Raw genomic sequence first — 48,187 nt, forward strand, 5'->3', positions numbered from 1 at the left:
GGACATCTCCCCCACAAGGGGGGAGATTGGCAGCTTCGGCGCCACAGCCGATCTCCCCCCTTGTGGGGGAGATGTCCGGCAGGACAGAGGGGGGCAACGTAGAGCGCCAAGGATTCATTGTGGATTGTTACACTACGAAGCCCGCTCAAGCCCCTTGAACAGAAACGTCCTGCCGCTGCGATAGTCGTATTCCGGGTGCTCCCAGGCGATCATCTTGCCGGGGTTAAGCAACCCTTGCGGGTCGGCCTGGCGCTTGAAGGCGAGCTGGATGTCGTCGGTCTGTTTCATGCCGCCTTCCTCCAGCGTGTAGCGGTGCGGGTTGAAGATCGGGCAGCCATTGTCCTCGTAAGTGCGGATGATCTCGTCCAGCCGCTCCTCGCTGGTGAATTTCACCAGCGGCAGGCCGAAGCAGGTGATGTTGCCGTCGAAGCGCACGAATTCGAGATGCGACACGACTTCCCCCGGGAACATGCCGTCAACCTTCTCGACCAGTCCAAGCTGGTCCGGGAACGGGTAAAGCGACTGCAGGTAGGTGATCGACGGATCGACGCGCAGCGCCCTGAGCGTCGTGTGGTTCCAGGCGAGTTCATAGGCCGGCGGAATGCCTTTCCTGTCCTCGATCGCGGAGGCGTCGTAGACGATCTCCGCCTTCTCGCGGCGGGTGAAGGCGCGAAAGGCGTCGAGCGAATGCGGCGCCACCATGCAGATGACGACGCTCTGGTTCTCCTTCAGGAATTTCTGGTGGCGCTTGAAATAGAGCCAGGGCGCGGGCGCGGCCACTGGCGTGATCAGTTTGGTCAGAATGCCGTCCTGGCAGGCCAGCGCGTTGCCGTAGCGCGCGGCGGCGGAAAAATCGTCGAAGCCGACGATGACGTCCACCCAGTCGTAGGCGGCGGCGAGCGGCATCTCGACCTCAGTGATGATGCCGTTGGTGCCATAGGCGTGGGTGACCTTGTGCAGGTCCTCGCCGGTCAGCTCCAGAATTTTCGGCTCGGCCTCCATGGTGACGACACGCAGCCGGATGACGTTGCCGAAATCGCGCAGGCCGCCGAAATTGATCGAGCCGACGCCGCCAGAGCCGCCGGCGATGAAGCCGCCGATCGATGCGGTGGCGTAGGTGGAGGGATGCAGCCGCAGTTCCTGCGCTGAATGCGCTTTCGTCGCTTTGTCGATGTCGGCCAGCACGGCGCCCGGCTCCAGAACGGCGCGGCCGGCTGAAATCGACTTCACCGCATTCATCTCGGCGAGGTTGAGCACCACGCCCCCCGACAGCGGCATGGCCTGGCCGTAATTGCCGGTGCCGGTGCCGCGCGGCGTCACCGGCACCTGATGGCGGTGGCAGGCGGCGAGCACGCGGATCACTTCCGCCTCGTCCTTCGGCGACACGACGAGGTCACCGGTCACCTTCTCCAACTGGCGTTTCAGCACCGGGCTGTACCAGTAGAAGTCGCGGCTCTTCTGCTGGACGATGGCAGGATTGTCCTCGATCTTCAGGCCCTCGAGGTCTTTCTTCAGCGCTTCGAGGTTCATCAGGCCCTCATCAAATCATCGAGTTCGGCATAGTCGGGAAGCTGGCGGTCGATCGCCCGGCCGTCGCGCACCACGATGCGATCGGCTTCCGGCCGCGACAGAAGCTCGGTCCAACTCCTTCCGCGGAAGATCACCAGGTCGGCTGGCGCGCCGGTCGAAAGCGTACCCGCGCGGTCCAGGCTCATCATCGCTGCCGGCGTCGCCGCCACAGCGCGCGGCCAGTCGGCGACCGGGTGGTCGAAATGCAGGATGCGGGTCGCCATGCGATAGACCTCCAGCATGTCGAGGTCGCCATAGGCATAGAACGGATCGCGCGTGTTGTCGGAGGCGACCGCCACCGGAATGCCGCGCGCCTTCATTTCGTGCAGCAGGGTCACGCCGCGCCAGCGTGGCGTGGCGCCGTCAGGGCGGCGGTCCTGCAGGTAGAGGTTGCACATCGGCAGCGAGACGACGCCGAGGCCCGCGGCCGCCGCCTTGTCCAAGGTCGCCTTAACCTCACGGTCGGGCTGGCGCGACAGCGCGCAGCAATGGCCGACCAGGATCTTTCCCTCGAACTTGTGTCGCAGCGCGGCTTCCGCGATCCTTTTCAGCGACACGGCGGCAAGGTCGCCGGTCTCGTCGGCGTGGAAATCCAGGTCGAGCCCGAGATCGATCGCAGTCGAGAACATGCGGTCGAGCAATTCATCGAGGTCGGGGAGCATGTAGGTGACCGCGCCAAGTATGCCCCCGGCCGCTGCGACGCGCCGCGCCAGGCCCGCGAACCATTTTGCCTCGCGCGCGCCTTCGATGCCGATCAGGCTCGCCGCCTGAAGATCGATGCGGCCGCGCCATTTTTCGCGCATCTCGACGAAGACCGGCCAGGAGATCTTCTCCTGCGGAGCGATGGAGTCGAGATGGGTGCGGATGGCCCTGGTGCCGTGGGCATAAGCCCCGCGCAACGAAAAATCCATGCGCCGCGCCACGTCATCGGCGCTCCAGTGGATCAGCCGGTCGGATCCGGCGGCGTCCAGCGCACCCATGAACGAGCCGTCCGGATTGGGCATGCGCGGCCAGATATGGCCCTTGTCGAGATGGGTATGGCAGTCGACGAAGCAGGGCAGAACGATGCGTCCGGCGAGATCGACCGTGCGCGGTGGCGCCGGCCGCTCGCCACGCGGCGCGATGCCTTTTATCCGCCCGTCGGCGATCGCCACGTCGACCAGCGCGAAACCGTCGCGGTCGAAAGGGGCCTCAAGTCCGGGCGTCAGCGACTGGTGCAGACGCGCATTGCCCAGCACGTACCAGCCGGTGGCCGGGATTTTGGGAGAGGTGATCACGTCCGACCTCACCTCTCCTGTCCCAGCGCGCTTTCGTGCCAGCGCCGCAGGATCAGATGCGAGACCAGCGACAGCACCAGGAAGATCAGGATGCCGGTGAGCGAGATCAGGAACAGTGCCGCGAACAGCCTTGGCGCATTCAGCCGGTAGCCCGCCTCGATGATGCGCGATGCCAGCCCCGACGACTGCCCCGCAGCACCCGCGACGAACTCGGCCACCACCGCGCCGATCAGCGACAGGCCGCCGGCGATCTTCAGGCCGCCGAGGAAATACGGCATCGCCGCCGGCAGCCGCAGATGCCACAGTTCCTGCCAGCGCGTCGCGCCGTTCAGCCGGAACAGGTCGATCAGGTTGCGGTCCACCGAGTTCAGCCCCAGCGTGGTGTTGGACAGGATCGGGAAGAAGGCGACGATCCAGGAGCACAGCAGAAGCTTCGCCGTCTGGTTGTCGACATAGATGTTGATGAGCGGGAAGATCGCCACGATCGGCGTCACCTGCAAGACGATGGCGAAGGGAAAGAGCGACATCTCCACCCATTTCGACTGGGTGAACAGGATCGCGAGGCCGACGCCGCCGGCCACCGCCAGCAACAGGCTCAAAAAGGTGATGCGCAGCGTCACCAGCAGCGACGAGAACAGCAGTCCGGCGTCCGCTATCAGCGTGTCCAGCACCATGCCGGGGCGCGGCAGGATGTATTTCGGGATCTCGTTCCACACGCAGATGCGGTCCCACAGCCAGATCGCGGCCAGCATGATGACGACCGGCAGCACCCAGCGTCCGATCTTTTCCAGCCGCGCATTGCGGGCGCGGCGCGCCTCCTCGGCGTCGAGCACGACCGCGCGAGGCTCCTCGATGGCCGTCATGCCCGCACCTCCGCCGCCGGCGCGTTGATGGCGCCCACCAGCACGTCGGACGCCTTTCGGCAGAGTGCGGCATAGTCGGGCGAGGTGCGAAAAGCCTCGTCGCGCGGATAGGGGGCGTCGACGGCGAGTTCCTCGAACACGCGGCCCGGCCGTGCCGCCATGACCACGATGCGGTTGGACAGGAACACACTCTCGAACACGCTGTGGGTGACGAAGACGACCGTGAAGCGCTCGTCCTGCCAGAGTTCGAGCAGATCGTTGTTCAGCCGGAAGCGGGTGATCTCGTCGAGAGCGGCGAAGGGCTCGTCCATCAGGAGCAGCCGCGGCTTGGTCACAAGCCCGCGGGCGATGGAGACGCGCATCTTCATGCCGCCGGAGAGTTCGCGCGGCATCGCCTTCTCGAAGCCGGTGAGGCGCACGCGTTCCAAGAGCTCGCGTACCGCCGGCTCGGCCTTGGCGCGCGACACGCCGCGCAGGCGCAGCGGCAGCCAGACATTGTCGAAGACGTTTGCCCAGGGCAGCAGCGTCGGTTCCTGGAAGACGAAGCCGACGCTGTCCTCGCCGAGCGTCTTCCTCCAGTCGAGCACGCCGGAGGTCGGGGTCAGCAGGCCGGCGATGATGCGCAGCGCCGTCGACTTGCCGCAGCCCGACGGCCCCAGCAGGCTCAGGAAATCGCCCTCGCGGATGGTAAGCGTGGCATCGCGCAGCGCGGTCGTGCCGTTGGAGAAGGTTTTTCCGATGCCGCGCAGGATGAGCAGCGGATCGGCGGCGCTATTTGGCTGGGGCATTGCGGCGACGGTATTCACAAGTAGTTCGTCTCAACCTCGTTGCGTCGGTGTGCTTGCGATCCGGTTTCCTACGACTCAAATGGGCGGAAAACATCGCAAAGCCTACCTTCCGATGGCCCACTCCGCCCGATAAGGGAAGCCTGTTCGGCGCCGCCGGAGTGCTTCTTTACCGCTACGGCATGGATCCCAGGGTCGCGCAGTTCGTTTCGCTCCTGCTTGCCCTGGGATGACGAGTTGAAGGGGTGTTTCCGCCAATCTCCAACCTCGGCGATTGGCGGCAAGCGCCAACGCCGTACCGGTGACGAATGCTCCGGCGGTCAAAACCCGCTCGGAAAAATCACTTCTTCAGATCGAGCCCGACGCCCTTGTTGACGAAATCCAGCGTGTAGGACTTCTTGACGTCCAGCCCTTCCGGCACGATCTTGGCCTTCACCATCGTGTCGTAGAATTTCTGGATATGCTCGTCGGTCATGGCGCCGATGCCAAGCTTTTCCGCTTCGCCCGAATCGACGATGCCGAATTTTTTCATCTGGGCGATCGAGAACGCGATCTGCTCGTCGGTGATATCCGGATTGTCCTTCTTGATCGCCTCGTTGGCGGCCTTGTTGTCGCCGTAGAGGTAATTGTACCAGCCCTTGGCCGAGCCATCGACGAAGCACTGGACGACCTGCGGCCGCTTGTCGATCGTCTCCTGCATGGCCTCGATCGTGGTCGCGTAGGTGGCGAAGCCGTAGTCGGCGAGCAGGAACTGGTTGGGCACGAAGCCGCCCTCCTTCTCCACCGCGAAGGGCTCGGAGGTCACGTAGCCCTGCTGCACGGACTTCTTGTTGGCGATGAAGGGCGCGGGGTTATAGGTATAGGGAATGCGCTTGCCGGCGTCCCAGCCGAAGTCCGTGACGATCCACTGGAAAAAGCTCTGAAAACCTTCGTCGCCGATGATGTACTGCTCGGCGTTCGTCAAATCTTCCCATTTGTCCAGGCCTTCGCCGGGATGGGTCATCAGCACCTGTGGCTCCTTCTGGAAGGAGGCGGCGACGACCCGCAGCGGAATGCCTTGCTGGACCGCATCGAACGCCTGCAGGAAATTGCCGCCCATATAGAAGTCGATCTTGCCGGCAAGCAGCAGCGGCCGGCCGCTGACCTGCGGGCCGCCCTGCTGGATGGTCACCTCGAGGCCGCAAGCGGCATAGGTTCCGTCGGCGACGGCCTGGTAGTAGCCGCCATGCTCGGCCTGAGCCAGCCAGTTGGTCATGTAGGTGATTTTTTCGGCCGCCGCGGCGCCGAACGCCGTCGCACCGATGGCCGCGAACGCGACCGACAGCTTCGCGAGATTCTTGTTCATGGAAACCACCCTCGTCCTGCCCGCGCATGCCGCGGTGCTTTGAAAAACCGTCCGATGAGAAGCAATCCGTGTGCCACCGGCGACATCCGGCCGCCAGCACCCGCCGCACGCTTTTCACGATACCCCGCGCGCGCAATCCATGCCTCCGCGGAAGGCAGAGTGCATATTTTGCAGGCCGATGTCCATGCGGGTGAGGGGGATGTTCTCGTCTTGCATCAACGCGGCAGGGCGAGGTCGGCATGCTGCCGCTTGTACCCCACCCCGCCTCGCAATCCTCGCTTCGCTGCGGATTGCTCGGCGACCCTCCCCTCAAGGGGGAGGGTTTAGGCGCGCACCCGTTCCGCCTTCGGATCGTACATCGGCTTGAGCGAAGCCTCCGTTCCAAAACGCTCGCCGGCGATCTCGATCTCGTAGGACGAAGACAACAGGTCGGCCTCGCTTTCGCCCTTCGACGGGACATAGCCCATGCCAACGGCGCCGCCGAGGTGGTGGCCGTAATTGCCCGAGGTGACAGTGCCGACGATTTTTCCGTCGCGCAGGATCGCCTCGTTGTGGAAGAGCAGCGGCTGCGGGTCGGTGAGGCGGAACTGAACCAGGCGGCGTTCCAGCCCGGCCTCCTTCTTGCGCAGCACGGCGTCGCGGCCGATGAAGCCGGGTTTTGCCGTCTTCACCGCGAAGCCGAGGCCGGCTTCCAGCACATGGTCCTCGTCGGTGATGTCGTGGCCGAAATGCCGGAACGCCTTTTCGATGCGGCAGGAATCCAGCGTGTGCAGGCCGCACAGCTTCAGCCCGAAATCCGCGCCGGCCTCCTCGATCGCCTCGAAGACATGGGCGGCCTGGTCGGTGGAAACGTATAGCTCCCAGCCGAGCTCGCCGACATAGGTGACGCGATGTGCACGCGCCTCGCCCATGCCGATCTCGATCTTCTGCCAGGTGCCGAACGGGTTGTTTTCGTTCGAGAAATCGTTCGGACTGACCTTCTTGATCACGTCGCGGGCATGAGGCCCCATGAGGCAGAGCACGCTTTCGGCCGCCGTCACGTCGGTGATGACAACGAATTCGGCGGCGAGATGCCGGCGCAGCCAGGCGAGGTCGCGCTGCAGCGTGGCGCCGGGCACGACAGCTAAAAAGGCGGTTTCCGACAGGCGGCTGACGGTCAGGTCGCTTTCGATGCCGCCGCGCTCGTTCAGCATCTGCGTGTAGACGATTTTTCCAGCCGGCACGTCCATGTCGTTGGCGCAGAGCCTTTGCAGGAAGGGAAGCGCGTCGCGGCCCTCGACGCGGATCTTTCCGAACGAGGTCATGTCGAACAGGCCGACGCCGTTTCGCACCGCGAGGTGCTCGTCACGCTGGTTGTCGAACCAGTTCTGCCGCTTCCACGAATACTTGTATTCGCGCTCCTGGCCCTGCCGAGCAAACCAGTTGGCGCGCTCCCAGCCGGCGGTCTCGCCGAACACGGCGCCGCGTGCCTTCAGGTGTTCGTGCAGCGGCGAGCGGCGCACGCCGCGCGCGGACGCCATCTGGCGATAGGGAAAATGGTCGGCATAAAGCAGGCCCAGCGTCTCGACCGAGCGGCGGTAGAGATAGGTCCTGTTGGCCTGGAACGGCTGGACGCGGCGGATGTCGACGTCCCACAGGTCGAAGGGCGGCTCGCCGTCCTGCATCCATTGCGCCAGCGCCATGCCGGCGCCGCCGGAGGACTGGATGCCGATGGAGTTGAAGCCGCAGGCGACCCAGAAATTGCGTAGCTGCGGCGCCTCGCCGAGATAATAGCGGTCGTCGGGCGTAAAGCTCTCGGGGCCGTTGAAGAAAGTGTGAATGCCGGTCTCGGCAAGCAGCGGAAAACGCTTCACCGCCTTTTCGAGGATCGGCTCGAAGTGGTCGAAATCCTCGGGCAACTGGTCGAAGCAGAAATCTTCCGGGATGCCGTCCATGCCCCAGGGTTTCGCCACCGGCTCGAAGGCGCCGAGCAGGATCTTTCCGGCGTCTTCCTTGTAGTAGGCGCATTCGTCCGGCACGCGCAGCACCGGCAGGCGCTCCAGGCCGGGGATCGGCTCGGTGACGATATAAAAATGCTCGCAGGCATGCAGCGGCACCGGCACGCCGGCCATGGCGCCGACGCCATGCGCCCACATGCCGGCGCAGTTGACGACGTGTTCGCAGGCGATCGTCGTGGTCTCTCTGTCGACGACAGCGGTGACGCCGGTGACGCGGCCCTTGTCCTGGTGGATGGCGGTTACCTTTGCCTGCTCGACGATTTTCGCGCCGAGCATGCGCGCGCCCTTGGCGAGCGCCTGGGTGATGTTGGCCGGGTCGCCCTGGCCGTCCTTGGGGATGTAGACGGCGCCGACCACGTCGCCGATCTCCAGATGCGGATAGCGGGCCTTTGCTTCAGCCGGCGAGATTTCCTCGACGTCGACGCCGCGGGCGCGCGCCATCGAGGCGTTGCGGTAGAATTCTTCCTTGCGCTCGGAAGTGAGCGCCACGGAGATCGAGCCGCACTGGCGCATGCCAGTGGCGACGCCCGTCTCCTCTTCCAGCTTGACGTAGAGGTCGGCGGTGTATTTGGCGAGCCGCGTCATGTTGGCGGTGGCGCGCAACTGGCCGATCAGGCCTGCCGCGTGCCAGGTAGTGCCGGAGGTCAGTTGCTTGCGTTCGAGTAGCAGGATGTCGGTCCAGCCGAGCTTCGCCAGGTGGTAGGCCATCGAGCAGCCGGCGACGCCGCCGCCGATGATGACGACGCGGGCTTTTTGGGGGAGGGTGGTCATGCGGCTTTCTTCCGGTAATTGGCGACGAAACGTTTCAGCCGCGCGGCGGCGTCGGCAAGCACGGGTTCGGGCTGGCAGAGGCTGATACGGATGTGGCCGGCAGCGGCCTCGCCGAAGGAGGAGCCCGGCATCACGGCGACCTTTTCGGCGTCGAGGAACGCCCAGGCGAAGGCCTCGCAGTCGGGCTCGACGTCGCGCACGTCGAGCATGATGTACATGCCGCCCTCGGAGCCGCGCACCGTGATGCGGTTGAGGCCGGCGACCTCGGCCAGGAAGGTTTGCCGCCGGGCAGCATAGCGGGCGGCGATATCGGCCACGCCGAAGCGGTTCTCCAGCGCCTGCGTGGCGGCGCGTGAGACGAAATCGGTGAGGCCGTAGGTCGTCACGAGGTTCAGGTCGATGGCGAGCCGGATGATCTCGGCCGGGCCGGTGAGCCAGCCGATGCGCCAGCCGGTCATGCCGTGGCTTTTCGACATGGAGTTGATGACCAGCGTGCGCTCGGCCATGCCGGGCAGCGAGCGGGGCGAGACATGCTCGCCGCCGCCCAGCGTCCAATAGACCTCGTCCGACAGCAGCCAGAGATCGTGCCGGCGGCAGATTTCGGCGATGCCTTCAAGGGATTTTCTCGAATAGACGGCGCCGGTCGGGTTGTTTGGCGTGTTGATGAGAATGGCGCGCGTATTCGGCTTCACCGCCGCCTCGATCGCCGCCGCCTCGGGCTGGAAACCGGTCTCTGCGCTCGTCTCGACCACCGTGAAGTCGGCGCCGGCGGCGCGAAACGTTCCGGGATAGGTGGCATAGTAGGGGGCCACGACAATGGCGTGGGCGCCCGGGTCGAGCACGGTCTGCACGGCGGAGTAAAGTGCCGCCTGCCCGCCCGGCGTGGCGATGACCTCGTCGACGGCGGTCGGCACGCCGGTGGCTTCGGTGGAAACCTTTGCCATGGCGGCGCGCAGGCCGGGAATGCCGGGAAGCTGCGTGTAATGGTGAAAACCGCCGCGCACCGCCGCCACGCAGGCCTCGACCGTCTCGGCGGGCGTGTCGAAATCATGGTCGCCGACCGACAGCATGACGATCGGCTCGCCCGCCTGTTTGCGGGTCATGGCGGCGAAATGCACCTCCCAGCCGTCTCGGCCGGAGGGGATGATGCCGGTTATGCGCGAAGACGGTTTTGGCATGAAAAACTCCTTACGCCGCCCGGCCGGCAAGACCGGAGATCACCAGCCGTCCGGCGGCGTCCGTTAGCGGCGCCAGCGCTTCATAGCCGTGGATTGTCGGGTGCGCGGTCTCGAAGCGATGCGTGTGGGTGGCCGTGACGACGACGACGCGCGTGCCCGCCGCCTCCGCGGCGCGGATGCCGGCGGGAGCGTCCTCGAAGACGAGGCAATCATGCGGCTGCTGGCCTAGCCGGCTCGCGGCGAGCAGGAAGCAATCGGGCGCGGGCTTGCCGTTGGTCACGTCTTCGCCGGCCACCATCAGCGGCGGCAGCGGAATGCCGGCGGCTTCCAGCCGGCGGATCGCCAGTTGGCGCGGCGCCGAGGTGACAATCGCCCAGCGGTCGGCGGGCAGCGCGGCGAGGAAGACCGCCGCGCCGGCAATCGATTCGATGCCGTCGACATCGTCCAACTCGGCCTGGGTGAGGGCCGCGACCTCGGCGTGAATGTCGACGCCCGGCAGGTTGAGCGCGCGGATGGTCTCGACGGCGCGCACGCCGTGGATGGTCGGCAGGAAGGCGGCGACGTCGAGCCCGTGGCGCGTCGCCCAGGCGGCCCAGACGCGCTCGGCGGCGGCAATCGAACTCAGCAGCGTGCCGTCCATGTCGAAAAGGAAGGCGCCGAAGGCGTGGTCGGGAAAGGGCAGGGTCATGTTATGCGCGAAGCCTCAGGTTTTCGGGGTCCCAGAGCGGCTTGTCGGGCTGGACCGTGGCGACAAAACGGTCGCCGAAAATCTCTACCTCGACCTTCGTGCCGGGAACGGTCAGGTCGGCGCGCAGCATGCCCAGCGCGATCGACTTGTCCACCCTGTAGCCCCAGCCTCCTGACGTCGTCTCGCCGACGATCTTTCCGTCATGCCAAAGCGTCGACATGTAAGGCGCGTCGCAGGTGCCGGGGTTGTCCAGGGTCAAGGTGACGAATTGTTTCGTCACGCCCTGCTGCTTTTCGTTCTGGAGGGCACGCTTGCCCGCGAAGGCTGGCTTGTCCCATTTGACGAAACGCTCCAGCCCGCCTTGGAGTATCGAATAGTCGGTGGATAGATCGCCCTTCCAGGCACGATAGGCTTTTTCCAAGCGCAGCGAATCCAGCGCGAACATGCCGAAGGGTTTCAGGCCGTGTTTCTCGCCGGCTGCCCACACGGCATCGAAGATTGCCGCGGTGTCTTCGACCTTGGTGTGCAGCTCCCAGCCGAGCTCGCCGGCAAAAGAAACGCGTACCAGTTGCAGCCAGCGTCCGGCGATCTGGCACGACTGGTGCGACAGCCAGGGTTTTGTCAGGTCGGCATCCGTAAGTTCCGCCAGGATTTCCCGCGATTTGGGGCCGGAAAGGATCTGGCAGGAGAAGTTCTCGGTGACATCAGCCAGAGTCATTTCATGGGCTTGTGGAAAATTCTTCGTCAGCCACTCGAAGTCGTGGCTCTGCGCGACGGCAGCGGTGATGAGGAAGAAAAAATCCTCGTCGAGCGCCATGATCGACATTTCGGTGACGATGCGGCCTTTGTCGTCGGCGAAATAGCCGAGACCGATGCGGCCAGGTTTCGGCACGATGCCGGTGATCAGCGACGACAGCCAGTCACGCGCGCCGGGGCCTTGCAGGCGGAACCGCGAGAAGCCGGGGAGGTCGAGGATGCCGGCGGCGTCGCGCACGGCCAAGCATTCCTCGCGGATGCGCGGCTCCCATGGGCCGGCGCGGTCGAAGGTCTGGGTGGATTCTTCGGAGGTATCGTCGCCGGGTTTTGCATACCAGGTGGCGCGCTCCCAACCGTTGTAGGCGTTGAACTCAGCGCCGAGCGCGGCGATGCGGTCGTGGATCGGCGACAGTTTCTGGTTGCGGCCAGCCGGCCAGGCGTGGCGGGGGAAGGAGATGGCGTATTCGTTGCCGTAGATTTCGAGGCCCTTGGCGACGCAATAGTCCTTATCCGCCGTGAAGGCGGTGAAGCGGCGCGGGTCGCAGGACCACATGTCCCATTCTGTCTGGCCTTGCGTGACCCATTCGGCCAGCACCTTTCCGGCGCCGCCGGCTTGCGCGATGCCGAAGGTGAAGACGCAGGCCTCGTAGGCGTTTGGTACGCCGGGCATCGGGCCGATCAGCGGGTTGCCGTCCGGCGCGTAGGGGATCGGGCCGTTGATGACCTTGCTCAAGCCGGCGGTTCCGAGGATCGGCACGCGGCGAACCGCGTCGTCGAGATAATGCTCCAGCCGGTCGAGATCGTCGGGGAATAGCTGGAAGGAAAAATCGTCGGGCATCGGGTCGTTGTGGCCGGCCCAGTGCGCGCGGCAGTTGCGCTCGTACGGGCCGAGATTCATGCCGCTCTTTTCCTGCCGCAGGTAGTAGGAGGTGTCGACGTCGCGCAGCAGCGGCAGTTTCTTGCCGTTTTCCCTGGTCCAGGCGGCGAGCTCGGGGATTTCCTCGAACAATATGTACTGGTGGCTCATCACCATCATCGGCACGTCGCGGCCGAACAGTTTTCCGACCTCCTGGGCGCGGTAGCCGGCGGCGTTGACGACGTATTCGCAGCGTATGTCGCCCTGCGCGGTCGCGATCACCCACTCGCCGTTGTCGCGCCGGACGCCGGTGACCGGGCAGAAGCGGACGATTTTCTGGCCCATGTCGCGGGCACCCTTGGCCAGCGCCTGGGTCAACTGGGCGGGGTCGATGTCGCCGTCGTTGGGATCGTAGAGTGCGCCGGCAAGCTCGTGCGTCTCGATGAACGGATAACGCGCCTTGATCTCGTCGGGGCCGACGACCTCGATCGCCATGCCCTGATAGCGGCCCATGCCTTTTGCACGCTGGAACTCGCGCATGCGCTCCTTGCCGTGCGCCAGCCTGAGCGAGCCGGTGACGTGGTAGTTCATGGGGTATCCGACCTCTTCCGCCAGGCCGCGATAGAGGGTCGCGGAATAGCGCTGCATGTTCATCAGCGACCAGGACGAGGAGAAGGTCGGCACGTTGCCGGCGGCATGCCAGGTGGAGCCGGAGGTGAGCTCGTTCTTTTCCAGAAGAACGCAATCGGTCCAGCCTGCCTTGGCCAGGTGATAGAGCGAGGAGACGCCGACCGCGCCGCCGCCGATGATGACCACACGGGCGTGGGAGGGAAGATCAGCCATTTTTCCGGACCCGCTGGGTGATGCAATTTCTGAGCTGCATTGGCGTCGACATCGCGATTCTCTCAATACACCGGCGGGGACACGACCCAGATGACGACGGCCGGGACTTGTCCCGGATTGCGCCAGCGATGCGTCTTGTCCTTGAAGCGAAAACTGTCGCCTGCGCCGAGACTGTGCCAGACGCCGCCGATCTCGATGTCGAAGCGGCCCGACACGACGTAACCCGCCTCCTCGGTGTCGCGCAGCGAGGCTTCCTCAAGGGCCGCGCCCGGTGCGAATTCCGAGCGGATGAGTTCGAAACTACCGCCGAGATCGGGCGACAGAAGCTCCTCCACCAGGCCTGATTCGCTTGTGCCAAGCGGACGACGCGCGCCGGCGCGCACGACGACGCCACGCTCTTCCTCGCGCGGCACCTCGTGGGTGAAGAACAGGCTGATCGGCACGGAGAAGGCCGAGGCAATGGCGCGCAGGTCGCCGAGCGACGGCACCGACAGGCCGCGCTCGACCTGGGAGAGCCAGCCGACCGAGCGGCCGAGCCGCAGCGCCGTTTCGGCAAGCGTCAAGCCGCGTGACTTGCGCAGCGCGCGGATGTCGCGCGCCAGCAACGGGTTCGTACCGTTCTCCCTCTCTGTCTCGGCTGTCGCTATCATGAAAAAATCCTCGAAAATTTCATACACATGACTGTCATGAAAAAATCAAGGAGAATTTCATACAAGTCACGAATCGCTTGCGCGATCAATGGGCGTGGTGCAAACGCTGGTTTTGGCAGCGTTGAGGGGGCGCCTGTTCGCGCGGTAGGGAAAGGACCACGCATGCTGGCACCGGATCTGAGAACCGATGAATTCGACGAGGCGGCTGTTGTCGACGAGGCGATCGTCTCGCGGCGCTCCGTGCGCGCCTTCCTGCCCGACCCGATCGACGATGCGGTGATCCGCGACATCCTCGAGGTTTCGGCGCGTGCGCCTTCCGGCACCAACATGCAGCCGTGGCGCGTCTATGTGACGACCGGCGAGACCAAGCAGCGCATCTCCGACGCGGTCCTGAACTCCGGCATACGCGCCGAAAAGATCGCCTGGGACGAATACAAATATTATCCCGATCAGTTCTTCGAGCCCTACCTGACGCGTCGGCGCACTGTCGGTTTCGGCCTCTATTCGGCGCTCGGCATCGGCCGGCGCGAAGTGGAGCGCATGCGCGAACAGCACGACCGCAATTTTGTCTTCTTCGACGCGCCGGTCGGCATGATCTTCACCATCGATCGCCGGCTGAACAAGGGTTCGTGGGTCGATCTCGGCATGTTTTTGGAAAACATCATGATCGCCGCAAGGGGCAGGGGGCTGCACACCTGCCCGCAGGCGGCGTTCGCGCCTTATCACCGGCAAATCAGGCCGGTACTGAACATTCCGGAGGAAGAAATCCTCGTCTGCGGCATGGCGCTGGGCTACGAAGACACGACCAAGCCGGAAAACCAGTTCCGCACCGAGCGCGCGCCGCTGGAAGAGTGGGTGACGTTTCTGAAATGAAGCGTGCGCCGCGTTACACGCTGATCGACGCATTCGAGCGCAGCCTGAGCCATCCCGATACGTTCAATTTCCCAGGCTTCGACATTGTCGAGCAGGCAAAGCCCGGAAACTTGCTGAAAATCGGCGCGGAGTTCCAGGACGCCGACAGCGAGTGGTCCGGCGAGCGGTTCTGGGTGATCGTGCGGACGGTCGAGGGAGCAGGCGCCGCCGTGCGTTTGACCGGCGGGATCGACAACGAACTGCAATGTACCGATTCGCATGGGCTGCGGCTGGGCGACACCGTCACCTTCGCGCCTCGGCATGTGCTGGACTATGATTTCGACGCTTGAACGTCCGGTACTCCATCGTCGCGAGCCTATCTTGTAGCGGTCGCGCCGACCAGTCCGTCCCATGCCGCCATCGCTCCTTCGGCGAGCGCGTGCAGGCGCTCGCGCGTCGCGCCGTCGCGTGCCTGGATCGACATGCCCTGCTGCACCGTGAGGAAAAAACGCGCCACCGTCTCGCAGTCGGTTCCGGCGGGTACGTCGCCTTCGGCGATGCCGCGCTCCAGCCTGGCGCGCACCGCCTCGACGTTTTCGGCGCGATGGCGGCGCAACGCTGCGCAGGCCTCGGCGCTGGCGTCGCTGTCGTGCAGCGCGCCGAGCACGATCAGGCAGCCGGCCGGCTTTCCGGGACGCGAGAAGGACAGCGCGGTCAGTCGCAAGAAACTGGCGACAGCGTCGCGCGCGGTCGGCTCGACCGACAGCGCCTCCCAGATCTCCGGGCTTTCTGTGCGGGCATAAAGGTCCACCGCCTCGTCGAACAGCGCCTGCTTTGAGCCGAAGGCGGCGTAGAGGCTGGGCGAGTTGATGCCCATGGTCTCGGTCAGGTCGGCGAGCGAGGCGCCGCCATAGCCCTTTTCCCAGAACAGCTCCATGGCGCGCCGCAGCGCGTCATCGCGATCGAACGTTCTTGGCCTGCCGCGCTGGGACACCACCTGATCCTTTTGTATCGACCGATACATAATTCACTTGACGCCGATCGGCAACGCGGAAATGATTATGTATCGATCATTACATAATGGAGAATCGTGATGAGCAGACTAGCTGGCAAGGTGGCCTTGGTGACCGGCGGAAGCCGGGGAATCGGGGCGGCGATTGCAAAACGCCTGGCCGAGGACGGCGCCGACGTGGCGATCACCTATGCTCGGGCCGGCGATCGCGCCGCCGATGTGGCGCGCGGCATCGAAGCCACGGGGAGGCGCGCGCTGGCCTTGCAGGCGGACAATCGCGACGCCGAGGCGGTGGAGGGTGCCGTTCGCGAGACGGCCGACCGGTTGGGCCGGCTGGACATTCTGGTCAACAATGCCGGCATCTTTCTCGTCGGGCCTGCGGACGAACTCTCCGTTGGCGACTTCGACGAGACGGTGGACGTCAATCTGCGCGCCGCCTTCGTGGCGTCGCGGGCGGCGATCCCGCTGATGGGCGAGGGCGGGCGGATCGTTTCCATCGGCAGCAACCTCGCGGTGCGGGCGACCGGTCCGGGACTCAGCCTTTATTCGATGAGCAAAGCGGCGCTGGTCGGCATGACCAAGGGGTTTGCACGCGATCTCGGCGAAAAAGGCATTACCGCCAATGTCGTGCATCCGGGCTCGACCGATACCGACATGAACCCGGCCAACGGCCCGGATGCGGAGGCGCAGCGGCAACTCACCGCCTCCGGCAGTTTCGGCACGCCGAACGAGGTCGCCTCGCTCGTTGCCTGGCTGGCCGGATCGGAAGCGCGCAACGTCACCGGTGCAGAATTCACCATCGACGGCGGCGCCAACGCTTGAGAGCCTGGAAAACGGCCGGGACGTTCCCGACGCCAAACGTCCCGGCCGGTCGCTTCAGTTGGCCGCGAAGCAATAAAACAGCCCGGCGCCGCCCGTGCCCTTGAAGGCGTCGACGCTGCAGCCGCCGCGCGTTGCGTGCGATGCGTTCCAGGATTTAGCCTCGGCCGAGTCGTTCAGGCCCATGCGGTCATGATGGCCGACGATCGCCGCGCCCTCGGCGCCGCCCATCGTCCAGTTGCCGCAGGTCTCCGGCGCGGCCGTGCCGTCCGGCTTCGAGCCGGTCAGGATATCATGCTGGTTCGGTTTGTCGCCGCGGCCGGCGACGGTGTTGCCCTTCTCGTCCAGCGCCGACTGCTTGGAGATGGTGTTGCCGTCGCCATGCAGCGACGCGACGTCGTCGGCGATCTTCTCGCCCTTGGCGTTGTACCACGGGCCGGCGCCGATGCGATCCTTGGCATTCTCGGCATCGGTGGAAAGGTAAGCCTTCCAGGTCTTGCCGGTCACGCCGGCCGCTTCCGCCAGGGTTGCGCAATAGGCATCGGCGCCGACGAGGCCGCCGAGGTCGCCGCCCTTGCCGGGGTTGGCGCTGGTGACGAAAAAGCTCATCGAATTGTCCTGGGCGGCGGCGCCGAAGAGCGAGAAGAACAGCGCGGCGGAAGCCAGTCCGACAATCTTTTTCATAACAATCCTCCCTTGGGTTCGACGTCGAGCAATTGCGTCCACCCGAAGGTAGAGCAGGCTAACGTGATAGCCATTGCGGCCAGAACGATTTCATCGGGCCTCCTGGCGTTTTGGTGGCATGGGCCGCATTCAACCTGTCAGGACAGCCTTGGTTTCAGGATGGGTCAGGCGCGGTAGATCACCTGTCGGACGTCGATGTATTCGGCGCGGAAGCCGGCCTCGCAATAGTGGAGATAGAACTCCCACAGGCGACGGAAGCGATCGTCGAAGCCGAGCGGCACGAGCCGCTCCCACGAGCCGAGAAACTTGTCGCGCCATTCGGCGAGCGTGCGGGCATAATCCTGCGGGAAGATGCGCTCGCGCGCCAGCCGCAAGCCTTGCTCGGCGCCGAGCGCCTGCAGGATGCGCGGCGTCGGCAGCATACCGCCCGGGAAGACATAGCGCTGGATGAAATCCGGGCGGGCGCGGTAGAGCGGGTAGGCCTCTTCGTTGATGGTGATGATCTGCATGCCGGCGGTGCCGCCGGGCTTCAGGCACTGCTTCACCTTGGAAAAAAAGGTCGGCCAGTATTTTTCGCCGACCGCCTCGAACATCTCGATCGATGCGATGCGGTCGTAAGTTCCGGTCTCGTCGCGATAGTCCTGCAGCTTGATCGTCACGCGGTCGGAAAGCCCGGCGGCGGCCATCCGCTGCTGCGCGAAATCGTGCTGCTCGCGGCTGATCGTCAGCCCGGTGACGCGGCAGCCGATCTCGCGCGCCGCGAACTCGGCAAAACCGCCCCAGCCGCAGCCGATCTCCAGCACGTGGTCTTTTGCAGTGATGCCGGTGTCGCCGGCCAGCGCCCGGTATTTTGCGCGCTGGGCGCTTTCCAAGTCGTTGGCGCCCTCGGAATAGATCGCGGAGGAATAGGTCATCGTCGGGTCCAGCCACTCCTTGTAGAAGGCGTTGCCGAGATCGTAGTGGGCCGAGATGTTGCGGCGGGAACCTGTTCGCGTGTTGGCGTTCAGCCAGTGGCGGAAGCGCTGCAGCATGCCGAGCAGCCTGCTGGCGCCGCCGGCGAGCGCCTCGCCCATCTCGGTGTTGATGACGAAGAGCTGCAGGAAGCTGGTCACGTCGGGGCTGTCCCAGTCGCCGTCGAAATAGGATTCGGCCACGCCGATCGTACCGCCGGAAAATGCCCGACCGGGAAGGCGCCAGTTGTGCAGCACGAGCTCGGCCGACGGACCGGAAGCCTTGCCGACGATCCTGACGCGGCGGCCTTCCGGCGTGGTGACGGTCAGCGTGCCTCGCGGCAGGTGGCGCGCCGCGGCAAGCGCGCGCCGCGCGCTGCCCGGCAGGCTTTGGGCGATTTCCGCGAAGTTTTGCTCGGTGAGGTCGACCGCGTCCTCGCCCGTGCTATCCCTGTTGCGGCCGTCGTCAGTCTTCATATCGTTCCCCTCGCGCATCCCTCAAAAACGCGCCGCCGCACAATGGTATGACTACAGGATTCCTGCAATATCTCCTTGCGTCTATCCTTCCGCGCGCAACCTCGCCGGCCGGAGAGCGTCTGGCCAACCCGTCATACGCGCCTCGCGCCCGATACGAAGCATTGCGCTGATCATGATCATCGTTGCTTTACCGTTTGCTGACAGGATGCTTGCGGTCATTCGCCGGCTTGTTGCCGCTGGAGTGCGGGCATGCGCTACGTGATCGCGGTCTGCTTGCTGACCGGCATCATCGTCTGGGACGCGGTGCATTATGACGGCCGCTATCTCGACGCGACGCTCCGGGCAGTGAGTTCGATGGTTCGTTCGGTCGTCAACTGATCCGGCAGCAGGCCTGCGCCGGTCCGCCGCAGCATCAGTGGGCATCGCTTTGTTGACGCCGTTCGCGCGGCGCAGCAAAGGTTTCGCGCCAACCGACGCGGAGGCCGCCTTGATCCGGCACATCGTATTTTTCAGTGCAACGCACCCCGACGAGGCCGCGGCGATCGAGACCGGCTTGCGCAGACTCGGTAACATCCCGCATTCGACGCTGTTCGAGGTGGCGCGCAACCTGAAGGTCGATCCGCTCTGCGATGCGATCGACGTGGTCGTCTATGCCGAGTTCGAGGACGAGGCCGCGCTCGCCGCCTACAAGGCACATCCACTCTATGGCGAAACCACGCGCCAGGTCAGGCCGCTGCGCGAGCTGCGCTTTTCGGCCGACGTCCGGGTGTCCTAGGCGCTTTCGCGGATTCACGGAAACCTGGGCCGAACGCGTGCCCGTCGATGGCATACTGCGAGCACAGTCTGCATCGCGTCCGTGGGCGCGGCAGCCCCCGGCAGCTAGTTCGCGCCGCGCGCGACCCGCTCGATCTCCTCGCGCACCAGCCTCTCGACCAGCGTCGGCAGATTGTTGTCCAGCCAGTCCTGCAACATAGGCCGCAGCATCTCCTCGGCCATCTCGTCCAGGCTCTTGCGGTTGCGCGCCGCCAACGCCTCCGACAGTTCATGGAACGCTGCGGCAACCTGCTTGCCGGTTTGATCCGATATAATGGCCGGGCGTGGAGCCTCGGCTGCCTGGTCCGCCTCTTCCGGAAGCCAATCCTCGGCCCGCGGAACCGCCGACTGGGCGGAACTGATATCCTCCAGGACGGCCTTCGCCACCTCGTCGACATCGAAATCGTCATGTTCCACGGTCTCGACGGCTTGCTCTTCCGGCACGCCGAGGCGCCATTCCATGGTCGAAGCCGCCGCAGGTTCTTCGACCGCCGTCGCCATCTCCGGCTCGCCGGCCACAGGCTCGAGATCGGCCGAATCGTGAGGCGGCTCATGCGCCGAGGCCTCGGCCGGCGAATGCCCGAACTCGGGCAGGTCGCGGGCAGCGGCCCTTTCGGCGACGACCTGCGCCTGGACCTCGGCCATCGTCACCGGTCCGCGCGGCTCGGCGGCAGGCGCCTCGACACGCGGCGGCGCACGGAACGTCTCGACCTCGATCACGGTGCTTTCCGCGACCGCGGCCGTCGCGGCCGAGGGAGCCACGTCATTGTCGGGCCGCACCGGCCCGGCCGCATCGTCCGACCTCCGGACGGTGTCGCTGTCCTCGATGATTCTGCGGATGGAAGCGAGTATCTCTTCCATGGAAGGTTCGCGCTGCGCGCCGCCAAGTTGTGCCATCGTCACATCCGCCGCCTTTGTGACCGTTGCCGACCAGCGGCCTTCGCGTGAAGACCGCACCGAATCATGACGTCAGCGTAGCGGAGCGGGGCTTTGACGAGAATCCCCCAAGCGGGGATGCACAACAATTTCCAAAGGATAGAGCCGAAAATCGCGCCCTGGCAATTTGCACTCAGGACGAACGAAGTCGGAAGGCTTAGAGCGTGTAGCTTTCAATCCGATCCGACCTGCCGGCGGCGGATTGGGTCAAGATCGAGGGCCTCGTCTTGTGCAGACCACCACTACGACCTGCGGCGAGAGCCTCGGCCCGAACCGTCGCCGGGAGAATCGGTCGACCTGAATACAAACTGGTCTAGCGGCCGTCCGGGGTGCGCAGGCCGCCCCATTTGTCCTTGACGGCCCTGTAGTGCTCCTCGGGCCTGTATTCCGCCACCGCGAGGCCGATCCGCTTTGCGTAGAGCGTGCCGATCGCCGACAGGATGGCATAGCTGTTGACCACAACGTCGCGTTCGCTGGTGGCGAGGTTGACCTGGGCGTTGATGACGTCCTGCTGTGCATTCAGCACGTCGAGCGTGGTGCGCTGGCCGACATTGCGTTCCTCGATGACGCCGTTGAGCGCAAGCTGCGCCGCCGCCACGACTTCGCGGTTGGCCGCGACGCCTTCCTGGGCCGCGACGTAGGCCGACCAGGCGGATGCGACCGCCTGACGGACGTTGTCGCGCGTCACATCGACATCGATCCGCGCCTGACCGAGCTGTTCCTTCAATTGCCGGACCTGCGCCGAGGTGCGGCCGCCCTGATAGATCGGGATGGTAAGCTGGGCGCCGACGCTGGCCGACGTCGTGTTGCCGTCGGATGTACGGGAGTTGCCGGTGAAAGGCTCGGTATTGGTGAAGCCGGTCTCGACGCCGGCAAGGCCGGTGATCTGCGGCAGCAATTGGCCTTCGGCGCTTTTCACCTGGAAGCCGGTGGCGTCGACAACATGCTGCAATGCGAGAACCGCCGGATGCTGGGTGAGGGCTATCGAATATGCCGCGTCGACGGATTTAGGCAGCAGCTTGGCCAGCGGCGAGGCGGGGCTGAGGTTGCCGGGTTCCTCGCCGACGATCTCGCGATAGTTCGCCGCGCTGGTCAGCGCCTGGGCGCGCGCCGCGCTGAGCGAGGCCACGGCGGACGACCGGCTGGCATCGGCCTGGGCGACGTCGGTGCGGGTGCCTTCGCCGACCTCGAGCCGCGATCGCGCGGCGCGAGCCTGCTCGTTGAGGAACTCGAGGTTCTGCTCGGTCAGCACCGCGATGCGACGGTCGCGGATGACATCCATATAGGCGCTCGCCGCGTTGAACAGCGTGTTCATCTCGGTGTTGCGCAGGTTCTCGAACGAACTGCGCACCTGCGCCTCGGCGGCGGCGACGTTGTTCTTGGTCTGAAAGCCGTCGAAGAGATTCTGCTGCAGTTCGATGCCGAAAGCGCCCGTCGTTATGCGGGAGCTTGAACTGTCCAGGAGTCCGAGGCGGGGATTCCGCTTGTTGGAACTGTACTGGATGTTGCCGGTGGCGTTGACCGTCGGCCTGTAGCCGGACTTGGCGATCGCCACGTTCTCGTCGGTGACGCGCGTGCCGGCCCGCGCCGAGTTGAAGCTGGAATTGAACTTGTAGGCCTTGGCCAACGCGCCGCTGATGGTCTCGGCCGAGACCGCGGTGGCCGAAAGCGCCGTCGCCGCTAGCAGGGCGGCAGCGAACAAAGACTTGCGAACAATCTGCACCAGCATATCCCTCTATCGCAGCGGCGAAGCCCGCTCCGCCCGGATCATCCGGCGCGGCCTGCAAACACGACCACCGCGTACACTCCGCTCCCTCTCAAGAACCCGAGAGCAAACGCTTCCCACACCTTGCCTAGACCGATCCCGTCCGTCTCAGAACTGAAATGTATAAGCGCGCTCGAAACCCGGCAATGGCTTGATTGCCGCGTTGAACGCGCTGCGTCCCGTCACCACGCCGTTCCACTTCGAATAGAGCTTGGCCTTGCCGGCATTGCCGCCGCCTTCCACCGCGACCAGCCGGCCGCCCTCCTTCAACTGCGCGACAAGCGCGTCCGGGAGCGTTTCGACCGAGCCCCCGAGAAAAATCACGTCATAGGGCGCCTCCGCAGCGTAACCTTCCTGCAGCGGCCCCTTGACCACAGCGACATTGTCGCAGCCCAGGGCAGCGAGGTTCCCGGCCGCGATATCGGCCAGAATCCCGTCCGATTCGAGCGCGACCACCGAACTCGCCAGCCGGGAAAGGACAGCCGACGAATAGCCGGTGCCGCATCCCACATCGAGCACGAAATCCGCGGGCGCGATCTCGGCGAGCTGCGCCAGCTTGGCGAAGGGGGAGGGCTCCATCAGGTAGCGCGGCGGATTGCCGCCCGCGGCCGGCGCGATCTCAACGTCCTCGTCGATATAGGCGAGGTCGCGGCGGCCGGCGGCGACGAAAGCCTCGCGCGGTACGGCCAGCATGGCGTCGAGCAGCGCGGCGCTGGTCACGTCGGTCGTGCGCACCTGGCCGTCGACCATGCGTATCCGTCGCTGGGCGTAGTCTGCTTCCATTATCAACCCGGTCCGTCCTTGCGCCGACATGGCGCACATTGCCACTAGAACGCGGGCGCCGGCCGCAAAAGACCGGCGACGACAGGATGGAGGCCTCGCCCGGAATCGAACCGGGGTGCAAGGATTTGCAGTCCTCTGCGTAACCACTCCGCCACGAGGCCTCGTCGCCCCGCCGTTCTATGTGCGTTGAATAGGTTAAGCGGCGGTTACGGGTCAAGTGAACAGCGCGGTTCGAAGGCCGATCCCTTCGCGCCATGCCGAAAAAGGGTCGGCGACGTGTTGTTTCGGCATCACTTGAAAACCTCGGATTCGCCACCTAACGGCGGCTTCGCCGAATCGAGCCGGGCGGCTTCTAGGGGCGGTCCGGGGCGATTCTGCCGTGCGCGCCGCGGGTCAGGGGCGCCGGCGTCGCTCCCACCACACGACGAAGCGGCGGCGCAGGCGGCGCACCGAGGAGAATTCGTAGGACAGAACCAGCAGCCCGAGCGGAATCATCCAGAATCCCAGCACGGGCAGGAAGCCGAGGAAGCCGAAGCAGACGAGCAGGACGCCGATGAGGATGCGCGTAAGGCGCGACTGCGGCATGCGGAACTCGCGGCCGAGCAGTTTTATCCGGCGCGCGCCGGCTTCGTTGCCGTCCGGCTCAGGCGTCCCGGTCTCGTCCGGTCCGGTGCTGCGATTCATCCGTCGTCGTCTCCTGTGCGGCCCGATTGCACGCCTTGCTGGACCCCACCATATGATGCCGATGCCCGCCGCTTGCCATAAACGTGGCGAAGCCGGCCAAAAAAATGACGATCGGCGCTTTGCAAAGCTGAAACGGGTTTGCTATAGGCACGCCACGCTTTGACGAGCCTCCGTTCCCCGGTAGCTCAGTGGTAGAGCAACCGGCTGTTAACCGGTTGGTCGCTGGTTCGAATCCGGCCCGGGGAGCCAATCATCGTTTCTCAATCCGGCAAGTCGGCACACCGCGCGATCCCGCACCCGCAAGTCGTCCGTACCGAATCGTTCATCCATCAGGATGTCGACTTTCGCACGGCCATGGCAACTGCCTTCCGGGCAAGCGCCTCGGCGCAGGACGGGGCGTATCATCGTTTCCCCGCCACGCCCCTTTGTTTCCACTGGTCGAGCGGCATGATGTCGGGCGCACCGCCCCCGGGCTCGTACCAACTGTCCACCGCCCATCGCCGTCCGGACTTGTCCACGATCACCGCCGCGAAGTGTGGAAACCGATTGTCCAGCAGGTATCCTCGCGACGTGCGGCGAAGAACTCTATGATGGCGCAACATTCCCTTGGCCTCGATCAGCCGCAGCAAGGTCGTCGTGTTGGTCGATTCGTCGATGCAGTCCATCTGGCCGAGTTCGCGGCCGTGCCCCAATTCGCCTTTGGGCCGGTCCCTGACCCCAAGCACGCCGGAGGCGCGCCGCTCGAAATACTGGATGGCGCGAGAGAGCGCGCGCCGCTCGGCCTCAGGCGACGACGAGCCCGCTCGCATGATCGACGCGATGCGGCTCAGATCCTGGGCGCCGAAGTCCAGCCGGGTCTCATAATAACAGGAATAGCCGTGGCAGATGGTCAACCGTTCGGCGGCGGCCGGCCGCGTCGGCGCCAGACCGAGCAGCATCATCAGCCAGAAGACGAAAGCAGAGTTGATTCGACCGCGCCCCATAAGCCAGCATAGATGGCGCGATACCGGACGGTCCATCGGATCGTAGCCGCACGCTTGAGAAGCAAACCCCGGCCATCGAAACGGTCGAGCCCGTCGGATGGCGCGCCATCGCCCGGCTGTCGGCGGCAATGAAGCGTGGCGTCATGGTTGACTTGACGCCGGCCATTCGGTTTACACCGGCCTTTCTTATTTCCGGACAGCTACGGACGGTTTTCCCATGCTTGACAAGACCTATGATGCGAAAACCGTCGAACCGGCGATCGCCGAACGCTGGGAAGAGGCGGACGCCTTTCGGGCAGGCGCGGGATCGGAGCCCGGCGCCGAACCCTTCACCATCGTCATCCCGCCGCCCAATGTGACGGGTTCGCTGCATATGGGGCATGCGCTCAACAACACGCTGCAGGACATCCTCGTCCGCTTCGAGCGCATGCGCGGCAAGAACGTGCTGTGGCAGCCGGGCATGGACCATGCCGGCATCGCCACGCAGATGGTGGTCGAGCGCCAGCTTGCCGCCAGCGGCACCTCGCGCCGTGACATCGGACGCGACGAATTCATCAGCCGCGTCTGGACCTGGAAAGAACAGTCGGGCGGTTCGATCATCCATCAGTTGAAGCGGCTCGGCGCCTCCTGCGACTGGGGCAGAGAACGCTTCACCATGGACGAGGGACTCTCGGAGGCGGTTCTCGAAGTCTTCGTGCGGCTTTACAAGGAAGGGCTGATCTATCGCGGCAAGCGGCTGGTCAACTGGGATCCGGCTTTCGAGACGGCGATCTCCGACCTCGAGGTGGAGAACAAGGAAGCCGACGGCCATATGTGGCATTTCAGGTATCCGCTGGCCGGCGGCGAGACCTACACCTATGTCGAGAAGGATGCCGACGGAAACGTCATCCTCGAGGAAGAGCGCGCCTATATTTCCATCGCGACGACGCGGCCGGAGACCATGCTGGGTGACGGCGCGGTCGCCGTTCACCCGTCAGACGAACGCTATGCGCCTATCGTCGGCAAGTTGTGCGAGATTCCGGTCGGCCCGAAGGAGCACCGGCGCCTGATCCCGATCATCACCGACGAGTATCCCGACCCGACCTTCGGCTCGGGCGCGGTGAAGATCACAGGCGCGCACGACTTCAACGACTACCAGGTCGCCCGCCGCAACAACATTCCGCTCTACCGGCTGATGGATACGCGCGCGGTGATGCGCGCCGACGGCGAGCCCTATGCTGAGTACGCGGCGCAGGCGCTTGACATCGCCAGGACCGGAAACACGCCGGGCGAGGCGGAGGTCGACGGCATCAACCTGGTGCCGGACGAATATCGCGGCCTCGACCGCTACGCCGCGCGAAAACTGATCGTCGAGGCGATCACTGCCGAGGGACTGGCCGTCACGACCAAGGATGCGGATGGCAACGACGTGCCGTTCGTCGAGGCGAAGAAGATCATGCAGCCGTTCGGCGACCGCTCCGGCGTGGTGATCGAGCCGATGCTGACCGACCAGTGGTTCCTCGACGCCAAGGTGCTGGCCAAGCCGGCGATCGCCTCGGTGCGCGAGGGGCGCACCAACTTCGTGCCGAAAAACTGGGAAAAGACCTATTTCGACTGGATGGAGAACATCGAGCCGTGGTGCGTGTCGCGCCAACTCTGGTGGGGTCACCAGATCCCGGCCTGGTATGGGCCGGACGGGGCGGTCTTCGTCGAGAAGGACGAGGAGACGGCGCTGGAAGCCGCGATCCAGCATTACATCGCCCACGAAGGGCCGTGGAAGGCCTGGGTCGAGGACAAGCTCGAGAACTTCAAGCCGGGCGAGATCCTGACCCGCGACGAGGACGTGCTCGACACGTGGTTCTCTTCGGCGCTGTGGCCGTTCTCGACGCTCGGCTGGCCGGACAAGACGCCGGAACTGAAGACCTATTACCAGACTGACGTGCTGGTGACCGGCTTCGACATCATCTTCTTCTGGGTCGCCCGCATGATGATGATGGGCCTGCATTTCATGGACGAGGAGCCGTTCCACACCGTCTACGTCCACGCGCTGGTGCGCGACAAGACCGGCGCGAAAATGTCGAAGTCGAAGGGCAACGTCATCGACCCGCTCGACCTGATCAGCGAATACGGCGCCGATGCGCTGCGTTTCACGCTGACCATCATGGCCGCGCAGGGCAGGGACGTGAAGCTCGATCCGTCGCGCGTCGCCGGCTACCGCAATTTCGGCACGAAACTTTGGAACGCCACCCGCTTCGCCCAGATGAATGGCGTGGCGCGCAACGACGATTTCTGGCTGAACGACGCCAAGCTGACGGTCAACCGCTGGATCCTGACCGAACTGACGCGGGCCTCGCGCGCCGTCACCGAGGGCATCACCAGCTACCGCTTCAACGAAGCGGCGGGGGCGGCCTACCGCTTCGTCTGGAATCTTTTCTGCGACTGGTATCTGGAACTGCTGAAGCCGATCTTCGCCGGAACCGACGAGGCGGCGAAGGCCGAAAGCCAGGCGGTCGCCGCCTTCGTGCTCGACGAGATCTACAAGCTCCTGCACCCGATCATGCCGTTCATGACCGAGGAGCTTTGGGCGCTGACCGCCGGCGAGGGGCAGGAGCGGGCGAGTCTGCTCTGCCATGCGCGCTGGCCGCAGCCGGACTTCGAGGATCTCGACGCCGCCGCCGAAACCAACTGGCTGGTGGAACTGGTCTCCGGCATCCGTTCGGTGCGATCCGAGATGAACGTGCCGGCCGGCGCCGTGGCGCCGCTCGCGGTGGTCGGTGCCGACCAGACGACAAAACTCCGGTTCGAGCGCCATGACGCGGCGATCAAGCGCCTGGCACGTGTCGAGACGGTGAGCTTTGCGGAGACGCCGCCGCCGGCCTCGGCGCAGATCGTGCTCGGCGAGGCGACCGTCTGCCTGCCGCTCGGCGGGCTGATCGACCTCGCCGTCGAGGCCGCGCGGCTGCAGAAGGAACTGGCCAAAGTCACGGAAGAAATCGCGCGCATCCACAAGAAACTTTCCAACGAACGTTTCGTGGCCAACGCGGCGCCGGAGATCGTCGAGGCCGAGCGCGAGAAGCTGGCGGAGTACCAGGCCACGCAGGAGCGGCTGGTGATCGCGCTCTCCCGGGTACGCGACGTCCAGACCTGACGGTGAGTCGCGGGCCGGCACCCTTGCCGGTCCGTGCCGCCCCAAAAATACCCGCTCAAGGCGTTCCGCAGGGGCACTTCGGCGGCACGCGGCGATTTTCCGCCGCAATGTTGCCGCAAAGTGACAAGTCGGCCTAAATCGCGGGAATCGCCCGCAGGTTTGGCCACTTTTCGCTATTTCCTTATCATTTCTTACCAATTTCCTGCGAAACTCGGCTCGATCGGCGCGTTCTGGTGGGGGAGTTGGGGGTACTCGTCGGTACGGCAGGGGCGCCGGTCCAAATTGCTCGTTGCGCCCCTCCCGCGAATTCGCTCAACATTTGCGCGAAGTACTGGGGAGAGGACATTCATGAACCGGACGCTGCTTTCGTCTCTGATCGGCGCAAGCTTTCTGTCGACGGTGGCCGGAACCGCGATGGCGGGCGGCCTGGAACGCGGCGGTTACAATATCGATCTTCTGTTCGATCCGTCGCGCTTCGCCGCCGAGGCGACCGCCACCTATGTCATGCCGGACCGCAAGCTGGACAATGTCGTCGACGTCAATCCCGCCAACGGCATTGGCTCGAACGGCATCGGCGGCGGCGCCACGGACGGCGTTCGGGATACGGAAGATTATTGGGTGCCGCGCATCGGCGTGAAGTTCGGCGCGGTCGATGCCGTGGACTGCATGTTCGATTATTCGCAGCCTTGGGGCGCCCATAGCAATCCCGGCGCGGACTGGATGGGCGCCAACAGCAACATCGAAACAAAGATCAACAGCGATAATTACGCAGCCACTTGCTCCTACAAGATGCAGGCCGGGAAGGGTCAGTTCCGCGTTATCGGCGGTGTATTCTATCAGGAAGTCGACGGCTTCAAGGTGCGCTCTGTGGCTCCTGACATAGCTGTGCCCGGCAACGGCCAGGGGCGGCTCGAACTGGCAGGCAATGGTGTTGGCTGGCGCATCGGCGCGGCCTACGAAATTCCCGAGATCGCGCTGCGCGCCAGCCTCGTCTACAACAGCGAGGTAAACCTGGGTGATATTACAGGCACGCTGGACCTTTCTCAGGTCAACCCGCTCCTGGCGTCTCCGGTCCCTGTCGTTGGTCAACAGGCTATGCCCGCCTCGGTAGAGCTCAAGCTCCAGACGGGCATCGCGCCTGGCTGGCTCGCTTTCGGTTCGGTCAAGTGGGTCGACTGGAGCCAATTGCAGGTCGTGCCTTTCGCGTGCGTGAACCCGACGCCCGGCCTCTGCGCGCAGGGCCAGGAAATCACGTCTCTCGAACTTCTCTATCGCGACGGCTGGACGGTGCAGGGAGGCGTCGGCCATAGCTTCAACGAGCAATGGAGCGGAGCTGTGAGCCTTACGTGGGACCGTGGCACGTCGACCACCGTCGGAACGCAGAGCGATACGTGGACACTATCCGCCGGCGCGGCTTACACGCCGAACCAGAACGTCGAAGTCAGGTTTGGCGGAGCTCTTGGTGTCCTTACGAGTGGCTCCTCGGCAGACGATCAGGTCACCTATAGTTACGGCAACGATCTCGTCAGCGCCCTGTCGGGCACCCTCAAGGTCAAGTTCTGACGCAGCCGGCGCCAGCCGGCTTCTCACTGCGTTAAATCGACGAACGGCGCCCGAGACGGGCGCCGTTTCGATTCCGGGTCAAGTTTCGCAAAATGGCGCGCGAGGGCGATTCTTCCCGGCCAAGCCTGTCCGCGCGCCGCGAATTCTCCTAGATAAGCCCCAGGCCAGCCTTGGCGCCGCCGGGATCCAGCATCCCGGCGGCGAGACGGCCCTATGCTGAATTGTTGGAAATGGAAGCGGATATGAGCGAACTGCATGGCAATCTGATTGACGGCGAGTGGGTGAAGGGCGACGCGGTCCCCAACATCAATCCCTCCGACACCAACGACGTGGTCGGCGACTATGCCCGGGCGACCAAGGCCGACGCGCTGGCCGCGATCGCCGCGGCCAAGGCCGCCTTCCCGAAATGGTCGCGTTCCGGCCCGCTGGAGCGCCACGCGGTGTTGCGAAAAGCCTCCGATGAGATCCTGGCGCGCAAGGACGAGCTCGGAAGGCTGCTGTCGCGCGAGGAGGGCAAGACGCTCGCCGAAGGCGTCGGCGAGACCATTCGCGCCGCGCAGATCTTCGACTTCTTCGCCGGCGAGGCGCTGCGGCTGGCGGGCGAGATCTTGCCGTCGGTACGGCCCGGGGTCGGCGTCGAGATCACGCGCGAGGCGGTCGGTGTCGTCGGCATCATAACGCCGTGGAATTTCCCGATCGCCATCCCGGCCTGGAAGCTCGCGCCAGCCCTCTGCTACGGCAATACCGTCGTGTTCAAGCCGGCCGACCTTGTTCCCGGCTGTTCGTGGGCGATCGTCGACATTCTTCATCGCGCCGGCCTGCCGAAGGGCGTGCTCAACCTGGTCATGGGCAAGGGCTCGGTCGTCGGCCAGGCGATGCTCGACAGCGCTGATATCAACGCCGTCACCTTCACCGGCTCGGTCGGCACCGGCAAGCGTGTGGCCGCCGCCTCCATCGAGCACAACAGAAAGTTCCAGTTGGAGATGGGCGGCAAGAACCCGCTGGTGGTGCTGGACGACGCCGATCTCGCGATTGCCGTCGACTGCGCGGTCAATGGCGCCTTCTTCTCGACCGGGCAGCGCTGCACGGCCTCCTCGCGCCTCATCGTGCAGGACGGCATCCAAGACAAGTTCGTGGCGGCGGTGACCGAAAAGCTGAAAAACCTCGTCGTCGACAACGCGCTGAAGGCAGGCACGCAGATCGGCCCGGTGGTCGACCAGAACCAGCTCGACCAGGACGAGAAATACATCGCCATCGGCCGCGACGAGGGCGCGAAACTCGCCTTCGGCGGCGAGCGGCTGAACCGCGAGACGCCGGGCTTCTACCTGCAGCCGGCGTTGTTCACGGAGGCCACCAACGCCATGCGCATCAGCCAGGAAGAGATTTTCGGGCCCGTCGCCTCGGTCATCCGGGTGAAGGACTATGAGGAGGCGCTGCATGTCGCCAACGACACGCCGTTTGGCCTGTCGTCCGGCATCTGCACGACCAGCCTGAAACACGCCACGCATTTTAAGCGCAACGCCGAAGCGGGCATGGTCATGGTCAACCTGGCGACGGCGGGCGTCGATTTCCACGTGCCGTTCGGCGGCAGGAAGGGCTCCAGCCACGGCCCGCGCGAGCAGGGGCGCTACGCCGCGGAATTCTACACGACGGTCAAGACCGCTTATACGCTGGCCTGAGGGCAAGGCGGGCGGCAGTCACAGGGTTGCCGCCCGCCTTCCAGCAGCCTGATATCCATTCTCGGCGACCTATCCACAAAGCGAGCCAAGTGTCCTTGACTTGGCCCGCCGGCGCATCCTATATCGCGGCGCGCTGTTGGCCTTCGGGCTGCTGGCGGGCGATTAGCTCAGCGGGAGAGCACACCCTTCACACGGGTGGGGTCGTAGGTTCAATCCCTACATCGCCCACCATTCTCCCAAGCTTCCATACCGAATTGATGACAGCGGCCACCGCGACCGTTCTCTGTTCCACATCGTATCCGTTAAGCTTTGGTGCGAAACGGCGCGGGCCGCGCCGTCGGAATACCTCAGACGATCCGCTCAGTTGAAATTCGCGCCTGCCGGCAGGGCGATGCCGTAGCAACTGCCTGCGTCCTGGGCGCGCGGTGTGCAGCGCGGCTGAAAATCGCTGCTCGACGATGCGCTCTGGCATGCTGACAGGCCGATGACGATCGCCAGCAGGCCGGTCAGCGTAAGAAGTGCGCGCATTGTCATGCCCCCGCAAAAGCCAAAAAGTGCGGCGCTCCTCGATTCGCCGGCACATGGCAGACTATCCAACGCAATATGAAAGCCTGCAAGTGGCCATGCGCGGGATGATTGACCGGGATCGCATGCCGTCGGGTCACCGTTGCCGATCCGCATCGCGGAGGCGGAGCACCCCGCATGCCCCCAAAAGGAGCGGAGCCGGCCCCGGGGACAGGGGCCGGCTCCTAAACCCGGTCGTTGGGACGGGGAGGGTGGGGACTCGACCGGGTTTTTCCGAAAACTCGCTAGCGAACGCTCGCCACAGCCTCGGCGCGACCGTCGTTGATCTTGACCCAGGCGCCCGAATTGGTGTCCGACTGGCGCTTCAGATAGGTGTAGGGGGTCTCTTCCCAGGCCAGCACCCGCGGCTCGAGATTGTCGAGGACGTAGTCGCCAAGGCTGGTGCGCACGGTCAGAACCGCGTGACCGTCGCCGTTGGGCTGACGGACCACCGTGATCAACAGGTCGCCGGCCGGCATGCCCAGCGCCATCAACTGCCGGCGCTTCTCCAGCGCATAGTCCTCGCAATCACCCTCGCCGGCGGGATAGGACCACACTTCCTCGCGGCCCCAGATTTCCATGTCGGTTTTCGGCGCGACCGCGGCGTTGACGGCGTTGTTGATGCTGACGATCGACGACCACAGGCCCCGCGTAAGTTCGATCGGCGCGTGCCGTGCGGTCTTCTGCCGGCATTCCTGCGGAAGTTTCCGGCAGAGTTCGTAATGCCCCACGGGTTGCGTGGTGCGGCTGCCGGTCTTCATGAAGGACCCGGCCGCCCCTGCCGTTCCCGTCATCGCCCCGATGCTGAAGGCCGCGGCAAGCAGCAGCGACATCCCCTTCGCTTTTGTCATAGTCCCGTCTCCCCGTTCGAGGCGACAATGACAGAGGCGAATTTATTTGACGCAAAACAGCGCGGTAGATATTGAATAGAACTTGAAACGTTTTGTTAGATACTTCAATTCTTACAAGTATAAAATTCGATTGGTTCTGCTCGGCATTTGTTAACCGTGCCGAGACGAGCCCGACCTGAGTGCGAACTGCTCCAGCCGCCGCGGCTGCATGCGGTCCTGCGCGGCAACGACCGGGCCTGAGGGGCGGAGGAGAGGCTGCGAGCCGGCGGCCATGGCGGACGCAGAGCGGATCGAACGGCGCCGCAAGGGTAGGGCCGCTGTCACAGCCGCCCGACGAAGGGGAGTTCAGTTTTGGCCGCTGAATTCCGATTCCAGCGCTTCCGAGCGCTGGACAACGGCGAACTCGATGGCGATGCCATCGTCGAAGTGGCGCACGACCTGACCACGCATGGTGCCGAGCACGACCTGGATGCCCAGCGCCGGCCGGACATCGATTTCGACCGCGGCGCCGGAGAGCGAAAGGTCGATAATGCGACATGGATACTGGCGGCCATCCGTGAGCTGCAGCGTGCTCATCGGGTTGCGCGGTGCGATGCGCTCGTGGCGGCGGTCTTCGGGCAGGTCCAGTTCGTGCTTGTTGGCGAGCCAGGTCAACTGCGCCGCGAGCTTGTCCTTCTTGCGGTCCGACGCGATGATGGTCATCGCGAAACCGTCTTCCAGCGCGCGCGTGACGACGCCTTCGACGCGGCCGATATGATCGATATAGGCGATGATCTTTTCGCCGGGCAGACCGATCTTGTCGGCGCGGAGCGCGACGTTGCCGGGCGACATGTCGATGACCTGGCAGGGATGCTCGCTGCGGTCCTCGAGCATGAAGCGGCCATAGATCTTCACGCGCACCCGTTGGAAGTTGCGCCGCTCAACCTTCGATGGCGATTGGTCCACTGCCGTCGCCCTGATCACTGGTCCTGCTCCGCTCGACTGCCAAATCCGCGCAATATTAGCTGGATGGCAATTAGATATCGTCAGAGAGGTTAACGGCGGGTAATTATGACGGCTGTTTTGCCGCCGGAAGCAACTATTCCATCCGTCCGCCCGGCAATACCACAAGATGGCGTATCCGGCGCGCGCCGACCGGGCCAGACGGCGGCTGCGGCTCGTCGCGACCGGACGACGTCGACGCCACCCGAACCGCCGGCCTATTCTTCAGGAACATCGGCTCGCGGTCCGGATTGACGATTCGCACTGCCTCCACGCCAGCGTCCGACACCGGATCGGCGCCCAGCCAATAGGGTTTGGACTCTGGCGAGATGATGCCGAGCGCCCGGCGATGCTCCTCGCCGCCGTCGAGGGGAAGCAGCAGCAGTTCCATCGACACGGAGCGCTGACCGCGCGAAATGCCTTCATACGATATGACCAGCACGGACTTTTCGTGGAAGACGGCTTGCACCAGCCGCATGACCATGCGGCTGTCGTTCTCTCGCCACAGGGACGAGAAAGCGAAGCCCTTGAGCTCGCGGCCATAGATGGCGCAGAGGCGCGTGCCGGCGAGCCGGAAGACCGCTTCGCCGCGCGAATCATTTTCAAGGATGAAGGTATCGCCCAGCAACGCCTTGATGTCGGCGGGCTCGATTTCGGTCCGACGCGGCGCCGGACGTCCGTCCCGCAGGCGGTTCCAATATTGGAACAGGTTGACCGATGCTTCCCGTTTCATGCCGATCCAATCCACGCGTCTTGCTGTCCGCTGTATCAGCGACGGACAGGGAACGTGTCCGCTGACTGCTACATGCGTGGCGGAGCAGGATGCGTGCCAGCCTTGCCTTGGGTTGTTCACGGGTCGGGAGCGTTAAGGTTAACTTTCGGTTTAGATTGCACGCAGCAGGCCGCCGTGAGATCACTATGAGCACTCCACGGCGCGGTTGCGGACATCAGCTTGCGCCACTTCAGTCAAAAATCTTCGGGACGAGCGGGGGCTCGACCGGCCGTCCAGCATTTTCTGGGCGGCCTTCTTTTTTGATTCGTGGAGATTGCCTCGGCGATTCGGCACAGGCTGGCGGACCGCCGTCGTGAAAATCCGGTCCCGCGGGCAGGCGGCCATTTTGCTTTGCTTCCGTATGCGCTAGCAAGCAGCCACGATGAGCGAACAACCTGCCAGGACCATTCCGCCGGAACCGCGAGAGAGGCCGCGCGAACCGGTCTTCAACATGCCGGGCGTCGTGGTTCTTCTGATCGCGATCTGCGCGATGGTGCATGTCGTGAGCGTCTACGCGCTGAACAGAGGTCAATACGGCGACCTGTTGCTGCGCGCCGCCTTCATCCCGATCCGCTATTCCGGCATGTTCGACCTCGATGTCTATGCCTTCACGACGCCGTTCACCTACACGTTCCTGCATGGCGACTGGCTGCATCTAGGCATCAACATGGTGTGGCTCGCGGCCTTCGGTTCGCCGCTGGCCAACCGGCTGGGGACATTGCGCTTCCTGCTCTTCTGGGCGGTTACCGGATTGTCGGCGGCAGCCTTGCACTGGGCGATCCATCCGCTCGACCAGGGGCCGCTCATCGGCGCGTCCGGCGCAATCTCCGGCATGATGGGAGCGGCGACGCGGTTTGCCTTCCGCATCGAACGCCGCGGCAATCGGGCGTCGTTCGGCGGGCCGGTCTTGCCAGTCAGCGAGGTGTTCCGCTCGCGCGGCGTCGTGACTTTCCTGGCTTTCTGGATGCTGACCAACCTTGCGACCGGCTATTTCGGTTTCGGTCCTGGCGCCGAGGCCGCGATCGCCTGGGAGGCTCACATCGGCGGCTTCGTCGCAGGCTTCCTGGGCGTGCCCTATTTTCTCGGCAAGCTCCGCTGACCGCAGACAAAGGTAGCCATCGCGCCGCCAGGTTTCAGACACTTGCATTGGCCGGGCACGAGGGGCACGATATGCCACGGATCGGCGTGCGCTGGTCGCGCCGCGTTCGTTCGACGATAGCTGGAGGACGCCATGACGGTGAAGGCAATTCTGGAACGGAAGGGCCACGACGTATTCACGATCGGCCCCAACGAAAGGCTGTCAACGGCGATACAGATGCTGGCGGAGCATCGGATCGGCGCCGTGGTCGTGACCAATGGCGACCGCAAGATCGTCGGCATCCTCTCCGAACGCGACATCGTGCGGCAGGTCGGTCGCGACGGCGCGGCGGCGCTCGACCGCAGCGTGCGTGAGGTGATGACCCCGAAAGTCAGCATCTGCAACGAGAACCATACCGTCAACGAAGTCATGGAGATCATGACCAAGGGGCGGTTCCGCCATCTGCCGGTGGAAAAGAACGGCCAGCTCGATGGCATCGTCTCGATCGGCGACGTGGTGAAGCGCCGCATCGAGGACGTAGAGCGCGAGGCCGAGCAGATCCGGGAATATATCGCGACGGCGTAAGAACCGGCCGGGTCGAGCCCGGCCGGCCCCGTTTTCCTAGCGGTTGTCCAGTTCCGACCGCACCAGCTCCAGACCGCGCCGGGTGATGCGATAGGGGCCGCCTTGCGACGAGGAGACCGCCCGCTTGCGCTTCAGCTTGCGGAAGAGGTCGAGGTCGAAGCCCGGATAGCGCCAGCCGTCGCGGGTCAGGCAATGCGCAGCCTCTATCCTTTTGCGTTCGTCCTTTTCGATTTCGATGCGCCCGCCCTGGGCGAGCAGATGCAAAATGCGCTGTTCCGTGCGCGAGATGTCCATTGGAAAATGTCCCGGGAAAACCTGGCCGTATGGCCAAAACAAAAAGCCGCAGCCGCGAAAACTCGCGGCACGGGGTTCAGGTTTTCAGGCCCTGCCTTGCCGAAAGGCAGGGCTTCAGCGGGTCTCAGCGTAAGAAGACATCCACACTCCATCGGGAGGCGGTGCGTATAACCGATCGGCGGACGGAAGGCTATGTGGTCGGATGGCTCTCGGCGGCCAAAGATGGGTCTCGACGATCAGTACAATCTGAGCAAGGTCGGTATCGCGCCAATGTCACGCAAATATTCGACGACTTCGAGCGCCGGGAAAAACGCAAGGAAAAACAATCCATCTTGAAACGTACGCCTCAGCGCTCTTGGTGAAAATCGCGTGTCGGAACTCTCGGCGTACAAGAACGGATTGGGCCAAAATAGCGGAGTTCTCGCTTCGTACGCCTCGTATGTTGCTCCGAATTTCGCTCTCAGAAACATCGCCTCTTTCGAGGCCGTGAAAGCGAAAACCGCATAGGTGGCGGTCCCCAGGACGATTGCGGCGATCAACGAGCCGAACATCATGCCGATCCCGATGGCGCCGATTGTCGAGAAGAAATAGAGCGGATTGCGGCTGATCGAATATGGACCAACCGCCACCAATTCCTCGTTCTTTTTGCCGCCGACATAAAGGATAGACCACAATCTGCCGACAACGCATGCAAGGACGAGAGCCAGGCCGACCATTTCTATGACTTCATGCGCCAAGGCATCCTCATTCCAAGCCGGACGCGAAGCAACGAGCACAGCAGCACTCAGGATCGCACCGAGCTGCACCGCCCGAAGTCGCTTGAGTTGGTGAAACGGCCTGATCTCAAGAGCCTTTTCCATAGTCGACAGTCCAGCTTCGGAGCTGCTCCTTCGAACAGGTCATCGAACTAAGCGCGAACATTGTGGCTTTTTCGCAGGTTGCCAGTATGGAGTGAGAAGCCGACAGATCATCCGGACGGAGAATCGTCGCCAGTTACCCGGTTCCCCGACCCTTGCCTGTCGCCGCCAATTCGAATAGCCAGACCCGGATCAATTTGCGCCTTTCCGGCCGGACAGCTATGACCCTCATCGACACCCGCACGCCCGATCCGAAACGTTTTATCCCCGGCGCCACAGGCGACTGGGAGGTGATCATCGGCATGGAGGTCCACGCCCAGGTCACCTCCGAGGCAAAGCTGTTCTCGGGCGCGTCGACCTCGTTCGGCGCGGCGCCCAACGACAATGTCAGCCTGGTCGACGCAGCCATGCCGGGCATGCTGCCGGTGATCAACGAGGAATGCGTGCGCCAGGCGATCCGCACCGGGCTCGGGCTGAAGGCTGAGATCAACCACAAGTCGGTTTTCGACCGGAAGAACTATTTTTATCCGGACCTCCCGCACGGCTACCAGATCTCGCAGTTCAAGCAGCCGATCGTCGGCGAGGGTATCGTCGCCGTGTCGGTCGGGCCGGATTCGAAGGGCCAGTTCGAGGAGATCGAGGTCGGCATCGAGCGGCTGCATCTGGAGCAGGATGCAGGCAAGTCGATCCACGACCAGCATCCGACCATGTCCTATGTCGACCTGAACCGCTCGGGCGTGGCGCTGATGGAGATCGTCTCGAAGCCGGACCTGCGCTCCTCGGAAGAGGCGAAGGCCTATGTGACGAAGCTCAGGACCATCGTGCGCTATCTCGGCACCTGCGACGGCAACATGGAAGAAGGCTCGCTGCGCGCCGACGTCAACGTTTCGGTACGCAAGCCGGGCGGCGCGTTCGGCACGCGCTGCGAGATCAAGAACGTCAACTCCATCCGCTTCATCGGCCAGGCGATCGAATACGAGGCGCGCCGCCAGATCGCGATCCTCGAGGATGGCGGCAAGATCGACCAGGAGACGCGGCTGTTCGACCCCAACAAGGGCGAAACGCGGTCGATGCGTTCAAAGGAAGAGGCGCACGACTACCGCTATTTCCCTGATCCGGACCTTTTGCCGCTGGAATTCGACCAGGCCTATGTCGACGCTCTTGCCGCCGGCCTCCCGGAGTTGCCGGACGACAAGCGCACGCGGCTGATCTCGGCGCTCGGCCTCACTGCCTACGATGCCTCGGTGCTGGTGTCCGAAAAGGCCGTTGCCGACTATTTCGAGAAAGTCGCGGCCGGCCGCGACGGCAAGGCGGCCGCCAACTGGGTGATCAACGACCTGCTTGGCGCGTTGAACAAAGCCGGCAGAGCCATTGAAGACGCACCGGTTTCGCCTGGGCAACTGGGCGCGATCATCGACCTGATCAAGGAAGGCACGATCTCCGGCAAGATCGCAAAAGACCTGTTCGAAATCGTCTGGAACGAAGGCGGCGACCCGAAAACGCTGGTCGAAAGCCGCGGCATGAAGCAGGTCACCGACACCGGAGCCATCGAGAAGGCGGTGGACGACGTGATCGCTGCCAATCCGGAAAAAGCCGAGCAGGCGAAGGCCAAGCCTACGCTGGCCGGCTGGTTCGTCGGCCAGGTGATGAAGGCGACCGGTGGCAAGGCCAACCCGCAGGCGGTGAACGACCTGGTGAAGGCCAAGCTCGGCATCGAGGGATAAAAATGTTCCTGCGCACCGCCAGCGAGCGCGATCTTCCGGCGGTGCGCGACCTGCTGGTGGAGACCTGGCACGCCACCTACGATTCGATCTACGGCGTCGACAAGGTCTCGGAGATCACCGACGAGTGGCATTCGATTCCGTCGCTGAAGGCGCGGCTCGCGCGGCCGAACTCCGAATTCGTGGTTGCCGACGACGGCAAGAGCCTCGGTGGCATGGCCTATGCGGCCGGCACCAGCGATCCCAAGATCGTGATCCTGCATCAGCTCTATGTGCGGCCGACCCTGCAGCGAAGCGGGCTCGGCCGGTTGCTTCTCGAGGAGATCGAGGACAGCTTTCCGGATGCACGGATGCTTCGGCTCGAGGTGGAGGCGCAAAACCTGCCGGCCATCGCCTTTTACCGCAGGAACGGTTTTGAGCCGCGGGGCGAGGTGGCGAACTGCGGCGGCTCAAGGTTCGCCATTCCCGCACTGGTCTACGAGAAGCGCCTGGATTAAGCGCCTGGCGTGGCGCCATGGGTCGCCGACCCGCACTTCAAAGGCGAGCCGGCGGGCATTTGCATCATTCCTTGCACTTCTCGTCTTCAGCCGTGGCAGCGGCGGTCTTGTCACCATGCTGCTGCGCCTCGACATCCTGTTGCGACGTGGCGAGATCCTTGTTGCCGCCGCCTTCCTGTTCGGCCAGCGGCATGTTGCTGCCGTCCTTGGCGACAGGATTGCCCGCCTTGGCCTGGCTGTCCGGCGTCTCCAGCGGAGCATGCGTGCCATCCTTGGCGATGGCCCCGGTCTTGTTCATGTCGGTGCCGGCGGCGGCCGTGTCGTCGGGACAAGCGGCCATTGCGGTGCCGGCGGCGAAAGATAGCGACGCCGCTACCAACAGGGAAGAAATCAGTCTCATGTCGTGATCCTCCTAAATGGATGCCCAAGGACAGAACCGGCTCCGGCCGGCTTGGTTCCCGAGCGATGACGGCCAAAGCCCTCGCGGAAAGCAGCGTGGGACAACAGCCCGCACTTGCAACGGCCGGCGGGCGAGGCCATAACGGGCAAAATTCCGCGAAGCGCCTTTCAGGCGCCGGTCGGCCGAGGGATGCGATGAAAGACTTCCTTGTCCAGTTCTTTACGTGGTGGAACGGCCAGACGCTCGGCACGCGTTTCCACACCTGGCGCTACGGCAGCAAGGTCGGGCAGGACGAGTTCGGCAACACCTACTACGAGGGCGGCACCGATTCGGAGGGCCGCACGCGTCGCTGGGTCATCTACAACGGGCTCGCCGAGGCCTCGGCCATCCCGCCCGGCTGGCACGGCTGGATGCATCACCGCGTCGACATGGCCCCGTCGCAGGAGAACTACAAGCCGCGCGAATGGCAGAAGGCCCATCAGCCGAACCTGACCGGCAGCCCCGCGGCGTATCGGCCGCCGGGGTCGCTTGCCCACGGCTCGCACCGGCCGCAGGTCACCGGCGACTACGACGCCTGGACGCCGGGCAGTTGAATTGCCGTTGCGGTCCGTTCTCGCCACAATCCAGAATTAATCGCATGTTGACCATGACGGGCCGATAAGCCCCATGGTGGTCTGGCAACCCTTTCCGGATTCGTCCGCATGATCTTTTCCCCAAAACAAGGCGGTGCAAGGCTGGCGGCGGTCGTGGCGGCCTGCATGACGCTGTTTGCGGCGCCGGCGCTGGCGGAACGCATCGCCAATCCGGTCGCCGAGTTCACCGGAGTGGACAAGATCACCGGGCGCATCATCACCTTCGATGTCTATATCGACGAGACGGTGCAGTTCGGGGCGCTGCAGGTCACGCCGCGCGTCTGCTACTCGCGTGCCAAGGAAGAGGAGCCGAAGACGGACTCCTTCGTCGAGGTCGACGAGATCACGCTGGACCGAAAGATCCGGCGCATCTTCACCGGCTGGATGTTCGCGGAAAGCCCGGGCCTCAACGCCGTCGAGCACGCCGTCTACGACGTGTGGCTGAAGAGTTGCAAACAGGCCTCGGACGTGCCGCCGCCGGAAGCCAACAAGACCAACTAAGCCGGACCTTCCAGAGCCTTACGGATAAAACTTCGCAGTCGACTCCAGCGCCTCGGCAAGCAATATTTCATATTTGCGGCGGGGCACGTCGATCGCGCCGAAGCGCTTCAGGTGCTCGGTGGTGAACTGTGTGTCGAGCAGCGTAAAATTGCGCTCGCGTAGCCGCTCCACCAGATGCACGAGACAAACCTTCGAGGCGTCGGTCTCCTTCGAAAACATGCTTTCCCCGAAGAAAGCGCGACCGAGCGTGACGCCGTAGAGCCCGCCGACCAGCCTTTCGTCGCGCCACGCCTCGAGCGAATGCGCGTGGCCGATGCGATTGAGTTCGATATAGGCGTCGCGGATCGGTCCGTTGATCCATGTCGAGCGCCGGTTTTCGCGTTCCTCTGCGCAGGCGTCGATGACGCTGGGAAAATCCGTATCGACGCGGATGTCGAACTGCCCCTGGCGGACCGTCTTGCGCAGGCTCTTCGAGACGTGAAAACCCTTGAGCGGAATGATGCCGCGCGCCTCGGGGCGAACCCAGAAGACTTCCGGGTCATCGGCGCTTTCCGCCATCGGGAAGACGCCGGTGGCATAGGCTTTCAGCAAAAGGTCGGTCGGAATGCGGTGGCCGGGCGCGAAAGGGCGTATCATCGGCCGAGCCGTTTCAATCACTGTGGGCGAGATGTTTTTCCAGCCAATGGATGTCGTAGTCGCCATTGGCGATGTCGCTGTTGCCGACAAGCTCGCGGAACAGCGGCAGCGTCGTCTTGATGCCGTCGACCACGAATTCGTCCAGCGCCCGGCGTAGCCGCATCATGCACTCAACGCGGTTGCGCCCGTGCACGATCAGCTTGCCGATCAGGCTGTCGTAGTAGGGCGGGATGCGATAGCCGGAATAGACGCCGGAATCGACCCGGATGCCGAGCCCGCCGGGTGTGTGGAAATGCGTGATCGTGCCGGGCGAGGGCACGAAGGTGCGCGGATCCTCGGCATTGATGCGGCACTCGATGGCGTGGCCCTGGAACTTCACGTCCGCCTGCGTCACCGACAGGCCGCCGCCGGAGGCGACGCGGATCTGCTCGTGCACCAGATCGAGGCCGGTGATCGCCTCCGTCACAGGATGCTCGACCTGCAGGCGGGTGTTCATCTCGATGAAATAGAACTCGCCGTCCTCGTAGAGGAATTCGATCGTGCCGGCGCCGGAATAGCCAAGGTCTGCGACTGCCTTGGCGCAGATGTCGCCGATGCGGGCTCGTTCGGTGGCGTTCAGCGCCGGTGAAAAGGCCTCTTCCCAGACCTTCTGGTGCCGGCGCTGCAGCGAGCAGTCGCGCTCGCCGAGATGGATGCCCTTGCCTGCGCCGTCGCCGAACACCTGCAATTCGATGTGACGCGGCTTCTCCAGATATTTTTCGATGTAGACCGAATCGTTGCCGAAGGCCGCTCCCGCCTCGGTGCTTGCGGTCTGCAACGCCTCGATCAGGTCGTCCTCGGTGCGGGCGACCTTCATGCCGCGGCCACCGCCGCCGGCGGTCGCCTTGATGATCACTGGATAGCCGATGTCGGCGGCGATGCGTTTGGCCTCGATCTCGTCGGAAACCGCGCCGTCCGAGCCGGGCACGCAGGGGATGCCGAGGCGCTTGGCAGTACGCTTGGCCTCGATCTTGTCGCCCATGATGCGGATGTGCTCGGCCGAGGGGCCGATGAAGGTGATGTGGTGGGCGGCGAGAATGTCGGCGAAACGGGCGTTCTCGGACAGGAAGCCGTAGCCGGGATGCACCGCATCGGCGCCGGTGATCTCGCAGGCGGCGACGATCTGGTGGATGTTGAGATAACTGTCGCGCGACGGCGGGGGCCCGATGCAGACACTTTCGTCGGCGAGCCGCACATGCATGGCGTCGGCATCCGCGGTCGAATGCACAACCACCGTCTTGATACCGAGTTCCTTGGCGGCGCGCAGAACTCTCAGCGCGATCTCGCCCCGGTTGGCGATTAGGATCTTCTGGAACATCCGGGCGGCGGCCTATTCGATCACGACGAGCGGCATGCCGTATTCCACCGGCTGGGCATCCTCGATGAGGATCGCGGTGACCGTCCCGGAGCGCGGCGAGGGGATCTGGTTCATGGTCTTCATTGCCTCAATGATGACCAGGGTCTGGCCCTCGCGCACGCTCTGACCGATCTCGATGAACGGCTTGGCGTCGGGCGAGGGAGCAAGGTAGGCGGTGCCGACCATCGGCGAAAGAACGGCATTCTTTGACAGGTCTGCGGTCGGAGCGGCCGCGGGGGCCGGGGCCGCAGGCGCGGGGGCTGCTGGAACATGCAGCGCGGGCGCGAAGGCCTGCACGGACGCGGCCTGGCGGGCCACCCTGATCTTCAGGTCGCCGAGTTCGACCTCGATTTCGGAAAGATTGGTGTCGTTGAGGATCCCGGCGAGATCGCGGATGAGCTGCTGGTCAACATCCGTTTTCTTTGTCGACATGTGTGGACCTTTTTCCTTTTCTCGCGCGGTCCTAGAGCCGCGCGGCGAGCGCTTGCAGGGCAAGCGTGTAGCCGAGCGGCCCGAAGCCGCAGATCATGCCGACCGCGACGGGTGCGATCATCGACTTGTGGCGAAATGCTTCGCGGGCATGGATGTTTGACAGGTGCACTTCGATGACCGGCAGCGGCGCATTGGCGCGGATGGCATCGTGCAAGGCAATCGAGGTGTGGGTGTAGGCGCCGGCGTTGAGCACAATTCCGACTGCCTTGTCCGCCGCCTCGTGCACCCAGTCGACCAGATCGCCTTCATGGTTCGACTGGCGGAAGTCGATCGCCAGTCCGAGCGGGGCGCCCGCGGCGGCGCAATCGGCCTCGATCATGGCTAGCGTGTTGCCGCCATAGATGCCCGGCTCGCGTTTGCCCAGCGCGTTCAGGTTGGGGCCGTTCAGGATGAATGCCGTCTTCAATCAATGCACCTTGAATCCGCACGGATCGGCCGCGCGGCGCCTTCTATAGACGGCATAGCCCGCGCCGGAAAGAGCGCAAGCGTGTTGTTGGCCTGTCCACAGCCAGACCCAAGCCGTAGAAATGGAGATCAGCAGGTGGTTTCGGCGCAGGCCGCCTTGGCGAGAGCGACCTTCTCGGCCAGAACCTCCCTGCCGAGGGCGCCGAACACGACCTCGTCGCCGACCACATAGGAGGGCGTGCCGGTGATCGCCAGCTTGTTGGCGAGGTCGTAAGTCCTGCCGAAGGCTTCGGAAATCGCCGGATTCTTCATCTCCTCACGCAGCCTTGCCTCGTCGGCGCCGAGCGCCACCGCGATCTTGATTGCAGCCGCCTCGGTGGCGCGGCTCTTGCTGCCGAGCAGCTCGTTGTGGAACTCACCGAATTTTTCCGGCATCAACTTGAGGAACGCCTGGGAAACGACATGCGCCTTCTGCGAATCGGGCCCCAGGATCGGGAACTCCTTCAGCACGAAGCGCAGGTCCGGATCGGCCGCCGTCAGCGCCAGCATGTCCTCCTGGGCGCGTTTGCAGTAGCCGCAATTGTAGTCGTAGAACTCGACGATCGTAACCTTGCCGTTCGGGTTGCCGACGACGCCGTCGGTGGCCGAGTTGAATATTTCGCTCCTGGCGTCCTCGATGATTTGCAGATTGGCGACCCGCTGTTCCTCCTTCTGCTTGCTCTCGAGCGCAGTCTGCACTTCAAGCATCAGTTCGGGATTGGCGAGCAGATAGTCGCGCACGATGGTCTCCACCTCCGCGCGATCGAGCTTGCTGTCCGCTATCATGACTTGCGGCGTGTCGCTGGCGACGGCGGCCGGCCTGCCGGCGACGAAGCCGATCGCCAGCATCGCAATGGCGGCGGCGACGCCGGCAGCGCCGAGTAGGATTGCCTTGTTCATGTGTTCGATCTCCCGCCGCGGCGCCGCCTTCGCAGCAAAGCCTCAGCCTTTTTTCTTCGGAATCTTGAAGTTGATGATGTCTTGCGCCCGCACCCAGCCGGGCGAGCCACGTTTCATCTTGGTCTGCGCGCGCATGGCGAAAATCTTGGCGTCCTGATAACCGCCGGCATAAAAATACCCTTCCGCAGTGGCGAGTTCCGCCTCTGGGATATCGCCCAACTGGCCATACGCCTGCGCGAGATAGCGATAGCCCATCGTGTTCTCGCGGTCGCGCTCCAGCGCGCTGTTGATCTCCGTCACCGCTTTCTTGAGCGACGCCGGATCCCCGGTCGAGATCAGCGCCTGCCCGAGCGAAATGCGCAATATGCCGGACTTCACCGGGTCCAGCCGCACCGCGCTGCGATAGGCCTCGACCGCCTCGGCCGGACGGTTGGATTTCATCAGCACGTCGCCGCGCAGTTCGTGGAAGTAGGGGTTCTTCGGTTGCGCCTTCACCAGCGCGTCGGCCTTCTTCAGCGCCGATTTGAGATTGCCGTAGAGATAGGTGGCCATGGCGTCGCCATACTGCGACGCGAGTCCCTTGGGATCCTTGCGGAAAAGCCGCGCCGAGGCCGACTGGCCCTGGGTGAACACCGCGATCTTCGCCCGCATCATGTCGTGGCGAAGCTGCAGCGCAGGCGGGTCGACCTTGTCGTAGTACTTGCTGCTGGTGGCCAGCGCTTCCAGGTTGGCGATGCGCTCGCGCGGCATCGGGTGGCTGACCTGATAGGGGTCGACCCGCGTGCCCGACAGCGACAGCGCGTTCTGGAAGCGGCCGAAGGTCTTCAGCATGCCTTTGGTGGATTGGCCCGTGGCCTCGAGATAGGTCACCGCCGAGCGGTCGGCGGTCGTCTCCTCGGTGCGCTGGTAGCCGAGCAGGCTGCGCCGCGCCGCTTCACCGCCGCCGATCGCGAGGCCGCCGCCGGCCTGCGCCAGTTCCCTGGAATTGGCCGCCGCGCCGGCCGCGATCGCGCCGATGCCGAGCAGGCCGGTAACGATCGCCATGGTCTGGGCCCGCGCGATCTGGTCGCGCAGTCGCTCCTGGTGCCCGCCTGCGAGATGGCCAGCCTCGTGGGCAATGACGCCGATGATCTCGTTGGGGGTCTCGGCCTGCATCAGCGCGCCGGTATTGATGAACATGCGGCGCCCGGCGACGAAGGCGTTGAAGCTGGAATCGTTGATCAGGATGATGTCGATGCCGGACGACAGTCCGGCTGCCTTGAAGATCGGCCGCGCATAGTCGCGCACCAGCGCCTCGATCTCGGCGTCGCGAACGATCGGCATGCTCGATTGCGCATATGCCTGCGCGGAGGCGGCGACGGTGACCGCCGCGGCAGCCGCGAAACCGACCAATGCGCGCATCACCGCCGGTATCGTCATGGAAGCAGGGGTTTTCCTCATAACCGGAATCACTGGTATCCGAGCAGGGGAGCGAATGAAAGGCGACGCTCCGGTTTTCATGAACTTGTGATCCCCACATCAATCGGGCATTTGTGCGGCGCGGCGGCGCCCGCGAGTTTGGAGTTGACACGAAGATGGTATCGCTTTCCCGGCGCGGCGAGGTCGAGCCGTTCCACGCCATGGACATTCTGGCCGAGGCCAACCGCCTCAAGGCGAGTGGCGCGCCGGTGATCTCCATGGCGGTAGGCCAGCCCTTCGATCCGGCCCCGGCGGCGGTACGCGAGGCTGCCGCGCGTGCTCTGCGCGATGGCCGCATCGGCTACACCGACGCGCTCGGCACGGCGGCGTTGCGGAAAGCCATCGCCGGTCACTACGCCGACCACTACGGCATCGGTGTATCGCCTGAGCGGATTGCCGTAACCACCGGATCTTCCGCCGCTTTCAACCTTGCTTTCCTGGCGATGTTCGATGCCGGGGACACCATCGCTATCGCTTCACCCGGCTACCCGGCCTACCGCAACATCATGGCCGCGCTCGGCCTCGACGTGGCCGAGGTGGAGATGGAGGAAGCCCCGTTTCTGACCGCGCGCCAACTCGCCGAGGCGCATGCAAGGAAGCCGTTGCGCGGGCTGCTGTTCGCCAGCCCGGCCAATCCGACGGGCGCGGTCGTGCCGCCCGCCGACATGGCGGCGCTGCTGGCGGAGGCGAAAAACCTCGGCATTTCGGTGATTTCCGACGAGATCTACCACCGGCTGAACTATGTCGGGCCGGACGTCACCGCGCTGTCGCTCGACGGCGACGTGACGGTCATCAACTCGTTTTCCAAGTACTACTGCATGACCGGCTGGCGCATCGGCTGGATGGTTTTGCCCGAGAATCTGGTGCGCCCGGTCGAGCGCATCCAGCAGAGCTTGTACATCTCGCCGCCGGAACTGTCGCAGATCGCGGCCTGCGAGGCGTTCGGAGCAAGCGCCGAGCTCGATCGGACCAAGGCACGCTACGCGCAGAACCGCGAGTTGCTGATGCGGCGCCTTCCCGAACTCGGCTTTGCGCTGGCGGCGCCCATGGACGGCGCCTTCTACGCCTTCTGCGACGTGTCGCGCCTGACCAACGACAGCATGGCTTTTGCGCGCAAAATGCTGGCGGAGGCGCTTGTTGCGGCCACTCCCGGGCGGGATTTCGACACGCTGCAAGGCGGGCGCTTCATGCGCTTTTCCTATGCCGGCAGCCACGAAGACATGGCCGAAGCGCTTGCGCGCATCGAGCGCTGGCTGAGATAGAAAGATCGACTTGCCCGAAATTGAAGAGGTTTTACACAATCTTTCCAATGAGATGGCGGAGCGCAGCGATCGCGGCGAGGTGGCGACCTATATCCCGCAGCTCGGCAAGGTAGATCCGAAGAAATTCGGCATTGCCGTGGCGCTGGTCGACGGGCGGGTGATTTCTGCCGGCGATGCCGACGAGCCGTTTTCCATCCAGAGCATCTCGAAAGTCTTCACCCTGACGCTGGCGCTGGGCAAAATCGGCGACGCGCTTTGGAAGAGGGTCGGCCGCGAACCCTCTGGAAATCCTTTCAATTCCATCGTTCAGCTCGAGCATGAGCGCGGCATCCCGCGCAACCCGTTCATCAATGCCGGAGCGATTGTCATTTCGGACGTTCTGCTTGCCGGGCATGAGCCGCGGGAGGCGATCGGCGAGATCTTGCGATTCATCCAGTTCCTGGCGGACGACGAGACGATCTACATCGACAGGGAGGTGGCGGCGTCGGAACGCGCCACCGGATTCCGCAATGTCGCGCTCGCTAACTATATGAGATCGTTCGGGAATTTGAACCATGCCGCAGAGCTGGCACTGGGCGTCTATTTCCACCATTGCGCCATAGCCATAAGTTGCCGTCAATTGGCGCTGGCCGGGCGGTTCCTGGCCTGCGACGGGCGCAATCCGGCGACCGGCCACTCGGTGGTGTCGCCGGAAAGAGCCAGGAGAATCAATGCCTTGATGCTGACCTGCGGCCATTATGACGGGTCGGGCGACTTCGCGTTTCGCGTCGGCATCCCGGGAAAAAGCGGCGTCGGCGGCGGAATTTTGGGGATCGTGCCGGGCGTAGCGTCGCTGGCCGTCTGGTCGCCGGGGCTGAACGCCAACGGCAATTCTCACCTCGGTTCGATCGCGCTGGAAAAGCTCGCCAGAACAATGGGTTGGTCGATCTTCTCGCCCTGACGGCAGCGGTCCGCGGGCCCGAAGCGAACGCAGGATCGAAACCGCGTGAAGTCCGGAAGATCAAGCGAATCCAACAACTTGTCCGGGCGCTGCGGGCAAAAGTACACGACAGTGATTAGGCGAGAGGCCGAGAATCAGTTGGAATGAAGGATTCGTCTCGCCAAAGAAGGATCCTTCGATGTCGCTGTCTCCCGACGCTCTCGCCTTGACGTTATCGCGGC

At 64.3% G+C, this 48,187-nt stretch carries 47 protein-coding genes and 3 tRNA genes; 18 read left to right on the forward strand and 32 right to left on the reverse strand.

The window, feature by feature from the left end; translation table 11 throughout:
- Positions 1–132: 132 nt before the first annotated feature.
- The 10 genes from RB623_RS27885 to RB623_RS27930 all read right to left on the reverse strand — a co-directional run bounded on the left by RB623_RS27885 (position 133) and on the right by RB623_RS27930 (position 13,578).
- On the reverse strand, positions 133–1,530 hold the full coding sequence (locus tag RB623_RS27885) for an FAD-binding oxidoreductase (RefSeq protein WP_308060394.1): 1,398 nt from the start codon (positions 1,528–1,530) through the stop codon (positions 133–135).
- Positions 1,530–2,846, reverse strand: a complete 1,317-nt coding sequence (locus tag RB623_RS27890; RefSeq protein ID WP_308060395.1) for a cytosine deaminase — start codon at positions 2,844–2,846, stop codon at positions 1,530–1,532. The genes RB623_RS27885 and RB623_RS27890 overlap by 1 nt, the downstream gene beginning before the upstream one ends.
- Positions 2,847–2,854: 8 nt before the next feature.
- Positions 2,855–3,709, reverse strand: coding sequence for an ABC transporter permease (locus RB623_RS27895; protein WP_308060396.1), 855 nt, complete (start codon positions 3,707–3,709; stop codon positions 2,855–2,857).
- Positions 3,706–4,497, reverse strand: coding sequence for an ABC transporter ATP-binding protein (locus tag RB623_RS27900; protein ID WP_308060397.1), 792 nt, complete (start codon positions 4,495–4,497; stop codon positions 3,706–3,708). The genes RB623_RS27895 and RB623_RS27900 overlap by 4 nt, the downstream gene beginning before the upstream one ends.
- 337 nt (positions 4,498–4,834) lie before the next feature.
- Positions 4,835–5,839 carry an ABC transporter substrate-binding protein gene (locus tag RB623_RS27905; protein WP_308060398.1) on the reverse strand — a complete coding sequence of 335 codons (1,005 nt, stop codon included), beginning with the start codon at positions 5,837–5,839 and terminating at the stop codon, positions 4,835–4,837.
- 323 nt (positions 5,840–6,162) lie between these two features.
- Complete coding sequence (locus RB623_RS27910; RefSeq protein WP_308060399.1) at positions 6,163–8,607, reverse strand: FAD-dependent oxidoreductase; 2,445 nt, start codon at positions 8,605–8,607, stop codon at positions 6,163–6,165.
- Entirely contained in the window at positions 8,604–9,785 is a 1,182-nt protein-coding gene (locus RB623_RS27915) for a pyridoxal phosphate-dependent aminotransferase (RefSeq protein WP_308060400.1), read from the reverse strand. Before RB623_RS27915 ends, RB623_RS27910 begins: the two co-directional genes overlap by 4 nt.
- A gap of 10 nt (positions 9,786–9,795) precedes the next feature.
- Positions 9,796–10,473, reverse strand: coding sequence for an HAD-IA family hydrolase (locus tag RB623_RS27920; protein WP_308060401.1), 678 nt, complete (start codon positions 10,471–10,473; stop codon positions 9,796–9,798).
- A gap of 1 nt (position 10,474) precedes the next feature.
- The gene (locus RB623_RS27925) at positions 10,475–12,928 is read right to left on the reverse strand and encodes an FAD-dependent oxidoreductase (protein ID WP_308060402.1); all 2,454 of its coding nucleotides are present in this window, start codon (positions 12,926–12,928) and stop codon (positions 10,475–10,477) included.
- A gap of 62 nt (positions 12,929–12,990) precedes the next feature.
- Positions 12,991–13,578: an XRE family transcriptional regulator gene (locus RB623_RS27930; protein ID WP_308060403.1), complete on the reverse strand. Its 588-nt coding sequence runs from the start codon at positions 13,576–13,578 to the stop codon at positions 12,991–12,993.
- 162 nt (positions 13,579–13,740) lie between these two features.
- Here RB623_RS27930 and RB623_RS27935 point away from each other — a divergent pair, with 162 nt between their 5' ends.
- Both RB623_RS27935 and RB623_RS27940 read left to right on the forward strand, forming a co-directional pair.
- A complete protein-coding gene (locus RB623_RS27935; RefSeq protein ID WP_308060404.1) occupies positions 13,741–14,451 on the forward strand; it encodes a nitroreductase in 711 nt (236 codons plus the stop codon).
- A complete protein-coding gene (locus tag RB623_RS27940) occupies positions 14,448–14,780 on the forward strand; it encodes a hypothetical protein (RefSeq protein WP_308060405.1) in 333 nt (110 codons plus the stop codon). Before RB623_RS27935 ends, RB623_RS27940 begins: the two co-directional genes overlap by 4 nt.
- Before the next feature lie 26 nt (positions 14,781–14,806).
- Here the strand turns inward: RB623_RS27940 and RB623_RS27945 are convergent, their stop codons facing one another.
- Complete coding sequence (locus tag RB623_RS27945) at positions 14,807–15,424, reverse strand: TetR/AcrR family transcriptional regulator (protein ID WP_308060406.1); 618 nt, start codon at positions 15,422–15,424, stop codon at positions 14,807–14,809.
- Positions 15,425–15,517: 93 nt separating this feature from the next.
- Here RB623_RS27945 and RB623_RS27950 point away from each other — a divergent pair, with 93 nt between their 5' ends.
- Positions 15,518–16,264, forward strand: coding sequence for an SDR family NAD(P)-dependent oxidoreductase (locus tag RB623_RS27950; protein ID WP_374121752.1), 747 nt, complete (start codon positions 15,518–15,520; stop codon positions 16,262–16,264).
- Between the two features lie 54 nt (positions 16,265–16,318).
- On the opposite strand, the gene RB623_RS27955 is transcribed toward RB623_RS27950, so the two are convergent.
- Positions 16,319–16,945 (reverse strand): hypothetical protein, encoded by a 627-nt coding sequence (locus RB623_RS27955; RefSeq protein ID WP_308060408.1) that lies wholly within the window; start codon positions 16,943–16,945, stop codon positions 16,319–16,321.
- A gap of 164 nt (positions 16,946–17,109) precedes the next feature.
- Positions 17,110–18,372: a cyclopropane-fatty-acyl-phospholipid synthase family protein gene (locus RB623_RS27960; protein ID WP_308060409.1), complete on the reverse strand. Its 1,263-nt coding sequence runs from the start codon at positions 18,370–18,372 to the stop codon at positions 17,110–17,112.
- Positions 18,373–18,621: 249 nt separating this feature from the next.
- On the opposite strand from RB623_RS27960, the gene RB623_RS27965 reads away from it, so the two are divergent.
- The gene (locus RB623_RS27965; RefSeq protein WP_308060410.1) at positions 18,622–18,750 is read left to right on the forward strand and encodes a hypothetical protein; all 129 of its coding nucleotides are present in this window, start codon (positions 18,622–18,624) and stop codon (positions 18,748–18,750) included.
- Between the two features lie 109 nt (positions 18,751–18,859).
- Entirely contained in the window at positions 18,860–19,147 is a 288-nt protein-coding gene (locus tag RB623_RS27970) for a Dabb family protein (RefSeq protein ID WP_308060411.1), read from the forward strand.
- A gap of 104 nt (positions 19,148–19,251) precedes the next feature.
- Here the strand turns inward: RB623_RS27970 and RB623_RS27975 are convergent, their stop codons facing one another.
- The 5 genes from RB623_RS27975 to RB623_RS27995 form a co-directional block, all read right to left on the reverse strand.
- On the reverse strand, positions 19,252–20,082 hold the full coding sequence (locus RB623_RS27975) for a DUF2497 domain-containing protein (RefSeq protein WP_308060412.1): 831 nt from the start codon (positions 20,080–20,082) through the stop codon (positions 19,252–19,254).
- A 352-nt stretch (positions 20,083–20,434) separates the two neighbouring features.
- Positions 20,435–21,844, reverse strand: a complete 1,410-nt coding sequence (locus RB623_RS27980) for a TolC family outer membrane protein (RefSeq protein WP_308060413.1) — start codon at positions 21,842–21,844, stop codon at positions 20,435–20,437.
- Between the two features lie 150 nt (positions 21,845–21,994).
- Entirely contained in the window at positions 21,995–22,669 is a 675-nt protein-coding gene (locus RB623_RS27985) for a protein-L-isoaspartate O-methyltransferase (RefSeq protein WP_308060414.1), read from the reverse strand.
- Positions 22,670–22,756: 87 nt separating this feature from the next.
- Positions 22,757–22,830 (reverse strand) — tRNA-Cys (locus RB623_RS27990).
- Positions 22,831–23,062: 232 nt separating this feature from the next.
- Positions 23,063–23,353 carry a PGPGW domain-containing protein gene (locus RB623_RS27995; RefSeq protein WP_308060415.1) on the reverse strand — a complete coding sequence of 97 codons (291 nt, stop codon included), beginning with the start codon at positions 23,351–23,353 and terminating at the stop codon, positions 23,063–23,065.
- A 174-nt stretch (positions 23,354–23,527) separates the two neighbouring features.
- On the opposite strand from RB623_RS27995, the gene RB623_RS28000 reads away from it, so the two are divergent.
- Positions 23,528–23,602: transfer RNA gene (locus RB623_RS28000), tRNA-Asn, on the forward strand.
- Positions 23,603–23,754: 152 nt separating this feature from the next.
- Here RB623_RS28000 and RB623_RS28005 read toward each other — a convergent pair.
- Positions 23,755–24,372 (reverse strand): hypothetical protein, encoded by a 618-nt coding sequence (locus RB623_RS28005; protein WP_308060416.1) that lies wholly within the window; start codon positions 24,370–24,372, stop codon positions 23,755–23,757.
- 181 nt (positions 24,373–24,553) lie between these two features.
- Here RB623_RS28005 and RB623_RS28010 point away from each other — a divergent pair, with 181 nt between their 5' ends.
- The 4 genes from RB623_RS28010 (at position 24,554) to RB623_RS28025 (ending at position 30,936) form a co-directional block, all read left to right on the forward strand.
- Positions 24,554–27,463 (forward strand): valine--tRNA ligase, encoded by a 2,910-nt coding sequence (locus RB623_RS28010; protein ID WP_308060417.1) that lies wholly within the window; start codon positions 24,554–24,556, stop codon positions 27,461–27,463.
- Between the two features lie 348 nt (positions 27,464–27,811).
- Positions 27,812–29,026 (forward strand): OmpP1/FadL family transporter, encoded by a 1,215-nt coding sequence (locus RB623_RS28015; RefSeq protein WP_308060418.1) that lies wholly within the window; start codon positions 27,812–27,814, stop codon positions 29,024–29,026.
- A 242-nt stretch (positions 29,027–29,268) separates the two neighbouring features.
- Entirely contained in the window at positions 29,269–30,705 is a 1,437-nt protein-coding gene (locus RB623_RS28020) for an aldehyde dehydrogenase family protein (RefSeq protein ID WP_308060419.1), read from the forward strand.
- A gap of 156 nt (positions 30,706–30,861) precedes the next feature.
- Positions 30,862–30,936 (forward strand) — tRNA-Val (locus RB623_RS28025).
- Positions 30,937–31,065: 129 nt separating this feature from the next.
- Here RB623_RS28025 and RB623_RS28030 read toward each other — a convergent pair.
- From RB623_RS28030 to RB623_RS28045, 4 genes are all read right to left on the reverse strand, one after another.
- The gene (locus RB623_RS28030) at positions 31,066–31,233 is read right to left on the reverse strand and encodes a hypothetical protein (RefSeq protein ID WP_308060420.1); all 168 of its coding nucleotides are present in this window, start codon (positions 31,231–31,233) and stop codon (positions 31,066–31,068) included.
- Between the two features lie 281 nt (positions 31,234–31,514).
- The gene (locus RB623_RS28035; protein WP_308060421.1) at positions 31,515–32,120 is read right to left on the reverse strand and encodes a transglutaminase-like cysteine peptidase; all 606 of its coding nucleotides are present in this window, start codon (positions 32,118–32,120) and stop codon (positions 31,515–31,517) included.
- A gap of 345 nt (positions 32,121–32,465) precedes the next feature.
- Complete coding sequence (locus RB623_RS28040) at positions 32,466–33,080, reverse strand: PilZ domain-containing protein (RefSeq protein ID WP_308060439.1); 615 nt, start codon at positions 33,078–33,080, stop codon at positions 32,466–32,468.
- Positions 33,081–33,198: 118 nt separating this feature from the next.
- A complete protein-coding gene (locus RB623_RS28045) occupies positions 33,199–33,834 on the reverse strand; it encodes a PAS domain-containing protein (RefSeq protein WP_308060422.1) in 636 nt (211 codons plus the stop codon).
- 421 nt (positions 33,835–34,255) lie between these two features.
- Here RB623_RS28045 and RB623_RS28050 point away from each other — a divergent pair, with 421 nt between their 5' ends.
- Both RB623_RS28050 and RB623_RS28055 read left to right on the forward strand, forming a co-directional pair.
- The gene (locus RB623_RS28050) at positions 34,256–34,972 is read left to right on the forward strand and encodes a rhomboid family intramembrane serine protease (RefSeq protein WP_308060423.1); all 717 of its coding nucleotides are present in this window, start codon (positions 34,256–34,258) and stop codon (positions 34,970–34,972) included.
- Between the two features lie 132 nt (positions 34,973–35,104).
- A complete protein-coding gene (locus tag RB623_RS28055; protein WP_308060424.1) occupies positions 35,105–35,536 on the forward strand; it encodes a CBS domain-containing protein in 432 nt (143 codons plus the stop codon).
- Positions 35,537–35,572: 36 nt separating this feature from the next.
- Here RB623_RS28055 and RB623_RS28060 read toward each other — a convergent pair whose 3' ends face one another.
- Together RB623_RS28060 and RB623_RS28065 are read right to left on the reverse strand one after the other, a co-directional pair.
- The gene (locus RB623_RS28060; protein ID WP_308060425.1) at positions 35,573–35,830 is read right to left on the reverse strand and encodes a YjhX family toxin; all 258 of its coding nucleotides are present in this window, start codon (positions 35,828–35,830) and stop codon (positions 35,573–35,575) included.
- 236 nt (positions 35,831–36,066) lie between these two features.
- Positions 36,067–36,690: an isoprenylcysteine carboxylmethyltransferase family protein gene (locus tag RB623_RS28065; protein WP_308060426.1), complete on the reverse strand. Its 624-nt coding sequence runs from the start codon at positions 36,688–36,690 to the stop codon at positions 36,067–36,069.
- Between the two features lie 218 nt (positions 36,691–36,908).
- Between RB623_RS28065 and gatB the strand changes: the two genes are divergently transcribed.
- Both gatB and RB623_RS28075 read left to right on the forward strand, forming a co-directional pair.
- Entirely contained in the window at positions 36,909–38,411 is a 1,503-nt protein-coding gene (gene gatB / locus RB623_RS28070; protein WP_308060427.1) for an Asp-tRNA(Asn)/Glu-tRNA(Gln) amidotransferase subunit GatB, read from the forward strand.
- Between the two features lie 2 nt (positions 38,412–38,413).
- A complete protein-coding gene (locus tag RB623_RS28075) occupies positions 38,414–38,905 on the forward strand; it encodes a GNAT family N-acetyltransferase (protein WP_308060428.1) in 492 nt (163 codons plus the stop codon).
- Between the two features lie 64 nt (positions 38,906–38,969).
- Here RB623_RS28075 and RB623_RS28080 read toward each other — a convergent pair whose 3' ends face one another.
- Positions 38,970–39,305, reverse strand: coding sequence for a hypothetical protein (locus RB623_RS28080; protein WP_308060429.1), 336 nt, complete (start codon positions 39,303–39,305; stop codon positions 38,970–38,972).
- Positions 39,306–39,499: 194 nt separating this feature from the next.
- On the opposite strand from RB623_RS28080, the gene RB623_RS28085 reads away from it, so the two are divergent.
- Entirely contained in the window at positions 39,500–39,898 is a 399-nt protein-coding gene (locus RB623_RS28085; RefSeq protein WP_308060430.1) for an NADH:ubiquinone oxidoreductase subunit NDUFA12, read from the forward strand.
- 165 nt (positions 39,899–40,063) lie between these two features.
- Positions 40,064–40,438 carry a DUF2155 domain-containing protein gene (locus RB623_RS28090; RefSeq protein WP_308060440.1) on the forward strand — a complete coding sequence of 125 codons (375 nt, stop codon included), beginning with the start codon at positions 40,064–40,066 and terminating at the stop codon, positions 40,436–40,438.
- A gap of 18 nt (positions 40,439–40,456) precedes the next feature.
- Here the strand turns inward: RB623_RS28090 and aat are convergent, their stop codons facing one another.
- The 6 genes from aat to RB623_RS28120 form a co-directional block, all read right to left on the reverse strand.
- Positions 40,457–41,074, reverse strand: a complete 618-nt coding sequence (gene aat, locus RB623_RS28095) for a leucyl/phenylalanyl-tRNA--protein transferase (protein WP_308060431.1) — start codon at positions 41,072–41,074, stop codon at positions 40,457–40,459.
- Between the two features lie 13 nt (positions 41,075–41,087).
- A complete protein-coding gene (gene accC, locus RB623_RS28100; protein ID WP_308060432.1) occupies positions 41,088–42,431 on the reverse strand; it encodes an acetyl-CoA carboxylase biotin carboxylase subunit in 1,344 nt (447 codons plus the stop codon).
- 12 nt (positions 42,432–42,443) lie between these two features.
- Positions 42,444–42,902: an acetyl-CoA carboxylase biotin carboxyl carrier protein gene (gene accB / locus RB623_RS28105; protein WP_308060433.1), complete on the reverse strand. Its 459-nt coding sequence runs from the start codon at positions 42,900–42,902 to the stop codon at positions 42,444–42,446.
- 31 nt (positions 42,903–42,933) lie between these two features.
- Positions 42,934–43,368 (reverse strand): type II 3-dehydroquinate dehydratase, encoded by a 435-nt coding sequence (aroQ, locus tag RB623_RS28110; protein WP_308060434.1) that lies wholly within the window; start codon positions 43,366–43,368, stop codon positions 42,934–42,936.
- A 128-nt stretch (positions 43,369–43,496) separates the two neighbouring features.
- A complete protein-coding gene (locus tag RB623_RS28115) occupies positions 43,497–44,306 on the reverse strand; it encodes a DsbA family protein (protein WP_308060435.1) in 810 nt (269 codons plus the stop codon).
- Between the two features lie 42 nt (positions 44,307–44,348).
- Positions 44,349–45,725, reverse strand: a complete 1,377-nt coding sequence (locus RB623_RS28120) for a M48 family metalloprotease (RefSeq protein ID WP_308060436.1) — start codon at positions 45,723–45,725, stop codon at positions 44,349–44,351.
- 155 nt (positions 45,726–45,880) lie between these two features.
- Between RB623_RS28120 and RB623_RS28125 the strand changes: the two genes are divergently transcribed.
- Together RB623_RS28125 and RB623_RS28130 are read left to right on the forward strand one after the other, a co-directional pair.
- Positions 45,881–47,026, forward strand: coding sequence for an aminotransferase class I/II-fold pyridoxal phosphate-dependent enzyme (locus RB623_RS28125; protein WP_308060437.1), 1,146 nt, complete (start codon positions 45,881–45,883; stop codon positions 47,024–47,026).
- Positions 47,027–47,036: 10 nt separating this feature from the next.
- Complete coding sequence (locus RB623_RS28130; RefSeq protein WP_308060438.1) at positions 47,037–47,966, forward strand: glutaminase; 930 nt, start codon at positions 47,037–47,039, stop codon at positions 47,964–47,966.
- The last annotated feature ends 221 nt before the right edge of the window (positions 47,967–48,187 follow it).

The organism is Mesorhizobium sp. LHD-90, from assembly GCF_030929505.1.
GTDB lineage: Bacteria > Pseudomonadota > Alphaproteobacteria > Rhizobiales > Rhizobiaceae > Kumtagia.

Excerpts from the sequence above, each read along its gene's own strand:
- RB623_RS28055 (WP_308060424.1), top strand. The coding sequence starts at position 35,105 with ATGACGGTGAAGGCAATTCTGGAACGGAAGGGCCACGACGTATTCACG.
- RB623_RS27905 (WP_308060398.1), bottom strand. The coding sequence starts at position 5,839 with ATGAACAAGAATCTCGCGAAGCTGTCGGTCGCGTTCGCGGCCATCGGT.
- RB623_RS28050 (WP_308060423.1), top strand. The coding sequence starts at position 34,256 with ATGAGCGAACAACCTGCCAGGACCATTCCGCCGGAACCGCGAGAGAGG.
- RB623_RS27925 (WP_308060402.1), bottom strand. The coding sequence starts at position 12,928 with ATGGCTGATCTTCCCTCCCACGCCCGTGTGGTCATCATCGGCGGCGGC.
- RB623_RS28120 (WP_308060436.1), bottom strand. The coding sequence starts at position 45,725 with ATGACGATACCGGCGGTGATGCGCGCATTGGTCGGTTTCGCGGCTGCC.
- RB623_RS28085 (WP_308060430.1), top strand. The coding sequence starts at position 39,500 with ATGAAAGACTTCCTTGTCCAGTTCTTTACGTGGTGGAACGGCCAGACG.
- RB623_RS27900 (WP_308060397.1), bottom strand. The coding sequence starts at position 4,497 with ATGCCCCAGCCAAATAGCGCCGCCGATCCGCTGCTCATCCTGCGCGGC.
- RB623_RS27960 (WP_308060409.1), bottom strand. The coding sequence starts at position 18,372 with ATGAAGACTGACGACGGCCGCAACAGGGATAGCACGGGCGAGGACGCG.
- RB623_RS28125 (WP_308060437.1), top strand. The coding sequence starts at position 45,881 with ATGGTATCGCTTTCCCGGCGCGGCGAGGTCGAGCCGTTCCACGCCATG.
- RB623_RS27955 (WP_308060408.1), bottom strand. The coding sequence starts at position 16,945 with ATGAAAAAGATTGTCGGACTGGCTTCCGCCGCGCTGTTCTTCTCGCTC.
- RB623_RS27895 (WP_308060396.1), bottom strand. The coding sequence starts at position 3,709 with ATGACGGCCATCGAGGAGCCTCGCGCGGTCGTGCTCGACGCCGAGGAG.
- RB623_RS27935 (WP_308060404.1), top strand. The coding sequence starts at position 13,741 with ATGCTGGCACCGGATCTGAGAACCGATGAATTCGACGAGGCGGCTGTT.
- RB623_RS28090 (WP_308060440.1), top strand. The coding sequence starts at position 40,064 with ATGACGCTGTTTGCGGCGCCGGCGCTGGCGGAACGCATCGCCAATCCG.
- RB623_RS27995 (WP_308060415.1), bottom strand. The coding sequence starts at position 23,353 with ATGAATCGCAGCACCGGACCGGACGAGACCGGGACGCCTGAGCCGGAC.
- accC (WP_308060432.1), bottom strand. The coding sequence starts at position 42,431 with ATGTTCCAGAAGATCCTAATCGCCAACCGGGGCGAGATCGCGCTGAGA.
- RB623_RS28005 (WP_308060416.1), bottom strand. The coding sequence starts at position 24,372 with ATGGACCGTCCGGTATCGCGCCATCTATGCTGGCTTATGGGGCGCGGT.
- RB623_RS28115 (WP_308060435.1), bottom strand. The coding sequence starts at position 44,306 with ATGAACAAGGCAATCCTACTCGGCGCTGCCGGCGTCGCCGCCGCCATT.
- accB (WP_308060433.1), bottom strand. The coding sequence starts at position 42,902 with ATGTCGACAAAGAAAACGGATGTTGACCAGCAGCTCATCCGCGATCTC.
- RB623_RS27910 (WP_308060399.1), bottom strand. The coding sequence starts at position 8,607 with ATGACCACCCTCCCCCAAAAAGCCCGCGTCGTCATCATCGGCGGCGGC.
- RB623_RS27885 (WP_308060394.1), bottom strand. The coding sequence starts at position 1,530 with ATGAACCTCGAAGCGCTGAAGAAAGACCTCGAGGGCCTGAAGATCGAG.
- RB623_RS28080 (WP_308060429.1), bottom strand. The coding sequence starts at position 39,305 with ATGAGACTGATTTCTTCCCTGTTGGTAGCGGCGTCGCTATCTTTCGCC.
- RB623_RS27975 (WP_308060412.1), bottom strand. The coding sequence starts at position 20,082 with ATGGCACAACTTGGCGGCGCGCAGCGCGAACCTTCCATGGAAGAGATA.
- aat (WP_308060431.1), bottom strand. The coding sequence starts at position 41,074 with ATGATACGCCCTTTCGCGCCCGGCCACCGCATTCCGACCGACCTTTTG.
- RB623_RS27930 (WP_308060403.1), bottom strand. The coding sequence starts at position 13,578 with ATGATAGCGACAGCCGAGACAGAGAGGGAGAACGGTACGAACCCGTTG.
- RB623_RS28045 (WP_308060422.1), bottom strand. The coding sequence starts at position 33,834 with ATGAAACGGGAAGCATCGGTCAACCTGTTCCAATATTGGAACCGCCTG.
- RB623_RS27965 (WP_308060410.1), top strand. The coding sequence starts at position 18,622 with ATGCGCTACGTGATCGCGGTCTGCTTGCTGACCGGCATCATCGTCTGG.
- RB623_RS28065 (WP_308060426.1), bottom strand. The coding sequence starts at position 36,690 with ATGGAAAAGGCTCTTGAGATCAGGCCGTTTCACCAACTCAAGCGACTT.
- RB623_RS28035 (WP_308060421.1), bottom strand. The coding sequence starts at position 32,120 with ATGACAAAAGCGAAGGGGATGTCGCTGCTGCTTGCCGCGGCCTTCAGC.
- RB623_RS28030 (WP_308060420.1), bottom strand. The coding sequence starts at position 31,233 with ATGCGCGCACTTCTTACGCTGACCGGCCTGCTGGCGATCGTCATCGGC.
- RB623_RS28020 (WP_308060419.1), top strand. The coding sequence starts at position 29,269 with ATGAGCGAACTGCATGGCAATCTGATTGACGGCGAGTGGGTGAAGGGC.
- RB623_RS27985 (WP_308060414.1), bottom strand. The coding sequence starts at position 22,669 with ATGGAAGCAGACTACGCCCAGCGACGGATACGCATGGTCGACGGCCAG.
- RB623_RS28015 (WP_308060418.1), top strand. The coding sequence starts at position 27,812 with ATGAACCGGACGCTGCTTTCGTCTCTGATCGGCGCAAGCTTTCTGTCG.
- RB623_RS27920 (WP_308060401.1), bottom strand. The coding sequence starts at position 10,473 with ATGACCCTGCCCTTTCCCGACCACGCCTTCGGCGCCTTCCTTTTCGAC.
- RB623_RS28075 (WP_308060428.1), top strand. The coding sequence starts at position 38,414 with ATGTTCCTGCGCACCGCCAGCGAGCGCGATCTTCCGGCGGTGCGCGAC.
- RB623_RS28060 (WP_308060425.1), bottom strand. The coding sequence starts at position 35,830 with ATGGACATCTCGCGCACGGAACAGCGCATTTTGCATCTGCTCGCCCAG.
- RB623_RS27940 (WP_308060405.1), top strand. The coding sequence starts at position 14,448 with ATGAAGCGTGCGCCGCGTTACACGCTGATCGACGCATTCGAGCGCAGC.
- RB623_RS28010 (WP_308060417.1), top strand. The coding sequence starts at position 24,554 with ATGCTTGACAAGACCTATGATGCGAAAACCGTCGAACCGGCGATCGCC.
- gatB (WP_308060427.1), top strand. The coding sequence starts at position 36,909 with ATGACCCTCATCGACACCCGCACGCCCGATCCGAAACGTTTTATCCCC.
- RB623_RS27915 (WP_308060400.1), bottom strand. The coding sequence starts at position 9,785 with ATGCCAAAACCGTCTTCGCGCATAACCGGCATCATCCCCTCCGGCCGA.